The 56,157-nt window shown below is 69.3% G+C and carries 51 protein-coding genes and 1 pseudogene (2 of these 52 cut by a window edge); 20 read left to right on the top strand and 32 right to left on the bottom strand.

Annotation, left to right across the window (positions count from 1 at the left end; genetic code table 11):
* Window positions 1-2,446, top strand: partial view of an FAD-dependent oxidoreductase gene (locus BJQ95_RS07480; protein WP_130178289.1) — the 3' portion only. Its footprint begins 71 nt before the window's first position; 2,446 of the gene's 2,517 nt are visible here — the last part of the coding sequence; its start codon lies off the left edge, out of view; it ends in the stop codon at window positions 2,444-2,446.
* Between the two features lie 67 nt (window positions 2,447-2,513).
* Here the strand turns inward: BJQ95_RS07480 and BJQ95_RS07475 are convergent, their stop codons facing one another.
* Together BJQ95_RS07475 and BJQ95_RS07470 are read right to left on the bottom strand one after the other, a co-directional pair.
* Window positions 2,514-2,984 carry a VOC family protein gene (locus BJQ95_RS07475; RefSeq protein ID WP_130178288.1) on the bottom strand — a complete coding sequence of 157 codons (471 nt, stop codon included), beginning with the start codon at window positions 2,982-2,984 and terminating at the stop codon, window positions 2,514-2,516.
* 127 nt (window positions 2,985-3,111) lie between these two features.
* Window positions 3,112-4,857 carry a bifunctional diguanylate cyclase/phosphodiesterase gene (locus BJQ95_RS07470; RefSeq protein WP_130178287.1) on the bottom strand — a complete coding sequence of 582 codons (1,746 nt, stop codon included), beginning with the start codon at window positions 4,855-4,857 and terminating at the stop codon, window positions 3,112-3,114.
* 231 nt (window positions 4,858-5,088) lie between these two features.
* On the opposite strand from BJQ95_RS07470, the gene BJQ95_RS07465 reads away from it, so the two are divergent.
* From BJQ95_RS07465 to BJQ95_RS07450, 4 genes and pseudogenes are all read left to right on the top strand, one after another.
* The gene (locus BJQ95_RS07465; RefSeq protein ID WP_130178286.1) at window positions 5,089-5,385 is read left to right on the top strand and encodes a hypothetical protein; all 297 of its coding nucleotides are present in this window, start codon (window positions 5,089-5,091) and stop codon (window positions 5,383-5,385) included.
* Window positions 5,386-5,461: 76 nt separating this feature from the next.
* Window positions 5,462-5,994, top strand: a pseudogene (locus BJQ95_RS07460) (glutathione S-transferase family protein); the annotation flags it as partial.
* Window positions 5,995-6,106: 112 nt separating this feature from the next.
* Window positions 6,107-7,015, top strand: coding sequence for a 3-methyladenine DNA glycosylase (locus BJQ95_RS07455; RefSeq protein ID WP_130178285.1), 909 nt, complete (start codon window positions 6,107-6,109; stop codon window positions 7,013-7,015).
* A gap of 43 nt (window positions 7,016-7,058) precedes the next feature.
* Window positions 7,059-7,310: a cation-transporting P-type ATPase gene (locus BJQ95_RS07450; RefSeq protein ID WP_205750159.1), complete on the top strand. Its 252-nt coding sequence runs from the start codon at window positions 7,059-7,061 to the stop codon at window positions 7,308-7,310.
* Between the two features lie 268 nt (window positions 7,311-7,578).
* On the opposite strand, the gene BJQ95_RS07445 is transcribed toward BJQ95_RS07450, so the two are convergent.
* Window positions 7,579-8,334: an NAD(P)H-hydrate epimerase gene (locus BJQ95_RS07445; RefSeq protein ID WP_240694815.1), complete on the bottom strand. Its 756-nt coding sequence runs from the start codon at window positions 8,332-8,334 to the stop codon at window positions 7,579-7,581.
* A 316-nt stretch (window positions 8,335-8,650) separates the two neighbouring features.
* Between BJQ95_RS07445 and BJQ95_RS07440 the strand changes: the two genes are divergently transcribed.
* The 4 genes from BJQ95_RS07440 (at window position 8,651) to BJQ95_RS07425 (ending at window position 11,184) form a co-directional block, all read left to right on the top strand.
* On the top strand, window positions 8,651-9,613 hold the full coding sequence (locus BJQ95_RS07440) for a 1-phosphofructokinase family hexose kinase (protein WP_205750158.1): 963 nt from the start codon (window positions 8,651-8,653) through the stop codon (window positions 9,611-9,613).
* Window positions 9,614-9,667: 54 nt separating this feature from the next.
* Window positions 9,668-9,985: a hypothetical protein gene (locus BJQ95_RS07435; protein ID WP_130178284.1), complete on the top strand. Its 318-nt coding sequence runs from the start codon at window positions 9,668-9,670 to the stop codon at window positions 9,983-9,985.
* Between the two features lie 92 nt (window positions 9,986-10,077).
* On the top strand, window positions 10,078-10,551 hold the full coding sequence (locus BJQ95_RS07430) for a DoxX family membrane protein (protein ID WP_130178283.1): 474 nt from the start codon (window positions 10,078-10,080) through the stop codon (window positions 10,549-10,551).
* Window positions 10,552-10,554: 3 nt separating this feature from the next.
* Complete coding sequence (locus tag BJQ95_RS07425) at window positions 10,555-11,184, top strand: TetR/AcrR family transcriptional regulator (RefSeq protein WP_130178282.1); 630 nt, start codon at window positions 10,555-10,557, stop codon at window positions 11,182-11,184.
* Between the two features lie 35 nt (window positions 11,185-11,219).
* Here the strand turns inward: BJQ95_RS07425 and BJQ95_RS07420 are convergent, their stop codons facing one another.
* The 6 genes from BJQ95_RS07420 to BJQ95_RS07395 all read right to left on the bottom strand — a co-directional run bounded on the left by BJQ95_RS07420 (window position 11,220) and on the right by BJQ95_RS07395 (window position 18,800).
* Window positions 11,220-13,463 (bottom strand): UvrD-helicase domain-containing protein, encoded by a 2,244-nt coding sequence (locus BJQ95_RS07420; RefSeq protein ID WP_256041571.1) that lies wholly within the window; start codon window positions 13,461-13,463, stop codon window positions 11,220-11,222.
* Window positions 13,464-13,594: 131 nt separating this feature from the next.
* Complete coding sequence (locus BJQ95_RS07415; RefSeq protein WP_240694813.1) at window positions 13,595-14,317, bottom strand: cytochrome c biogenesis CcdA family protein; 723 nt, start codon at window positions 14,315-14,317, stop codon at window positions 13,595-13,597.
* 17 nt (window positions 14,318-14,334) lie between these two features.
* Entirely contained in the window at window positions 14,335-14,832 is a 498-nt protein-coding gene (locus tag BJQ95_RS07410) for a thioredoxin (protein WP_130178280.1), read from the bottom strand.
* Window positions 14,833-15,057: 225 nt separating this feature from the next.
* Window positions 15,058-17,628 carry an ATP-dependent Clp protease ATP-binding subunit gene (locus tag BJQ95_RS07405; protein ID WP_130178279.1) on the bottom strand — a complete coding sequence of 857 codons (2,571 nt, stop codon included), beginning with the start codon at window positions 17,626-17,628 and terminating at the stop codon, window positions 15,058-15,060.
* Window positions 17,629-17,821: 193 nt separating this feature from the next.
* Window positions 17,822-18,427, bottom strand: a complete 606-nt coding sequence (locus tag BJQ95_RS07400; protein ID WP_130178278.1) for a lipoprotein — start codon at window positions 18,425-18,427, stop codon at window positions 17,822-17,824.
* Window positions 18,428-18,482: 55 nt separating this feature from the next.
* Complete coding sequence (locus BJQ95_RS07395) at window positions 18,483-18,800, bottom strand: carboxymuconolactone decarboxylase family protein (protein ID WP_165384964.1); 318 nt, start codon at window positions 18,798-18,800, stop codon at window positions 18,483-18,485.
* Between the two features lie 223 nt (window positions 18,801-19,023).
* On the opposite strand from BJQ95_RS07395, the gene BJQ95_RS07390 reads away from it, so the two are divergent.
* Window positions 19,024-19,908, top strand: coding sequence for a dienelactone hydrolase family protein (locus tag BJQ95_RS07390; RefSeq protein ID WP_130178277.1), 885 nt, complete (start codon window positions 19,024-19,026; stop codon window positions 19,906-19,908).
* Between the two features lies 1 nt (window position 19,909).
* Here the strand turns inward: BJQ95_RS07390 and BJQ95_RS07385 are convergent, their stop codons facing one another.
* From BJQ95_RS07385 to BJQ95_RS07370, 4 genes are all read right to left on the bottom strand, one after another.
* Window positions 19,910-20,695 carry an ATP-binding cassette domain-containing protein gene (locus tag BJQ95_RS07385; protein ID WP_130178276.1) on the bottom strand — a complete coding sequence of 262 codons (786 nt, stop codon included), beginning with the start codon at window positions 20,693-20,695 and terminating at the stop codon, window positions 19,910-19,912.
* The gene (locus BJQ95_RS07380) at window positions 20,692-21,759 is read right to left on the bottom strand and encodes an ABC transporter permease (protein WP_130178275.1); all 1,068 of its coding nucleotides are present in this window, start codon (window positions 21,757-21,759) and stop codon (window positions 20,692-20,694) included. Before BJQ95_RS07380 ends, BJQ95_RS07385 begins: the two co-directional genes overlap by 4 nt.
* Window positions 21,756-22,751, bottom strand: a complete 996-nt coding sequence (locus BJQ95_RS07375; RefSeq protein ID WP_130178274.1) for a substrate-binding domain-containing protein — start codon at window positions 22,749-22,751, stop codon at window positions 21,756-21,758. The genes BJQ95_RS07380 and BJQ95_RS07375 overlap by 4 nt, the downstream gene beginning before the upstream one ends.
* 114 nt (window positions 22,752-22,865) lie before the next feature.
* Window positions 22,866-23,447, bottom strand: coding sequence for a DinB family protein (locus BJQ95_RS07370; RefSeq protein WP_130178273.1), 582 nt, complete (start codon window positions 23,445-23,447; stop codon window positions 22,866-22,868).
* A 73-nt stretch (window positions 23,448-23,520) separates the two neighbouring features.
* On the opposite strand from BJQ95_RS07370, the gene BJQ95_RS07365 reads away from it, so the two are divergent.
* The gene (locus BJQ95_RS07365; protein WP_130178272.1) at window positions 23,521-24,030 is read left to right on the top strand and encodes a DNA alkylation repair protein; all 510 of its coding nucleotides are present in this window, start codon (window positions 23,521-23,523) and stop codon (window positions 24,028-24,030) included.
* A 71-nt stretch (window positions 24,031-24,101) separates the two neighbouring features.
* On the opposite strand, the gene BJQ95_RS07360 is transcribed toward BJQ95_RS07365, so the two are convergent.
* The 7 genes from BJQ95_RS07360 to BJQ95_RS07330 all read right to left on the bottom strand — a co-directional run bounded on the left by BJQ95_RS07360 (window position 24,102) and on the right by BJQ95_RS07330 (window position 32,738).
* Window positions 24,102-24,695 carry an NAD(P)-dependent alcohol dehydrogenase gene (locus BJQ95_RS07360; RefSeq protein WP_256041570.1) on the bottom strand — a complete coding sequence of 198 codons (594 nt, stop codon included), beginning with the start codon at window positions 24,693-24,695 and terminating at the stop codon, window positions 24,102-24,104.
* A gap of 20 nt (window positions 24,696-24,715) precedes the next feature.
* Window positions 24,716-25,069 (bottom strand): alcohol dehydrogenase catalytic domain-containing protein, encoded by a 354-nt coding sequence (locus BJQ95_RS07355; protein WP_256041569.1) that lies wholly within the window; start codon window positions 25,067-25,069, stop codon window positions 24,716-24,718.
* A 137-nt stretch (window positions 25,070-25,206) separates the two neighbouring features.
* The gene (locus BJQ95_RS07350; protein WP_240694811.1) at window positions 25,207-26,148 is read right to left on the bottom strand and encodes an alpha/beta fold hydrolase; all 942 of its coding nucleotides are present in this window, start codon (window positions 26,146-26,148) and stop codon (window positions 25,207-25,209) included.
* Between the two features lie 49 nt (window positions 26,149-26,197).
* Complete coding sequence (locus BJQ95_RS07345; RefSeq protein ID WP_130178270.1) at window positions 26,198-29,722, bottom strand: ATP-binding protein; 3,525 nt, start codon at window positions 29,720-29,722, stop codon at window positions 26,198-26,200.
* Window positions 29,719-30,516 carry a DUF4194 domain-containing protein gene (locus BJQ95_RS07340; protein ID WP_165384963.1) on the bottom strand — a complete coding sequence of 266 codons (798 nt, stop codon included), beginning with the start codon at window positions 30,514-30,516 and terminating at the stop codon, window positions 29,719-29,721. The genes BJQ95_RS07345 and BJQ95_RS07340 overlap by 4 nt, the downstream gene beginning before the upstream one ends.
* Complete coding sequence (locus tag BJQ95_RS07335; RefSeq protein ID WP_130178268.1) at window positions 30,509-32,035, bottom strand: DUF3375 domain-containing protein; 1,527 nt, start codon at window positions 32,033-32,035, stop codon at window positions 30,509-30,511. The genes BJQ95_RS07340 and BJQ95_RS07335 overlap by 8 nt, the downstream gene beginning before the upstream one ends.
* Window positions 32,036-32,156: 121 nt before the next feature.
* Window positions 32,157-32,738: a hypothetical protein gene (locus tag BJQ95_RS07330; RefSeq protein ID WP_130178267.1), complete on the bottom strand. Its 582-nt coding sequence runs from the start codon at window positions 32,736-32,738 to the stop codon at window positions 32,157-32,159.
* Between the two features lie 109 nt (window positions 32,739-32,847).
* Here BJQ95_RS07330 and BJQ95_RS07325 point away from each other — a divergent pair, with 109 nt between their 5' ends.
* Window positions 32,848-36,864: an SCO7613 C-terminal domain-containing membrane protein gene (locus BJQ95_RS07325; protein ID WP_256041568.1), complete on the top strand. Its 4,017-nt coding sequence runs from the start codon at window positions 32,848-32,850 to the stop codon at window positions 36,862-36,864.
* A gap of 297 nt (window positions 36,865-37,161) precedes the next feature.
* Here BJQ95_RS07325 and BJQ95_RS07320 read toward each other — a convergent pair whose 3' ends face one another.
* Entirely contained in the window at window positions 37,162-38,841 is a 1,680-nt protein-coding gene (locus BJQ95_RS07320) for an FAD-dependent oxidoreductase (protein WP_130178266.1), read from the bottom strand.
* Between the two features lie 395 nt (window positions 38,842-39,236).
* Between BJQ95_RS07320 and BJQ95_RS07315 the strand changes: the two genes are divergently transcribed.
* Complete coding sequence (locus tag BJQ95_RS07315; RefSeq protein ID WP_130178265.1) at window positions 39,237-39,899, top strand: histidine phosphatase family protein; 663 nt, start codon at window positions 39,237-39,239, stop codon at window positions 39,897-39,899.
* A 111-nt stretch (window positions 39,900-40,010) separates the two neighbouring features.
* On the opposite strand, the gene BJQ95_RS07310 is transcribed toward BJQ95_RS07315, so the two are convergent.
* The 4 genes from BJQ95_RS07310 to BJQ95_RS07295 all read right to left on the bottom strand — a co-directional run bounded on the left by BJQ95_RS07310 (window position 40,011) and on the right by BJQ95_RS07295 (window position 43,056).
* Entirely contained in the window at window positions 40,011-40,370 is a 360-nt protein-coding gene (locus tag BJQ95_RS07310) for an MmcQ/YjbR family DNA-binding protein (protein ID WP_130178264.1), read from the bottom strand.
* A 53-nt stretch (window positions 40,371-40,423) separates the two neighbouring features.
* Window positions 40,424-41,422: an LLM class flavin-dependent oxidoreductase gene (locus BJQ95_RS07305; protein ID WP_130178263.1), complete on the bottom strand. Its 999-nt coding sequence runs from the start codon at window positions 41,420-41,422 to the stop codon at window positions 40,424-40,426.
* 40 nt (window positions 41,423-41,462) lie between these two features.
* A complete protein-coding gene (locus BJQ95_RS07300; protein ID WP_130178262.1) occupies window positions 41,463-41,924 on the bottom strand; it encodes an isoprenylcysteine carboxylmethyltransferase family protein in 462 nt (153 codons plus the stop codon).
* Between the two features lie 151 nt (window positions 41,925-42,075).
* Window positions 42,076-43,056: a hypothetical protein gene (locus tag BJQ95_RS07295; RefSeq protein WP_205750156.1), complete on the bottom strand. Its 981-nt coding sequence runs from the start codon at window positions 43,054-43,056 to the stop codon at window positions 42,076-42,078.
* 447 nt (window positions 43,057-43,503) lie between these two features.
* Between BJQ95_RS07295 and BJQ95_RS07290 the strand changes: the two genes are divergently transcribed.
* The gene (locus BJQ95_RS07290) at window positions 43,504-44,676 is read left to right on the top strand and encodes a globin domain-containing protein (protein ID WP_130176527.1); all 1,173 of its coding nucleotides are present in this window, start codon (window positions 43,504-43,506) and stop codon (window positions 44,674-44,676) included.
* A gap of 163 nt (window positions 44,677-44,839) precedes the next feature.
* Here BJQ95_RS07290 and BJQ95_RS07285 read toward each other — a convergent pair whose 3' ends face one another.
* On the bottom strand, window positions 44,840-45,481 hold the full coding sequence (locus tag BJQ95_RS07285) for a PadR family transcriptional regulator (RefSeq protein WP_130176526.1): 642 nt from the start codon (window positions 45,479-45,481) through the stop codon (window positions 44,840-44,842).
* 359 nt (window positions 45,482-45,840) lie between these two features.
* On the opposite strand from BJQ95_RS07285, the gene BJQ95_RS07280 reads away from it, so the two are divergent.
* Window positions 45,841-46,506 (top strand): hypothetical protein, encoded by a 666-nt coding sequence (locus BJQ95_RS07280; protein WP_130176525.1) that lies wholly within the window; start codon window positions 45,841-45,843, stop codon window positions 46,504-46,506.
* 81 nt (window positions 46,507-46,587) lie between these two features.
* Here the strand turns inward: BJQ95_RS07280 and BJQ95_RS07275 are convergent, their stop codons facing one another.
* From BJQ95_RS07275 to BJQ95_RS07265, 3 genes are all read right to left on the bottom strand, one after another.
* Window positions 46,588-46,737, bottom strand: a complete 150-nt coding sequence (locus BJQ95_RS07275) for a hypothetical protein (RefSeq protein ID WP_165384859.1) — start codon at window positions 46,735-46,737, stop codon at window positions 46,588-46,590.
* A 1-nt stretch (window position 46,738) separates the two neighbouring features.
* Entirely contained in the window at window positions 46,739-47,185 is a 447-nt protein-coding gene (locus tag BJQ95_RS07270; protein ID WP_130176524.1) for a DUF6325 family protein, read from the bottom strand.
* Between the two features lie 129 nt (window positions 47,186-47,314).
* On the bottom strand, window positions 47,315-49,003 hold the full coding sequence (locus BJQ95_RS07265; RefSeq protein ID WP_130176523.1) for a long-chain-fatty-acid--CoA ligase: 1,689 nt from the start codon (window positions 49,001-49,003) through the stop codon (window positions 47,315-47,317).
* 168 nt (window positions 49,004-49,171) lie between these two features.
* Between BJQ95_RS07265 and BJQ95_RS07260 the strand changes: the two genes are divergently transcribed.
* On the top strand, window positions 49,172-49,963 hold the full coding sequence (locus tag BJQ95_RS07260; protein WP_130176522.1) for an alpha/beta fold hydrolase: 792 nt from the start codon (window positions 49,172-49,174) through the stop codon (window positions 49,961-49,963).
* Between the two features lie 55 nt (window positions 49,964-50,018).
* Here BJQ95_RS07260 and BJQ95_RS07255 read toward each other — a convergent pair whose 3' ends face one another.
* Window positions 50,019-50,819: a slipin family protein gene (locus BJQ95_RS07255; RefSeq protein ID WP_205750034.1), complete on the bottom strand. Its 801-nt coding sequence runs from the start codon at window positions 50,817-50,819 to the stop codon at window positions 50,019-50,021.
* A gap of 233 nt (window positions 50,820-51,052) precedes the next feature.
* Here BJQ95_RS07255 and BJQ95_RS07250 point away from each other — a divergent pair, with 233 nt between their 5' ends.
* Window positions 51,053-52,879, top strand: a complete 1,827-nt coding sequence (locus BJQ95_RS07250; RefSeq protein ID WP_130176521.1) for a DEAD/DEAH box helicase — start codon at window positions 51,053-51,055, stop codon at window positions 52,877-52,879.
* 352 nt (window positions 52,880-53,231) lie between these two features.
* A complete protein-coding gene (locus BJQ95_RS07245; protein ID WP_130176520.1) occupies window positions 53,232-54,254 on the top strand; it encodes a TerC family protein in 1,023 nt (340 codons plus the stop codon).
* Between the two features lie 121 nt (window positions 54,255-54,375).
* Here BJQ95_RS07245 and BJQ95_RS07240 read toward each other — a convergent pair whose 3' ends face one another.
* Entirely contained in the window at window positions 54,376-55,071 is a 696-nt protein-coding gene (locus BJQ95_RS07240; RefSeq protein ID WP_130176519.1) for a CoA pyrophosphatase, read from the bottom strand.
* A gap of 246 nt (window positions 55,072-55,317) precedes the next feature.
* Here BJQ95_RS07240 and BJQ95_RS07235 point away from each other — a divergent pair, with 246 nt between their 5' ends.
* Together BJQ95_RS07235 and BJQ95_RS07230 are read left to right on the top strand one after the other, a co-directional pair.
* A complete protein-coding gene (locus tag BJQ95_RS07235; protein WP_165384858.1) occupies window positions 55,318-55,458 on the top strand; it encodes a hypothetical protein in 141 nt (46 codons plus the stop codon).
* Window positions 55,442-55,945, top strand: coding sequence for a histidine phosphatase family protein (locus BJQ95_RS07230; RefSeq protein WP_130176518.1), 504 nt, complete (start codon window positions 55,442-55,444; stop codon window positions 55,943-55,945). The genes BJQ95_RS07235 and BJQ95_RS07230 overlap by 17 nt, the downstream gene beginning before the upstream one ends.
* Before the next feature lie 38 nt (window positions 55,946-55,983).
* Here BJQ95_RS07230 and BJQ95_RS07225 read toward each other — a convergent pair whose 3' ends face one another.
* Window positions 55,984-56,157 carry the 3' end of a pseudouridine synthase gene (locus tag BJQ95_RS07225; protein ID WP_130176517.1) on the bottom strand. It continues 768 nt past the right edge of the window, so 174 of the gene's 942 nt are visible here — the last part of the coding sequence; its start codon lies beyond the right edge, outside the window; the stop codon is at window positions 55,984-55,986.

Here is a 56,157-nt window from a genome sequence, read left to right as displayed (position 1 = left end):
GTTCGCGGACATCATCGTTCTCGAACGCGGCCACCACGTATCCTTCGCCAACTGCGGACTGCCCTACCACGTGGGTGAGGTGATCGCGGATCGAAGCCGCCTGCTGCTACAGACCCCGGAGAGCCTGCGCGAATCGCTTGATATCGACGTGCGCATCGGCCACGAGGTGACGGGCATCGACCGCGCCGCGCAGACCATCACCGTGCGCGAGGTCGACACCAATCGTGAGTACACCGAAAGCTACGACGCCCTCGCCCTGTGCCCGGGCGCCGAAGCCCTGCGCCCGCCGCTGCCCGGCATCAACCTGCCCGGCGTACACGTGCTCCGCCGCCTCGGCGACATGGATGCCATCAAGGGCCAGCTGGACGCCGCCCTGGCCCAGGCGGTGTCCGGAGTCCGCGGCCCCGTGCGCACCGTGGTCATCGGCGCGGGCTACATCGGCCTGGAAATGGCCGAGAACCTGGGGCGCCGCGGTGCCGCCGTGGACGTCGTCGAGATGAGCGACCAGATCCTGCCGCCGCTCGACCACGAGCTCTCGGTGCCGGTGGAGCATCACCTGCGCAGCCGGGGCATCAACCTGCACCTCTCCACGGCCGCCGCCGCATTCACCGCCCGTCCGGACGGGACTCTCGACGTGGAGTTGACCGACTCCACGGTGCTTCCGGCCGACCTGGTCATCCTCTCCGCCGGCGTGCGGCCGAACACCGCCCTCGCGGCGGCCGCCGGGCTGGCTATCGGCGCCCGCGGCGGCATCACGGTGGACACCCACATGCGAACCTCCGACCCGCACATCTGGGCTGCCGGCGACTCCGTCGAGACCCCGCACACTGTTTTGCCCGGCCAGTGGCTCGCTCCCCTGGCCGGACCCGCCAACCGGCAGGCCCGGGTGGCCGCCGAGAACATCTCCGGTCGCACCACCGAGTACCGTTCCACCCAGGGCACCTCCATCGTCAAGGTGTTCGACATGGTGGCCGGCGGCACCGGCGCCACCGAACGCCAGCTCCTGGCTGCGAACCTGCCGTACCGCGCGGTGCACGTGCACCCGTCCGGGCACGCCGGCTACTACCCCGGCACCGCGATGATGCAACTCAAGGTGCTCTTCTCCCCCGACACCGGGCGCGTCCTCGGCGCCCAGGCCGCCGGATTCGACGGTGTTGACAAACGCCTCGACGTGCTCGCCACCGCACTCCGCGCCGGCCAGACCGTCTACGACCTCGAGGAGCTCGAGCTTGCCTACGCCCCACCGTTCGGCTCGGCCAAGGACCCGGTGAACATGGCCGGCTTCGTGGCGAGCAACGTGCTGCGCGGCGACCTCACCCTCTGGTACGCCCAGGACTACCCGGACGCCACCGCCGGCGCGCGCCTGATCGACGTGCGCACCCCGGAGGAGTTCTCGATCTGGCACCTGCCGGGTGCCGAGAATGTGCCGCTGGGCAGCATCCGTACGGCGAGCTCGGGCTGGGACCACACCGTGCCGCTGCGGCTCTACTGCGCGGTCGGTTTCCGCAGCTATCTCGCCCATCGCGCGCTCGTGCAGCGGGGGTTCACGGATGTCGCCACCCTGTCGGGCGGTTCGGACACGTTCCGCTCCTGGCACGAGGTTGAGCCGGAGAACGACGAACCGCCGCAGCCGATGACCGCGTACGCCGAAGCCGCCCCGTTCCAGGCCTCGGCTGCAGCGAGCACCGCCCTCGCCCAGGGCTCCGGCGTGAAGGTAGACCTGGACTGCTCCGGCCTCGCCTGCCCCGGCCCGATCATGAAACTCTCCGAGAAGATGAAGGCCCTCACCCCCGGCGACGAGGTCGTTGTTCACGTGTCCGACCCCGGCTTCGCCAGCGACGCCCCGGCCTGGGCGAGGCGCAACGGCCATCAGCTGGTGGCCATCCAGCCCGAGGGTCCCGGCTATGTGGCCACCATGCGCAAGGGCGGCGCCGTCGCCCCGGCCGCCTCCGGCGCGAACGCCGCACCGGCCGGCCCGGGCAAGACCTCCTTCGTGGTGTTCTCCGGCGACCTCGACAAGGTTCTCGCGGCATTCATCATCGCCAACGGCGCCCTGGCCATGGGCGAAGAGGTGTCGATGTTCTTCACCTTCTGGGGGCTGAACTCACTGCGCCGCACCGACGCCCCCAAGCGGGACCGCAAACTGATGGACAAGATGTTCGCCACGATGATGCCCTCGGGCGCCGGCAGCCTCCCGCTCTCTCAGATGAACATGCTCGGTGCCGGTGCCGCGATGATCAAAAAGGTCATGAGAGACAACAAGGTAGCGCCACTGCCCGAGTTGATTGCATCCGCTCAGGCCGGCGGTGCACGCCTGATCGCGTGCACCATGACTATGGACCTGCTCGGCATAGCCGAACCGGACCTGATGCCCGGCGTCGAGCTTGGTGGCGTCGCGACGTTCCTCGGCGAGGCCTCGGAATCGACCACAACCCTCTTCATCTGATTCACGAACCGTGAGCTAAGCCCCGAAAAACTCCGATTCTCGGGGCTTTTCTCACAGTTCGCGGAACCTATACTGTGTCGCTGGAGGCGGCCTGCGGGGGCGCGGTCGCTGAAGCGTTCGCAGGGGCGCCCGCGATGTTGAGCATCCAGGCCACCCCGAATCTGTCGACACACATGCCGAAGCTGTCACCCCACGGCGCGGCCTCGAGCGGCATCGTCACCGAACCGCCGTCGACGAGCCGGTCCCAGTAGCCCCGCATTTCGGCGGCGTCGTCGCTCTCGCCACTGAGCGACACCGAGAAGTTGTTGCCGGGCGTGTACTCCATGGCATTAGGGGTGTCGGCCGCCATCAGGGACAGGCCGTTCGGAGTGGTGAGCGCGGCGTGCATGGTCTTGTCCTGCTCGCTCGGGTCCTCGCTGGCCTGGAACTCCGCGAAGGTACTGCGCGTCAATTCGCCGCCGAAGATCGAGTGGTAGAACTCCATCGCCTCCTTGGCGTTGTCGCGAAAACCGAGATAGGGGTTGAGTTTCGTGCTCATGATGACTCTCCTCGCTGAATGGTTCTCTGCGAATGGTTCTCTGCGAATGGTTATTTCTGAGGTGTGCGTCTGCCTTCGCTGCCGATTATCGACCGGCCCGCGCAGATACGCGAGGTGCTCCCGCGGATCAACACCCCTCCGACACGCACGACTGCACCGCCGGCACCAGATGGGCGGGCACGGGTCGCGAGATCAGGTATCCCTGCGCGGTGTCGCAGCCCATCGCTCTCAGAAGATGCAATTGACCGGCCCGCTCCACCCCTTCCGCGGTCACCCGCAGTCCCAATGCGTGGGCCGTGTCGATGACTCCGCCCACCAGGAGCGCATCCTGAGGCGAGTTCTCGATCGTGTCGATGAAAGTCTTGTCGATCTTCACCGTGGTCAGCGGGAGGTCGCGCAACATGGCCAGGGACGAGTACCCGGTTCCGTAGTCATCGAGCGCGATGCTCAGGCCCGCGTCCCGCAACGCCTGCAGCTGGCCGATCGCCCGCGGCAGGTCGGTGATCTCGGACCCCTCGGTGATCTCCACCTGCAACAGCCCGGGGGGCACCCGATGGGTGGCGAGCGCGGCGAGAACCTGGGGAACCACGGTACGAGCGGCGAGCTGCAGCGGCGACACATTGATCGCGATGCTGCGCGGCTCACCGGCATCCAGCCAGCGGCGCGCCTGCGCACACGCCTGGTCGATCACCCACTCACCGATGCGGTGGATGTCGCCGGACAGTTCGAAGATCGGAATGAACTCCGCCGGTGACACCTCGCCCAGCACCTTGTCGTGCCAGCGCAGCAACGCCTCGACGGCGGTGCACTCCCCCGTGACCAGGTTCAACTGCGGTTGGTAGTTGAGCGCGAAGGTCTCCGATTCAAATGCCGCCGCCAGCCGGCGCCGGATCAGCGCGTTGCGGGTGATCGGCGCGGCCCCCTTCCCGTCGAGCCGGGCCACCTGGCGTTTGCCGGATTTCTTGGCTTTGATCATGGCTCCGTCGGCGTGCCTGAGCAGCGCGTCGAGTTGGCTGAGCTCCAGTTCGTCGACCACATCGACGGCCATCGAGACGCCCACCGACGCCGACAGGTGCAGAGAATGGCCGTCGCTGGCAAACGGAGCGGCGGCGTGAAGCACCACCCGGTTTGCAACGTCCAGAGCCTGCGCCTCGGTGACGTTCACGAGTAGCGCCGCGAATTCATCGCCGCCGAGCCGGGCCAGAACATCCGCTGGACGCATCAGGCCCCGCAGCCTGTCGGCAAAACCGACCAGAACCTCGTCCCCGGCACGGTGGCCGAAGGTGTCGTTCACGGCCTTGAACCCGTCCAGGTCGATGAACAGCACAGCCACGCCGGCCAGGTCAGCCGCGGTGAAGGTCGAACCCCGCTCCTCGAGCTGCCGCCGGTTGGCGAGGCCCGTCAGGGAATCGTGCAGGGCGGCGTACCGGAAGTCGGCGGACAGCCGCTCGAACAGCTGAGAAACCGAGACAACCCCCGGTCCCGAATCGGTGAGTACCAGCACATCGCGGTAGCGGGATTCCTCCGGCAGGGTGAGGATGCGCTGCGCGGCGTGACCGAGCTCCAGGTGTCCCGGCAGCGAGAACGAGTTTGCCGACATCATCTGCGCGGCCGTTGATCGCACGTGCAGCCCGCGCCCGTAACCGAGTCGCCCGGTGAGCGTGTATTCCACGTGCTCACGAGACAGGAGCGCGAAGCGGTTGCCGTCGTGCACCACAATGGACCGCAGCCCACGTTCGGCCCGGAAGGTGCGATCGATGTCGGCCAGCGGGGTGTCGGCCGGCACCAGACGGGCCGGCGAGGCCAGTTCGCCCAGGCTGACGGGCCGGACAGCCCGCAGTTCCCGGTTCACCGTCTTCGTTACTTTGCTCATACAGAATGACTACCGGAGCCTGGGGGCGTGACCAAACCCGCTCGCCGCTGTTTGCCTCGCGTTAAGGTGCCGGGTACCCCCAGAACGGCCGTCAAGCCGTTCCGCGAGCGTGCTGTTTCATCTCCAGCGTCCCCGGTGCGGGCGGAGTCTTCGCTGAGCACCACAGCTGCGGGGCCGGCGCGCGGGTTGGACTACGCTGACGGTCAACCGCCCCGCCGTCGAAGGACACCCATGGACCACGTCGCTACCATCGTCGCCGATATCCACGCCACCAAGCCGGAGGCCCTCGGCATCATCGCCGCGGCCCTGGATGCGTCGGTGCAGGGCGCCCACACCGCCTCGGCTTGTGTCCCACTGCCGCACGGTGGCCGGGTCGAGGTTGACATCCCCAAATTCGGGGAGGCCCCACCCCTGGCCATCGACGTTCACGATCCACGCGGCGAGGCCGAGGCCCGCTCGTCGGCGCAGTCGTTGCTCGAGCTGCTCTCCGGCGCCACGGCGTGGCCTCTGCATCACCTGCACGACTGAGCGGACGATGACCGCGCATCCGCTCAGACGGCCAGATTCTATGCGTACGCACGAGATTTTCCCGTAGCGTGGGAGGATGAGCAATCTGCCCCCCAGCACCCTACGACCCAGCTACGTAGAGCCCGGCAAGGACTTCGATCGCGATACGAACTACATCGAAGACCGCATCACCCGTGACGGCCGGGACGGCTGGCCAGTGGAACCCGGTCGCTACCGGCTGGTGGCCGCGTGTGCCTGCCCCTGGGCGAACCGCACCGCCATCGTGCGCCGGCTACTCGGCCTGGAGCGGGTCATCTCCCTCGGCTTGCCCGGCCCCACTCACGACAAGAACAGCTGGACTTTCGACCTCGACCCGAACGGGGTCGACCCGGTGCTGGGCATCGAACGCATCCAAGACGCGTACTTCGCCCGGTTCCCGGACTACCCGCGCGGCATCCGGCGATCGTGGATGTGCCCACCGGCAAGCTCGTGACCAACAACTATCCCCAGATCACCTTGGACTTCGAGACCGAATGGGTGGACTACCACCGACCCGGCGCCCCCGACCTATACCCGGTGGCGCTGCGCGCGGAGATCGACGAGGTCGCCGACCTGACCTTCCACAACGTCGGGCGAGCCAACCGCCGTCGACCGGCAGGGTGATGCCGTTGATGTAGTCGGAGGCGCTGCTGGAACGGAACACGGCGGCGCCGCCCAGGCAGGCCGCGAGTACCCTCGAAGAGTGCCAACATTTGCCCCGACCGAGCCCACCGCGCTCGTCGCCGAGGACTGGCGTGAACTGGAACGGCGCCACCAGGATCGTGCCGACGCCGCCACGCGGGGACGCCGGGAACGCGCCGGCACCGAGAACACCCATCCGGTCGACGACTTCCTGTTCACCTACTACCCATTTCGTCCGGGGCTGCTGCGACGATGGCACCCGGGGGCGAACATTCTGCTGCAGGGCGCGGCCGCCGACGAGCGCGCCGCCTGGAAGTGGTACCGCTCGGTCGGGGACGACGTGATCGTGGATCACGCTGCGTTCGCCCTGAAGAATGCGCGGAGCATCCGCTTCATCGTGGGCCTGCTGGGCCGCACCGCGGAGCGGGCCGGCAACTTCGGCTGCTTCGGCCTGCACGAGTGGGCCATGGTCTACCGACAGGGTGAGCACCGCCACGGATCCCCGCTCCGGCTCAGCCAGGGCGACACCGACACGGTCGTGGAGACCCACCGGATCGCTTGCACGCACTTCGACGCGTTCCGTTTCTTCACCCCCGCCGCCGTCGACGTCAACGCGGCGCAGGCTCATCCCGTGCTGCCGAGCCGGGAGAACCAGCCGCAGCTCGAGCAACCTGGCTGCCTGCACGCGGGCATGGACGTCTACAAATGGGCGATCAAGCTGGGCCCGCTGGTACCCGGCGAGCTACTGCTGGACTGCTTCGACCTCGCCCGCGAGATCCGGGAACTCGACATGCAGGCATCCCCGTACGATCTCACCACGTGGGGCTACCGCCCGGTCGCCATCGAAACCCCGGCGGGCAAGGCCGAATACGTGCAACGTCAGCGCGGGTTCAGCGAGCGGAGCAACATCCTGCGGGCCCGGGTGATCGCCGCGGTCGACCTTTCGTTGGATTCCTCGGTCGGGGTGTAGTTTCCCCGGTAGCCCGCAGAACGAGCCGAGGGAAGGAGTGCCGATGGACCGCCCGCTCGGGCTCAGCTCGGCGGAGGCCGCCCGTCGGCTCGCGACCGACAGAGCGAACGTATCGCCCCGCCTGGCGCGTCCGTCGGCGCTGCGGGCGTTGGTGCGCCAGTTCACCCACCTGCTTGCCCTGCTGCTGTGGGCCGCAGCCGCGCTGGCACTGCTGGCGGGCACTCCCGCCCTGGCCATCGCGATTGTCGTGGTGATCGTGCTCAACGCCCTCTTCGCGTTCTGGCAGGAGCATTGAGCGGACCGTTCGGCGGAACGCGTGCGCGATCTGCTGCCCACCGAGACGCGGGTGCGCCGGGACGGCCTGCAGCGCACTGTTGATGCCGCCGACATGGTGCTGCTGGATGCCCTCACGCTCACGGTGGACGAATCGATGGTGACCGGGGAGAGCGAGGCCGTGCCGCACGAGGCCGGGCAGCTCCTGCCGGGCCGGCTCACTGCCGAGAACCCCTTCCCGGATCTGCGAGCGTTCGGGTGCGTGCGTGCGTGCGCGCGTGCGGCGCGGCTCAGGCGAGGTCCCGACGCCGGATGCGTTCGAGCTCGTCGCCGATGCCGATGTCGGCCACGACCACCCGGCCGGCGAAGTCGGCCGCCGGGTGCAGCACCAGCCCGGCCTTGCAGCCGCCGAAGGTGACGGTGAGGTCGGCCCTCAAAACGGTCGGATCGGGCACACTGCCGTCATCCACACCGATTCCGCTGGGCAGGTCGACGGCCACGACCAGGGGCGGATGCTCGCCGGAGAGGGCGGGCAGGATCGCCGCCACGGTGCCGCGCGCCGCCCCGCGCAGGGCCGGGTTGCCGGTGGTTCCGGTGCCCAGGATGCCATCGAGGATCAGATCGGCCGCCCGGGCGAGCCCGGTGACCACCTCCGGCCGCTCGTCGACGGGGCGCAGGTCGGCGCCCGGCGCGAGGGCGGCCTCGAGCGCCACGCGGTGCACACGGTCGCTGGTGGGCAGAATGCACAGGGCAGCACCCTGGTCGGCCAACAGCCTCGCGGCGAACAGGGCATCCGCGCCGTTGTTGCCGGAACCGGCCAGGACCAGCACCCGCGCACCCCGCACTCCCCCAGCGGCGCCGCGGCGCGCGGTGAGGAGCGTCGCCGCCTCGGTCGCCACGGCCCCGGCCGCCCTGGCCATGAGCGGCATGCCCCGGTCGAGGAACGGCGCCTCGGCCTCGCGCACCTGGGCAGCCGTGTAGGCCTGCGGGCCGGGCTGGTCCGGTGCGGGCTGGTCCGGTGGGTTCCGGTGCGGTGGGTTCTGCACGCCGCCACCCTACGCCGCGGGTCCACTCGACGCTGCGCCATCAGCGTCCGGTCAGACTCGGGTATACCCCATGGGGTATTGTTGGGAGCTCCACTTACCTCGAAGGAGACCTCATGTGCCGAGCAGTGACCTGTAGGACCTGCGGAAAAACCACCTGGGCAGGCTGCGGTCAGCACGTCGACCAGGTCATGCGAGGCGTGTCCCGCAACGATCGCTGCGCCGGCCACCCGAAGGAGCCCTCGTCCGGTGGCGGATTCTTCGCCCGGCTGTTCTCCCGGAGCTGATCCGGCTCCCCCGCCAGTCCTACGCTGGGGTCATGGATGCTTCCAGGTCGACACCGGTGCGACCGATACTCACACTCACCATCAACCCCGCCCTCGACGTCAGCACCTCGACGGAAAACGTGGTCGGTGAGCACAAGATGCGCTGCGGACTCTCCAGGCTGGACCCGGGTGGCGGGGGCGTCAACGTCTCCCGCGTCATCCAGCGTCTCGGAGGCCAGACCCTGGCCATCTATGCCGCCGGCGGACCGACCGGCGAGGCCTACCGCAAGCTGATCGAAGCCGAGGGTATCCCCACCGTGGTGGTGCCCATCGCGGGCAGCACGCGGGAGAGCTTCACCGTCGACGAGACTTCCACCGGCAAACAGTTCCGCTTCGTGTTACAGGGCCCAGAGGTCACCGAGGCCGAATGGCGGGCCTGCCTGGACAGGGTCGCGGCATCGATCCCGCACCAGGGCTACGTCGTGGCCAGCGGCAGCCTGCCGCCGGGCGCGCCCGACGACTTCTACGCCCGGGTGGCCAGACTAGCCCGCGAGCACGACGCGCGCTGCATCGTGGATGCGTCCGGCCCGGCCCTGGCGGCGGCCCTGGCCGAAGGAGTCTTCCTGGTCAAGCCCAGCGGACGCGAACTCGGCGAACTGGTGGGCGCACAACTCGACACCGAGGAAGGCCAGATGAACGCGGCGAGCACCCTCGTCGAGCACGGCTCTGCCGAGTTCGTGGCCCTCACCCTGGGCGGCGAGGGCGCCGTTCTCGCCTCGGCGGACGGCGTCATCCGACTGCCGGTCCCCCAGGTGAAGGTGCAGAGCACCGTCGGCGCCGGGGATAGTTTCCTCGGCGCCTTCGTCCTGCGCGTCGCGCAGGGCCACGACGCACGCGCGGCCTTTCGCGCCGCCGTCGCCGCGGGCAGCGCCACGGCCATGACCCCGGCCACCGAGCTCTGCCATCGGGCCGACGTCGAGCGACTGGAAGCCGAACTCGCCCTGCTGCCGGTGTGAACCTGGCACACCAGTGCAGCCCCGCCACCGGACGTCGAGATTACAGTTGACCTCATGAAGCTGATCAAGATCGACCCGCCTGATCGGAGCTTTTCCCGCTGGTTGACCGACGAGGAGGTGGGTCAGGTGCTGGCCAACAGTCGCGGCTGGCGGCTGGGCAGCGATGGCAGCGTGGTGGCGGGCACCATGCGCAAGCTGACCGTTGCTCCGTCCCTCGCCGCGCTGGGCGCCGCGGCCTCGGCCAACCGCTGGATCAGCCGGCCCGTCAGGGCGGGCAGCGACGGAAGCGGGCCGACCCACATGATGTGGGGAGTGTTCGAGGCCCGGACCGACGCCGAGGTGGCCGCACTGGTGGCGGCCTCCGGGCCCTGACCCGACTCACTGACCCGACTCTCTGACCCAGCTCACGGACCCAGCTCACGGACCCAGCTCATTGACCCGGTGATCAATGTAGGGTGGGAAGCATGACCATCCTGGCTCCACAGACAACCCGCAGCACAGTCCTGCGCACCATCTTCCGTCTGGTGCTCGGCGCGTTCCTGCTCCTGGCCGGAATCAGCCACCTCACCGTGAACCGTGAGGCGTTCCTGGCCCAGGTGCCCACCTGGTTGCCCCTCGAGGGCGATTTTGTGGTCGTCGCGTCAGGCGCCGTGGAGATTTTCCTCGGCGTCGCGCTCATCGCCCTCGGCCGGTTTCGCGTGCAGGTCGGAATGCTGGTGGCACTGTTCTTCGTGGCGATCTTCCCCGGCAATATCTCTCAGCTGGTCACCCACACCGACTCCTTCGGGCTGAACACCGACCTCGACCGCAGCATCCGATTGGTCTTCCAGCCAATTCTGGTGCTCTGGGCACTCTGGTCCACCGGCGCCTGGAAGGCATTCCGGGAGTACCGTGCCAACCAGCGCAACCGCTCCGGCCCCACCGGGCCGACGGACTGACCCATGGGCGGACCCAAACTGCCCGAGCAGGAACGCTCGGACGCCATCCTGGCCGCCGCCTACCGGATCGCCCTCACCGAGGGTCTGGACGCCGTCACCGCCCGCCGCGTCGCCACCACGGCCGGCATCTCCCCCGGCCTGGTGTTCTTCCACTTCCAGTCCAAGGACGGCCTGCTCCAGGCCCTGCTCGATGGGCTGCTGACCGGCACCCTCAACGCGCTCACCGACCCGTCGCTGTCAGCACTGGCCCCGTGGGACCGCCTCGAACGGATGATCCGGGTCGAGCTCGACCGTCTGGTCGAGCACCACGCGGGCGTCGAGCTGCTGTTCGCGTTGTACTTCTCCCGCCGCGACGACCTCTTCCGCACCCGCATCGAGGCCTCCTTCGGCCGGTATCTGGAGGCCTTCCTGCCGGTCTGCCGCGAGGTGGCCGGCCCGGGCACCGATACGGGTGCCGGTGCGGGTGCCGGTGCGGGCGCGGGCGGCGTCTCGGGCGACGACCTTGCTTCGACGGTCGTGGCGCTCATCCACGGCGCGTCCATCCAGGCCATCCGCAGCCCGGCATCCGTGAACCGTGAGGCGCTGCTCGCGACCATCCGGTCCCTCCGGCCCCGCCCGGCCGAGCGGCCATAGCCCCTCTCGAGTTGCCAGGCCCAGCCGATGAAGCGCTAGGGCAGGTCGCCCAGACCCGCGGGCAACGGGCCGTCGCTCACCAGGTACAAGCGCTGCGTGGCGCGGGTCATCGCCACGTAGAGCGCACCGGCGCCGCGTTCGGATGCCGCCACGATGGCGGCGGGATCCACGACGATCACGGCATCGAACTCCAGCCCCTTGGAGTCCTGCGGGGTGAGCAGGGCCACCTCCCGCAGCAGGCCGAGCGCACCCCGGCCGACGACATCACCGAATTCGGCGCCGAGGGTCGCGGCGAGGGCGTCGATGTGCTCCTCCACCACGATCACCGCCACGGTGCCGCCCACGCCCAGCGCGCGTTCGCGGCGCACCGCGTCGAGCGCATCCGTGAGCACCTCGACCGGCCAGTCGCTGGCGCGCACCGTGCGGGACGCGGTGATCGGCAGGCCGTGCGCCACGGCCATCTTCTCGGCGGCCTCGGCGATCTGGCTGGGGGTGCGGTAGTTGACCGTGAGTTCCTCGAGTCGCCACCGGTCGGCCTCGAACGAGGCCTCCAGCACGGGCGCCAACGCTTCCCGCCAGCTGTCGGCGGCCGCGGCCGCGGCGGCCTGGGCGATGTCGCCCACGATGGTGAACGAGCGACGCGGGCCGCGGCGCATCAGCAGCCGCCACTGCATGGGCGAGAGCTCCTGAGCCTCGTCCACGATCACGTGCCCGTAGGTCCAGCTGCGATCCAGCGCCGCCCGTTCGGCGGTGGTGGCCCGGTCGCCGAGTTCGGCGAAGTTGTCGGCGAGGGCCTTCGCGTTCACGAGGCCCTTCACGTCCATGTTCGCAATGGCCAGTTCGGCGTTCTCGATGTCGCGCTTGCGCTGTTCCTTGGCCTCGCGCTTCTGCGCGGCGTCAACGGCGCTGTACTCGCCGAGGTGCTCGGCGGCCTCGTCGAGCAGCGGGATGTCGGCGATCGTGAAGTCGGCGTCACGGGCCCGGTAGAGCAGCGCCCGCTGGGCGGCCCGCCAGCGCGGGGTGAGTTCTTCGAGCCACTGCGGCCGGGCATAGAGGTCCTGCACGAGCTTCTGCGGGGTGAGCGGCAACCACGCCGTGTTCAGCGCCACCCGCACGTCGTCGGCCAGGCGCAGGTCTTCGCGCAGCATCGGCAGGTCGGTGTCGTCCATCGACCGGCCCTGCATCTTGAGCTGCTCGAGCCACTCCCGGGCCAGGGAGTTCAGTGCGTGCTTGACGAAGACCACGCGGGCCTCGTTGTGCGGCTTGCCGCCGGAGCGGGCCCGATGGATGGCGGACTCGATCAGCTGGGGCTTGAGTACAAGGGTGTCGCCGTTCACGAGCAGCTTCTGGCTGGTGGCTGGCACCTTCTGCCGACTCTTCACGGCCCGGGCGATCAGGTCGGCCATGAAGGTCTGGCCCTTCAGCGCGGCGGCGGCCGGCGCATCCTCGTGGCTGGCCTCGACGCCGGGGAACAGCTGGCCCACCGAGGCGAGCACCACCCCGGTCTCGCCCAGAGACGGCAGCACGGCCTCGATGTACTGCAGGAACGAGGTGGACGGGCCGACGATGAGCACGCCGGAGTTCTGCAGGCGGTCGCGGTGTGTATAGAGCAGGTAGGCCGCGCGGTGCAGCGCCACGGCGGTCTTGCCGGTGCCGGGGCCGCCCTGCACGACGAGCACCCCGTTCAGCCCCGAGCGGATGATGCGGTCCTGTTCGGCCTGGATGGTCGAGACGATGTCGCTCATGTGCCCGGTGCGCTGGGCGGTCAGCGCGGAGAGCAGCGCCCCCTCGCCCTGGTGCAGGTTGGCGGTGTCGCCGTCCAGCAGCGCGGCATCCAGGATCTCGTCTTCGATGCGGATGATCCGGCGGCCGCTGGAGAGCAGGTGCCGGCGGGAGCGGGCGCCGAGCGGCGTCGCGGCTGTGGCCTGGTAGAAGGCGCTGGCCTGCGGCACCCGCCAGTCCAGCAGGATCGGCTGCAGGTTCTCGTCGCGGAGGCCCACCCGCCCGATGTATCGGTAGACCGGGCTGTCGTCGTCGTCTTCGGGAGTAGTCTCCAGCCGGCCGAACGCCAGGCGGTCGTCGACCTCACGCAGCTGCACGATGCGGTCCTCGTAGGTGCGGGCGAAGGTGTCGCGCTCTGATCTGGACTGGTGGTTTCCGCCGACGTCGAGCATCCGCACGGCCTTCAGCTGCGCCTCGGCCTCCCGCTGCAGCGCGTCGAGGCGCGCGTACAGCGTGGCGACGTAATCCTGTTCGCGCGCGAGCTCCTGATCAACCACTCAAACACCCCTCAAATCAAACGACCAGTTTAGCCACTGGTGGTGGGGCTGGGTGTCGTCCCCCGACCGGGAGAGCGCGGGATCGAATCCGTCACGCGGCCGAGCGGTCGCCGTTGGGCAGACGCAGCGGCTCAGGAGCGCAGAAGCTCCTCGAGCCCGGCGATCGGGTCGTACCAGCCGAGGTCGAGGACGAACGACTGCAGGGCCTTGTCGAGCCCGAACACGACAGCGATCCCGACGAGGATGAAGGCAACACCGATGGCCCGGCGGAACCACCCCGATGGGTTGGCCAGCCAGCCCAGCCGCCTGGCAAAGGACCGTCCGAAGTAGGCCACCAGCATGAGCGTGCCGGCGAGGCCGACCGCGTAGACGACGATGTAGAGGAGCCCCTCGCCGAAAGAGACCGGAAGCACGGTCGCGACGATGAGCGCGTAGGTGGGACTGCAACTGCTGAAGACCGGCCCGAGCGCAGCCCCCGTGAGGACATCCCCGCCCAGGCTCTGTCGCCCGATCGACGCGTCCAGTGCGCGGTTGCTCCGATTCTGCAGGCCGAAGGCGGATGAGACTCGCTCCCAGATCGCCGGGGCCAGCAAGTTCACGCCCAGCAGCACCACTATGCCACCGGCTATGATCTGCCACACCTGCGGCGGAATACCCAGCAATGCCGTGGTCGCCTTCAGCAGCAGGGTGAACGCGACCACGCTGACGGCCAGGGAGGCGGCGATGACCAGCGGTCGCAGGCGCGCCCGACGCGGGTCGGCATCCTCGCTCACAATCGATCCGCCCACGATCACGGGCAGGAGCGGCAGCACGCAGGGGGCAGCGACGGTCAGGATTCCGGCGGCAAAGCTCACCAGGAGCAAACCATTCACTACGGTGCCGCGGCGACGAGGGCGTCGAGGCTGGGATCTTCGGCGAGGATCGCCTTGCCGAGCTCGGACCCGTCGTCGTCGACGTAGACCACGGTCGTCTGCAGGGTGACGCCATACTGCTGACGCAGTTCGGCGGAGTTGTCGAAGTCGACCTTGATGATGGTGAGCCCGGCAGGGATCGGGCCCGCGTTGATGTCTTTCTCCAGTGCCCGGCAATTCGGGCACCAGGACGCATGGAAAAAGAGCACCTTGGTGCCCTCGGTCTTCGCGACGATTCCGTCGGAATACTCGATGTAGGCACCGGCGGCTACGGCCGGGGTGGGCGCCTCGCCTGCCGCCGGAGTGGCCGGGGTGGCCGTCGCTTCGACTGAGCTGTCGGATCCGGTACCGGACGGGCTATCGGATTGTCTGCTGGCGGGGCTGCCGGCACAGCCGCTCACCCCTGCGACCACCGCGACGATCAGGGCCACAGTGGTGAAGACCTTGCGCATGTTCATGAAGATATCCTTTGGCCACGGTTCTCACCGAAATGGACTCGTATCGTCTCCCTCCATCCTCCCCGATGGCGCCTTCGTCAGGCCTTACGGACTGCTTACGACTTCCTGCCTTCAGGACTTCAGCCGGACGACCGCCGGCAGGCTTGCCGGTCAGCAGCAGGAACTGGGCCGACACCAGGGCAGCTTCATGGCTTGAGGCTGCGCCCCGGCGCCGGTCCTACCGCCTCAGGCCGCCAGTGGGAGCTGCACCGGAACTGCTGCGACGACGAGGGTGTCGTCGGCGACGGATACCGTGACCTCTGCGCCGGCAGCCAAGCGGGAGTCGACAAGGAGGTCGGCGATGCGGTCGTCGAGCTCACGCTGGATGACACGGCGCAGTGGCCGCGCCCCGTATTCGGGCTGGTACCCCCGCTCGGCGATCCAATCCACGGCCTCGTCACTCACGGTAAGGCCGAGGTGCTGGGACGTAAGGCGCGACCGGGTCTGCTCGAGCAGCAGCCGCACGATTTGGCGGAGCTGCGGCTGATCGAGCTTCCGGAACAGCACGATCTCGTCGATGCGGTTGAGGAACTCGGGCCGCATGGCCTCGCGCAGCTTGGCCATCACCCGGTCGCGCAACGCCTTCTCCGAACCGAAGCCGTTGCCGGCGCCGTCGAGATCCGCGGTGAAGCCGAGCGCGCCGCTGCGGCTGGCCAGCACCTCCGAGCCGATGTTCGACGTCATGATGACGACCGTGTTACGGAAGTCCACCGTGCGCCCCTGGCCGTCGGTGAGCCGGCCGTCGTCCAGCACCTGCAGCAGCAGGTTGAAGACATCCGGGTGTGCCTTCTCGATCTCGTCGAGCAGCACCACCGAATACGGGTTCCGCCGCACGTGTTCGGTCAGCTGGCCGGCCTCGTCGTAACCGACGTAGCCGGGAGGGGCGCCGACCAGGCGGCTGGCGGTGTGGCGTTCGCTGAACTCGCTCATGTCGAAGCGCAGCATGGCCTTCTCCTCACCGAACAGCGAGGCGGCCAGGGACTTGGCCAGCTCGGTCTTGCCCACCCCGGTGGGGCCGAGGAAAAGGAAGCTGCCGACCGGCCGGGAGGCGTCGCCCATGCCGGTGCGGTTGCGCCGCACGGCCTTGGCGATCACGTTCACCGCGTCGTCCTGCCCGATGACCCGCTGGTGCAGGTCATCCTTGAGCGTGGCCAGACGTTCGCGGTCCCCCGCGGTGAGGCGGCTCGCCGGGATGCCGGTGGACCTGGCGATGATCGCTGCGATCTCGGCCTCGTCCACCACGGCGGACGGACCGGAGTCCTCACCACCCTGGCTGACGATGGCCGCGTCGATGCTCGCCGAGACCGTCTCGGCCTCGTCGCGCAACCGGGACGCCTCCTCGTACTGTTCCGCGGCGACCGCTTGGGCCTTCGCCGACTCGAGCGCGGACTGCTTCTCACGCAAGCCCGCGACGTCCACGCGGGAGCCGAGGGCCAGGCGGGTACGGGCGCCGGCCTGGTCGATCAGGTCGATGGCCTTGTCGGGCAGGAACCGGTCCGGGATGTACCGGGCGCTCATTTCCACGGCGGCGCGGATCGCGGCATCCGTGTAGCGCACCGAGTGGTGCTCGGCGTAACGCTCCTGCAGGCCGGCGAGGATCTTCACGGCATCCTCGATGCCGGGCTCGCCCACCCGCACGGGCTGGAAACGGCGTTCCAGCGCCGGGTCCTTCTCGACCTTGCGGTACTCGTTCAGGGTGGTGGCACCCACGACGTGCAGCTCTCCGCGCGCCAGGCGCGGCTTGAGGATGTTGCCGGCGTCCATTCCGCCCTCGCCGGAGCCGCCGGCACCGACGACGGTGTGCAGCTCGTCGATGAAGACGATGATCTGATCGCTGCGTTCGCTGATCTCATCCATGGTCTTGGTGAGGCGCTCCTCGAAGTCGCCGCGGTAGCGGGTGCCGGCGAGCATGGCGGGCAGGTCGAGCGCGATGACGCGCTTGCCGCGCAGTTGCTCGGGCACCAAGCCGTCCACGATGGCCTGGGCCAGGCCATCGACGACGGCGGTCTTGCCCACGCCGGCCTCGCCGATCAGCACCGGGTTGTTCTTGGTGCGCCGGGAGAGGATCTCGACGGTCTGCTCGATCTCGTCGCCGCGGCCGATCACCGGGTCGAGCTTGCCGGAGCGGGCGCGCTCGGTGAGGTCGACGCCGTAGGTGTCGAGCATCGGGGTGTCGGATGCCTCGCCGTTCTTCGCGACGCCGCTTTCGGTCTGCGCGTCCTCGTTCGCTGCCTGCTGGGCACCGGCCTGCAGCGATTCGGCCGTGACGCCGGCGGCGGCCAGCACCTGGGCGGCGGGGGCGTCCTGGTTCACCACGAACGCGAAGAACAGGTGTTCGGGGTCGATGTAGGTGGAGCCGAAGGCGCGGGCGACCTGGTGGGCATCCAGCAGGGCGCGCTGCGCGGACGGCGTGAGGGCCGGCGCCGACGTGGCTTGCTGGTCACTCGACTCCGGGAGACGCTCGTCGGCGGCGGTCACGATCGCGGCGGGGTCGCCACCGGCCTGGCGGATGGCCGAGACCGCGGGTTCCTGCTCCACCATGACCCGAAGCAGGTGCAGGGCGTCCACGTGGGCGTGGCCGTGGCCGTGGGCGAACTTGGCCGCTTGCACGAGGAGTTCGTGGGTGCGGCGGCTGAGCAGCCGGGTGATCTCGATGGGACGGCCGGACTGCGCCTGGCGCTGGCCCTGCAGGTAGCGGGCCAGGAATTCGTCGAACGAACCGTTTTCGGAACCGGTCGGGCCGAAGTATGTAGGCAAGGAAACCTCCTGGGGAATCGATACGAGGAGGAAACCCAAAACTTGAGTGCCCTCGACTCAAGTCAACGTTTGGACCTGTGTTTCATTCCCGCCGCATCCTGGGACTCCCCTGTGCGCGGCCCAAACGGCATCCCGCCGGCGCCCTCACCCGCTGATCGAGCCTGTCGAGATCACCCAATGGACGGGGTCGCGGTTAGGTGGTGAGGGTGGCGCACTCGGGTGCGGCCCGAAAGGCCTGGCCGAGGGTGCTGGAGGTGTCCCGGGTTGCCATCGTGATGGTCTGCACGGTCTCGGCGACGTTGGCGATCACGGCGCCGGTGCCACCGACGAGCGTCGCGAGCGCGCCCACCAGGTCAGCACCGGTGGCGCCCTCCACGGCACTGGCGCTGGCCTGGAGGGACTTCAACGACTGGTCGACGGCGTCGATCGAGTCCTGCACGGCCAGCAACTCCGGATCGTCGCCGAGGTTCTCCGGCGGGGACTTGACGGTGTCGACCAGTGTGCTCGCCGAGGCGGAGATGGTGTCCATTTGGTCTGACACCGCGGTGCCCACCTCATCAACGTCGGTGGCTGCCGCCATTGCGAGCTCCTGGACGTCGGCCTCCAGGGTCGACGTGTCGCTGCAGACCGTGCCGGCCCAGGTGACCTGTTCGTCGGTCGGCGGCGATGCGGTCTGCCCAGCCGACGGGGTGGACGACGCTGACGGGGCGGTACTGCTCGGCGACGGATCGGTGCCGTCGGCGGCGGAGCATCCGGCAAGGAGCACCAGCAGGGTCAGGAAGACGACGGGCTTTTTCACTGGTGGCGCTCCTCACTGGACGGGCCGCTCGGAGCGGCCACGCTGGACTCCGGCGTTACTGGGTGTCGCCTTCTGAATCGAGTTGGATGGCGAGGTCGAAGGCCTCCACGATCTTGCGCGCCGACGACAGAAGCCGTGGAGTGCCCACGATCGGCGCAACGGCGACCAGGACGTCCTCGATGTCATCGGCGCTCAGCCCCATCTCCACTGCCGGTCCGACGTGCATGAAATACGATCCGACCGGGGCATCGACGGCCACCAGGGCCGCGATCCTGGCGATCATCAGCGTGCGCGGGTCCAGGTCGGTGCGGGCCAGCGAGACAGCGTTGATCTCGGCCGCCACATCCAATATCGGCGTTGTTCCTGTGGCCATGGGTATCGCTCCATTTCCAGGGCTGGGCCCTGTCGGGGTTCGGTTTCTGCGGGGTTCGGTTTCTGCGGTGTTCGGCAGGCGCACCACATCGGCACGCCGGCCTCTCGCCGCAGACGGTAGCAATCAATCTGCGTCCCGCCGATGGTGCCATTTCGGATTCCCCCGAAACGGATGAGACGCCGCCACGTGGGCTCATCCGCCGGAGGGGGCTATCTTCAAAGCCATGACCCAGCCACCCCCAGCGCTTACGGGCTTCACCGAGTCCGCGTTCAGTCACAATGGCTATTCGCACCAGGTCTTCACGGCCGGGAACGGACCGGGCGTGGTGCTCCTTCACGAGATCCCCGGGCTCCATCCCGGTGTGGTCGACCTGGCGCGCCGCCTGGTCGACCGCGGTTTCAGGGTGTACCTGCCGAGCCTGTTCGGGACGCCGGGTGCGGTGGTCACCACGGGCGCGATGCTGCGCGCCATCGGCCGCATCTGTGTGTCCAGGGAGTTCCGCGGGCTCACCCGCCAGCCGGCGGGCGCCACGGGATGGCTGCGGGCGCTGGTGCGTCAGGCCTGGGCCGACGGCGCCGGCACGGCTGGCGCAGGCACGGCTGACGCAGGCACGGCTGGCTCGAACACGGCTGGCGTCGACCCGAGTCGTGGCACCGGGGTGGGGGTGATCGGCATGTGCCTCACCGGCGGCTTCGCCCTGGCCACGGCCCTGGAGCCGGCGGTGCTGGCCGCGGTGCTGAGCCAGCCGGCGCTGCCCCTCCCCCTCGGAGCGTCCGGGCGAGCCTCGATCGGCCTGGCGCCGCGGGACATCGACACCCTCAAGGAGCGCACCACCGACGGCCCGGAGGGGCTCGGCATCCTGGCGTTACGGTTCACCGACGACCGCGGGTGCCCGCCCGAACGGTTTCAGACCCTGCGTACGGAGTTCGGTGCCGGTTTCGAGAGCATCGAGATCGATTCGTCGCCGGGCAACGCGGCCGGAATCGCGTCATCGGCGCACTGCGTGCTCACGGTCAGCCTCGTCGACGAGCCCGGGCACCCCACCAGGGCCGCGCTTGATCGCACGGTCGAGTTCCTGGCCGAACGGCTGATTCCCCGGGAGCCGTAGGTCAGTCCCGCCCGAGTTCCCGGGCGAGTGAGTCCAGCTCGGCGCCGCCGGCCATCAGCCGGGTGAGCTCGTCGATCTTGATGCCGTCCTTGTCGAACTCGCCCAGGCTGGCCCCGCGGTTGAGCACCAGGAACCTGTCCCCCACCGGGTAGGCGTGGTGCGGATTGTGGGTGACGAACACCACACCGAGGCCGTGGTCGCGGGCCTGGGCCACGTAGCGCAGCACCACGCCGGCCTGTTTGACGCCGAGCGCCGAGGTGGGTTCGTCGAGGATCACGACCCTGGCGCCGAAGTGGATGGCCCTGGCGATGGCGACAGACTGCCGTTCCCCACCGGACAGGGTGCCGATGGGCTGGTCCACGTCACGGAGGTCGATGCCCATCCGGCCCAGTTGTTCGAGCGTGATCGCCCGCATCTCGGCGACCTTCAGGCGCGAGAAAGGGCCGAAGCCGGCGCTGAGTTCTGCGCCCAGGAAGAAGTTCCGCCAGACCGGCATCAGTGCCACGATCGCCAGGTCCTGGTAGACCGTGGCGATGCCGGCGTCGAGCGCCTGCCGCGGGCCGGTGAAGTGTTCGGCGCGCCCGTCGAGCAGCAGCTCGCCGGAGGAGTGCGGGTACACGCCGGCGAGGATCTTGAGCAGGGTCGACTTGCCCGCTCCGTTGTCGCCGAGAACGCAGAGCACCTCACCGGCGCCGACCGAGGTGGAGACGCCGCTGAGCGCGATGACCGAGCCGTAGACCTTGCCGACTCCGCGCACCTCGAGGATGGCTGACCCGCCGGCGCTCATGCGCGCACCCCCGCCTGGCGGCGCACCGAGAGGTTCACCAGCACCGCGAGCAGCAGCATCCCGCCCAGGAAGGCCTTGAGCCAGTTGTTGTCCCACTGGGCGAACACGATGCCCTGCAGGATCATGCCGTAGATGAGGGCGCCGAGGGCGGCGCCGATCGCGGACCCGTACCCGCCGGTGAGCAGGCAGCCACCGACGACGGCGCAGATGATGTAGATGAACTCCTGGCCGATGCCCGTGGTGGCCTGCACGGTGGCCACGTCGAAGAGTGAGAGCATGCCGACCAGCCACCCGGCCGCGGCCGTGCCCATGAACAGGCCGATGCGGGTGCGCTTGACCGGCACGCCGGTCTGCACGGCGCTCTGCAGCTGCCCGCCGATGGCGAAGATCCAGTTGCCGTACCGGGTGCGCAGCAGGATCCAACTGGCGACGGCCGTGATGCCGAGCCACCAGAACACCGACACCTTGAGGTTCAGGCCGGCCACCGGGATGGTGGAGCCGAAGATGACCTTGCCGGCGTCGAAACCGGGCACCAGGGTCATGCCCTGGATGGCGACCTGGCCGGTGACCAGCTTGGTGCCGGCCAGGTTGAGGCCCTGCAGGATGAAGAAGGTGCCCAGCGTCACGATGAAGCTCGGAATGCCGGTCTTCACGACGAGGAATCCGTTGAAGGCGCCGACGGACAGGGCGATCAGCAGGGCCAGCAGCATCGCCAGCCAGAGGTTCATGCCCCACTGGGTGGTGAACGCGCCGACGAGCAGGCCGGTGGTGCCGGTCATGGCACCGGCCGAGAGGTCGAATTCGCCGCCGATCATGAGCATCGCCACGGCGACGGCCATGATGCCGAACAGCGATGCGGAGTAGAGCCAGGTGGCCGCGCCGGCCGGCGAGAGGAAGGCGCTGGTGGCCACCGAGAAGTAGACGAAGATGGCCAGCGCGGCGACCAGGGCGCCCATCTCTGGGCGGCGCAGCAGCCGCACGAGCGGGTGGGTGCGCGCCAGCCGCTCGTCCGCCGGGGCCGGGGCGGCGCCCGGTGTCTCGCCCGGGGTGGTCAACACCGTCATCGGGTGCCGTTGCCGGCGAACGTCGCCACCTGGTCGGCGTTCTCCTTGGTGACGAAGCCCGGTCCGGAGTAGACGGGCTGGCCGCCGCCGACAACGTTGCCGTTCGTGTAGAACAGCTCGAAGAAGTCCACCGGGAGGTATCCCTGCAGGTAGGGCTGCTGGTCGACGGCGAAGAGGATGCTGCCGCCCGCGATGAGGCTCGTGACATCGGCGGACACGTCGAAGGTACCGATCTGGGCATCGCTGCCGGCCTCGGCGACGGCCTGCGCGGCCGCGACACCGACGGCCGAGTTGAGGGTGAGCACACCGTCGATGCTCGGGTCGGCCAGCAGAGCGCTCGTGATCGTGCTCTGCGCATCCGCCACGTTGGCGATGTCGACCTGCAGGTTGGTCAGGCTGCCGTCGAGGGTGTCGGCGGCTCCGCGGCACCGGTCTTCGAGCCCGGCGTTACCGGCCTCGTGGATGACGCAGATGACCTTCTTCGCCGACGCCTCGGTGAGCTGGGTGCCCGCGCCCTGGCCGGCGAGGTACTCGCTCTGGCCAACATGGGTCATGGCGCCGACCTCTGCGGATTCCTCGGCCCCGGAGTTGATGGTGATGACCGGGATGTCGGCGGCGACGGCATCAGCGATGGCGCCGCGGAGGCCGTCGGGGTTGGCCATCGACACGATGATGCCGTCGACCTTGGCGGCGATCGCGGTGTCGATGAGTTGGCTCTGCTTCTGCACGTCAGGGTCGCCCTGGTAGGTGATCGTGGCGCCGTAGGTGTCTCCGGCGGCCTCGGCGCCGGTCTTCACGACGTCCCAGAACGCGTCGCCGGGCACCGAGTGCACCACGAGGGCGTAGGTACGACCGGAGCCGTCGGCTGCCGAGGCGTCGGCAGCCGCACCGGCGACCGGTTGGCCGGTGCAGGCGGTGAGGGAGAGCAGGGCGAGGCCGGCGCTCGCGCCGATGAGGGTCCGGCGGACAGAGATTCTCGACACGGGTGGCATCGTCCTTCGATTTGGGGCGCGCGGTTTCGGCGCGTAAACAGCGTGGCCTTTTCAGGCGCAGTCCATTTTAGGCGTCGGAACGGTCCAGATCGCAGTCGAGGCGCCGGGTCGGCCTCAGGCCCGGCGGGCAGTCTGCTCCAGCCGGTCGCGATAGCCGACCCACCAGTCCGGGCTGGCCGGAGGGAGGTTGTCGTTGCCGGCCAGCAGCCCGGCCGCCCCGTCGATCAGTTCCCGCACGATGTCGGCATGGCCGGCATGCCGGTGGGTTTCGGCGATCAGGTGCACCAGGATCCGCTGCAGGGGCACCACGTCGCGGCCTTCCGCCCACCACGCCACCCGGCCGAGGCCGTCCAGCGGCACCGCGTCGATGGTGGCCTCAGAGTGCTCCCCGACCCGCCGGTACAGGTCGACGATGCCCGTGCGGGTCTCATCGAGAGTGGCCCACATGTCGGCGTTGTGCTCGGTCTCGTCGTCCATCCACGGCAACGGCTCGGGGAAGGGCCGGCCGAAGGTCGCCCCGAGATAGCCGGCCTCGACGCCGGCCATGTGCTTCACCAGGCCCAACAGGTTGGTGCCGGTCGGCACCAACGGCCGGCGGATGTCGTACTCGCTGAGCCCCTCGAGTTTCCAGATCAGGGCCTCCCGGCCCTCTTCCAGGTAGCGGCGGAGGGGTGCTTTCAGGTCGGCGTCAGTCATGCGGACCAGCCTCCCAGGCCGCGGGGTGAGTGCACAACGGTCTCACCGGCGCGGATTGCGGGAGAATTGACGGATGAGTGCTGCCGGCGAGTTCATCGACGCCACCCTGCAGCGGGAGAGCTCCTGGGAGCGCGCCGAGGCCGATCGGGCCCGGCTGGGCGGTGGCCTCACCTTCTACGGCGCATCGGTGGGCGCCATCCGCGGCACCATCCGCGATGCCGGCCGCCGCTACCCCGGCCTCGACCACGACGACCTCACGATGCTCAGCTCAGAGCTCTGGGCGGCGCCGGTCTTCGAGCGCCGCCTGGCGGCCGTGGTGCTGCTGCAGTCCCACGTGCGGATACTGAGGGCCTCCGACCTCACCCGCATCGAGGGGTTCCTGCGCACCGCACGACTGCCCGCGCTCGTCGACCCACTCACGACGGATGTGGTCAGGCCGCTGATCGACGCCCTGACCGGCCCGGCGCGCAATCGCGCGAACATCGTGCTCGGCCGGTGGGCGCAGGATCCCAGCGCGGGCCTCCGCCGGGCGGCCGGCCTGCTGGGAGTCGCCGGGGAAGAACTGAACGAGAGCGGCCGTTAGGACAATGAGATCTGCTGCAGGGCCCAGGAGTTGCCGTCCGGATCGATGATCCGGGCGGCGCGGGCCAAGCGTCAGGGAATGATGATGACCTTGCCGCGGAGGCTGCCATCGGTGAGCCGGCGCATGGCGGTCGCGGCCTCGGCAAGGGGATACACCGTGTCGATGACGGGCCGGATCGCACCGCTGGCGAGAAACCCGGCGAGGGTGTGCAGATCCTCCTGGCGCATCGTCGACACCAGGCCGGTGAGCTTCTGGGGTACGAACGGCGACAGCAGCAGCGCCCGCAGGGCCCGCTCGAAACCGCCGGTGACCCGGCCGCCGCCCTCACCGCCGACGATCACGAGGGTGCCGCGCCGGGCGAGGAGCCTGCGCAGCGAGGAGACCGACCGGTTGCCGGCGGTGTCGAGCACGAGGTCGTAGCGCTCTCCCGACCGGGTGATGTCGCCCCGGCCGTAGTCCACGACGGCATCCGCCCCGAGCGAGCGCACGTAGTCGAGTTTGGCGGCGCTGGCCACACCGGTCACGTGCGCGCCGAACGTCCTGGCCAGCTGCACCGCGTAGCCTCCGACGGCACCTGAGGCGCCGATCACGAGCACCCGCTCGCCCGGCCCGGCGGCCCGCACGGGGGCGAGGGCCTGCAGGGCGGTGACGGCCGAGGTGGGCACGCCAGCGGCCTCTTCGAAGCTCAGTGCCGTCGGTTTGGCCTCGAGCGTGTCGGCCCGGGCGACGGCGTACTCGGCCAGGGCCCCTCGCAGACGCCGAAGACCTCATCGCCCGGCTTGAAGCGGGTGACCTGGGCGCCGATTGCCTCGACCCGGCCGGCGACATCCATGCCCCGCACCCGGTTCTTCGGCGCGCGCCAGCCGATAGCGGGCCGCACCATGAGGGGCAGGCCGGCCATCAGGTGCCAGTCGCCGATGTGGAGGCTGGTGGCCTTCACGTGGAGGAGAACGTCGTCGTCGCCGACGCTCGGCCGGTTGATATCGGCGGGGCGCAGCACGTCGGCCGGGCCGTAGCTGTCGTGGACGATGGCCCTCATGATGTGCCTCCAAGTCTGGATGGGGCGGGGTAGTGAGCACGATAGAAGGATTTCGTGAGATTTTCAGGACGAAAATCCGGCACTAGTCCTGATAACTTCACTATCTCCTTTTTTCGCGGCTGCCGGGAGGGGCGGGCTCAGGAGTGCGCGAGCAGCCAGTCCAGCGCCGGAGCGCACTCGGTGAGGATGGAGATGTGGCCGTCGTCGGCGCAGTCCCAGTACTCGGCGTTCGGGATGGCCCGGGCCAGCCAGGCCCCGTGCCCGGGCGGGACCACCCGGTCCCGGCCGCCCTGCACGATCAGCACGGGCACCCGAATCGTCGCCACGTCGAACCCCCACGGCACCACGAAGGCCATGTCATCGTCGATCAGGCCGTCGGGCCCGGCCGCCGAGGCTTCCCCCACGTCGGCCCCGAGCGACGCCCAGTCGCCCTTGAGCGCGGCATAGTCCCGTTCCACGAAACTGGCCGGGTCGAACTCCGCGGTGGCCTGGTAGTGCTCGCGAGCCGGCCGGCCCGCGCGGGCGGCCCGCAGCGCGCCATCCGAGGCCATCCCGGCGAAGAAGTCGAGACCGCCGGCGTCGAAGGGCGCGATCGCGGCCAGGCACGCGGCGGCGGTCACCCGCTCGGGCAGCAGTGCGGCGCAGGCCAGGGCGTGCGGGCCGCCGCCGGAGGCGCCCATCACCGCGAACCGGCCCAGGTTGAGGGCATCGGCGATGGCCGCCACATCCGACGCCGCCGACGCGACAGTGCGGCCGGGTAGCGGCGTCGAACCGCCGTAGCTGGGCCGCCCGTACGAGACCAGCCGGATGTCCCGCTGTGCCGCCGCCACCAGCAGGGGTTCGAGCAGGGCGCCGGTCTGCGGCGAGCCGTGCTGCCAGAGCACCGTGAGCCGGGCCGGGGCCGGTTCGCCGAGCGGGTCGTACCCGCCCAGATCGCCCCACTCCCCGCCCGCACCGGGGTTCCCGGGCGCACCGGAGTCCCCGGCGGCCCCGGGGACTGGAGCGCTGTCGTGTACCCGGAGCACGCGGCCATCGGGCAGTCGCAGATCCTGCTCTGACACCATCGGGACTGACACCATCGGGCCAGCGTAAGCCGGATTCAGGTGACCTGCCAGACCGGCGCGCGGGTCAGGCCACGCTTCGCTCAGACGCGGCGCTGTCCGGCTCCGCCTGCTCGACCGTTGTCGGTTCCGGTGACATCAGCGGGGTGATGTAGGAGAAGCCCGTGACGGTGTTCTTGGTCATCGACAGCACGAGGTCCATGTGCGGTTCGAGGGCGGTGACCTTGTCAAGCGGCGATCCCACGATCAGCTGGAAACCGAGGCCCTTCCAGGCCGCGACGGCTCGCCCGGCGAATTCGGAGTCCGATTTCACGAAGCCCTCGTCGAGGAAGACCGGGGCGAAACGCGGCCGGGTACGGCTCTCGTCGCCGAGCTGGAACCGCAGGGCCGCGCCGACGACGAACGCGACGAGCTCCTGTGACTCGCCGCCGCTCTTGCCGCCGAGCGACGAGTAGGTGCTCACTTCCACGCCGTCCGGGGTGGTGCGCACCGCGGTGATCTCCACGTGCCTGCGCACATCCAGGAGCAGGTCGCGATCCGACTCGGCCTTGGCGCCCTGGCGACCGGTGGTCCGGCCCGGCCCCGCGATGTCCAGCTCGTCCGGCCGGCGGATCAGGTTCATGAACGCCTGCAGCCGGGTGAACCGGCTCTCGGTCTGCTCGTCGGTGAACTCCTCGGTCGAGCCGGAGGAGAGCAACTTGAGCTCCTTGCGGAATGCCGTGGCGTCGTCCCGGTGCAGGCGACGGAGCGAGATCTGCAGCCGGTCCCGGCCGGCCCCGAACGGCAGCGTGCGCAGGATGTCGTTGATCGGCCGCAACCGGTCTTCGATCTCTTCGATCGAGGTGGTGAACGCGCCGACCAGCGGAACCAGGTCCTGCCCGCTCCACGCGGACAGGCGCCGCTTCCATTCCTGCCGCCTCTCGTAGAGTCCCAGCGTGTAGACGGCGTCGAGGATGTCGCTGTAGCTGGAGTAGGACTCCATCGCCACACCGATGTTGGGGTCGGGCCAGCGGCTCTGGAAGGTCTCGAAGATGCCGATCAGGGTGTCCCTGGAGCTGCGGGCGGTATCGCGGTCCTGGCTGGACTGCTCGGTGAGCCGCTCGCGCAGCCGCTTGACGCTGTTCGCGAAGCTGGCCAGGTCGGTGCTGTCGCCCACGGCGGCGAACTGGGCGTCGAGGTGGGCGGAGTGCTCCTCGGTCAGGGTGACGGTCTCGTCGGCCTGGATGCGCTCCAGCCGAACGTTCACGATGTCCTGCCGGTCCACGATCGCGGCGTGCTCATCGCTGAGCGCGGACGCTTCCCGCTCGGTCTCGTGCTTGAGCTTCTGGGCGGCCTCGAGTTCGGCCGCCAGGCGTGCTTCTTCGTCCTGGAGTCCGCGCAGCACGTCGCTGCCGGCGAGCAGGCGTTCACGTTCGGCTTCCTTGGCGGTGATCCTGGCCGTGGCGCCGGCGACATCGATGGCCAGCCAGGCGGTGTCGATCAGGTGCTGGTGGGCATCCTTCAAGCGGCGCAGGGCGATGATCTGCCCGGCCTTGGCGGAGGCCTGCTGCGCGAGGGAGTCGGCGGAGGCCTTCAGCGCACGCAGCTCCTCGTTGATCTCGGCCAGACGGACGGTGCTGGAGAAGCCGATGATGGCCCGCTGCTCCTTGTTCCACCCGTGAGCGCCACGCTTGCCCTGGCGGATCTGGCCGCTCGGGGTGACCCGGGAGCCGTCGCCGGCGAGCTCGGCCGCACTGTTGACGCAGAGCGCGTCGATGGCGGGCGCCTGCACGCGGTCCTGCACCCAGCGGCTGAACGGGGAGTCCTTGAAGGTCAGTTTGCCCGAGACGTACCGCGGGTCGTGCTGCACCTGCTGGTGCGGGTGCAGGGCGACACCTTCGAAGTGGATGCGCACCGGGATGTGCAACGGGTCGATGGCGCGGCCGAGGGCGGCCAGCCGGGTCTCGTCGACGAGCAGCACCCGCACGACCGAGCCGAGGGTGACCTCGGCGGCCTGGCGCCAATCGTCTTCACCGGGGGCGATGTCGATGAGCTCGGCCACGAAAGGCAGTTCCTCGGCGGGGATTCCCGCCGCCTCCGCGATCATCAGGCGGGCGTTGTGCAGGTGCTGGGGAACCAGGCTGGCGCGCCCCTTGAGGAACGCGTGCTCCTGCTTGAGGGTGCGGATCTTCTCTTCGACCGGGTAGGCGGTGCGCTGCAGGGAAACCCGCTCGAGGTCGAGCTCCTGTTCGGAGGCGGCGAACCGGGCGATGAACCCCTCTGCGGCCAGTTGCGCGGCGGCGAAGTCGCCGGCCGAGGTGATGGCGACGGCACCGGCAGCATCGTCGGCAGCTGCGTCGTCGGCGGTCTCGTCGGCGTTGCCGGCGACGGCCCCCAACAGGGAGATGCGGTCGTTGAACCTGGCGCGTTCGGCCGCCACGTCGTCGCGTTTGGCGGCCAGCACGTCGAGGTCGTTCTGCAGGGCGGCGAGAACGTCGCCGCCGGCGCCCCGCTGCTGGTGCTGCAGGTCGGCGACCCGGCCCTTCAGCTCGGTTTCGGCATCCCGGGCCGCGATGAACGCGGCCTGGTTCTCACGCCGGGCGCCGCGGTTGGTGTCGGCGGCGGCGTCGAGCAGGCCGTGCTCGGTGAGCAGCTGCCAGAGCACGAACGGGGTGTCGCCCTCGCGGTGCACCCCGAAACGGTCGATCAGGTCAGCCTTCTCGGTGGCGCTCTCGTAGTCGCGGTGCAGTTCGGGCAGGCGTTCGAGCACCTTGGCCTTCTGCGCCTCGGTGACCATGGCGCCGTAGGAGCGTTCGAGGTCTTCGAAGTGGTCGACGGCCTTGTCGGCGGCGGCGTAGGTGGCGGGTTCTTCGAGCACCATCGACTTGTACAGCCCGTCGACGGTTTTCACCTGCTGGCCGGCCTGGATGCGGGCCAGCAACCGCAGCGCCTTGCCGCCCTCGCCGTTGGCGCCGATGCCGAGCCGGGTGTACAGGGTCTGCGAGAACGCGGCGTAGGTGTCGAAGACGTCCAGGTCGCTGAACCGGTTCTTGAGGGCACGTTTGTCGAAGCGGGCCTCGGTGACGTCGGCGAGCTCGCGCAGGTCCAGCCGGCCGTCGCGGGTGGCCATCTTCATGGTCACATCGGCGAACTTGGTCGCGCCGCGCGGCACGAAGTAGGCCCGCAGCACCGTGAACCGGCGCTGGTTGTCGTCGATGAAGGTCATCGCCACGGCGCCCCAGGTGGCCGAGTCGGCACCGCGGAGCACCTGGTCGTGCATCGCCCCGGTGTCGGCCTCGCGGCTGGAGTCGGTCTTGCCGCGGAGGTAGGTCATCAGGTTGCGCTGGTCGACGCTGCGGGCCCGGCCGGAGCCGGCGTCGTTGGACGCGCCGTTGAACGGGGTGTCGGAGGGCATCATCAGCGCCAGGTAGGCGTCGAGCAGGCTCGACTTGCCGGTACCGGATGCGCCGGAGACCAGGGTGGCGCTAGCGGCGAAGTCCACCTCGTGGTGACCCTGGAAGCCACCCCAGTTGACCATCTGGAAGGACTCGGCGCGCCACTGGGTGGTTCCCTCGGTGGCGCCGTCCATGTGGAACAGCGGGGAATCGGTCATGAAACGGCCTCCAGGGCGGGGTCGGCAGGTTCGACAGGATCGGGTTCGGCACCGTTGTCCGGTGCGGCGGCGGCAAGAATGTCAGCGTCGAGCGTATCGGAGCCGGCTTGCTCCGGCGGCTCCTGGCCGTTCTGCTCCACCAGCCACTCCCAGAGCTCGCCGAGGCGTTCGATCGGCAGCAGCACCTCGATCACCGCGGAGATCCGGAACCGGTCGGGGTCGCTGGTCTTCAGCAGCACCCGGGCCTTGGCGAGGCTGTCTACGGCCGCGGTGGCGCGGCGGGCGTCACCGAACCTGTCCGTGGCGTGCTCGGGCCGGAAGTGCGCGACGTTCTCGACCAGGTTGTCGCGGTCCACGATGACGATGTCGACGCCGCTGGCCCGTTCGCTGCGGAACCGCTGGCGCAGCAGCACCAGGAGGATGGTCTCCTCACGGGTGTACGCCACGTCGTGTAGCAGGGTCGGGAACCGCTCCCCACCCTCGCCGAGGGCCTGACGCTTGAAGGCCACCTCGTAGTGCAGGTCGACGTGCAGATCGAGGAACAGGTCGTTGAGGCGGGACTTCAGCAGGCTCTGCGAGGCGAGCAGGGTGCGCCACTCGGCGGGCTGCAGGGCCGCGGAGATGTAGCGGTGCTTGAGCAGCAGCACCAGGGTGCGGCGCTGCTCCACCGTGAGGCCGCCCTCGTCGCCCTCGAAGAGCGAGAAGCTCTGGGCGCCGTCGTCGGTGGTCTCGGTGCTCTCCACGCCCTCGTCGGTCGCGTCGGTGGGCGCTTCGGTGGTCACGTCGTCAGTCATGATCAGGTCCATAGTTCAGGGCGGCCAGCGCCGCGGTGTTGTCGTCGGTCAAGGTGATGCGCGGCACCCTGAAGGTGCGGCGGGAGCCGTCGGGGCGTACGGTCTCGAAGGACTCGGTGTCTGAGCCCGCTGTCGAGGCCGCGGCATCCGTGCGGTCGACGGCGTCGACCTGGGTGGCCAGCTGCAGCAGGCCGAGAATCTCGACCGGCCGGCGCATGGCCGGCTCGAGGCTGTTGAAGGCGTCGCCGACGGATGCGGCACGGTTGGCACTGAAGGCCCTCACCATGGCGTCGCGGAGATCGGCCAGCAGCGGACCGCCCTGGGTGCGCATCGCATCCAGGGTGGGCGGTTCGGGGGCGAAGGCCGAGACGTCCTCGAGGGGCGGCGGCGCCTTGTGCGCGCCGGGGTCGTAGAACCTTTCGCGTAGGTGCTCGAGCTCCAGGGTGCCCGGCATCAGTTCCGCGGTCACCGTCGACCGGGGGCCGGCGGTTTCCATCCACACGGCGAGTTCCTTGTTGATCTCCCGCAGCAACCGTTCGAGTTCGCGGTCCTTGACCACGTCGTGGTTCACGATGTGTTCGCGCAGGGTGGTGGTCAGGCCGTTCCGCTGAGTGAGCACGTCGTCGACACCCTTGCGGATCAGGCTGACCGTGCCCATGAAGCTGCGCCGGTCGGCGGCGCTGAGTTCCAGGGCGAAAGGGTGCAGCATGATCGACTCGAGGTCGTTCTTGAGCTTGGCGAGCAGGTCGTCGTTTCGGAGCAGCACGATGGCGCCCTCGAAGGCCCGGCCCTCGGCGGTCGAGGACATCAGCGCATCCGTCTTGGAGAGGTACTCGTCGAGGACCTCGCTGATCGGGCGTTCCTCGGCGCGGAAGTCGTTCACGATCTGCCGGTGCATGCCGGCGACGGACTCCTCGACACGCTTGAAGTCGCTGGGCAGCTGGGTGATCAGGTCGATCAGGTTGGCGTAGCCCTCGTGCATCTGATCGTTCGAGGCCGCGGCGATGGCGCCGCCGGCGGCGAGCCGGTCGCGTTCGGCGTTCAGCGCGTCAATCTCCAGGTCGAGCCGGCGGATGCGTTCGTCCCGGTCCGGGTTGGCCTGCGTGGAACGGTGCCGCACGGTGTCGACGATGGTGGTGAGCCGGGATTCGCTGATCAGCGCGCGATCGCGGGAGAGCCCCTCGACCAGCAGCAGGGCCTCGAGGGCGTGCGAGGTGAGCGAGTACTGCTCCTCGTCGTCGTCGCCGGTCTCCCGGTAGAGCCACTGGTCGTTCATCCACTGCACGCAGAGCGCCCGCCCGTTCTTACCGGGCACCTCGCTGCCGATGGAACGCAGGTCGGCCAGGTAGGCATCCACCTGGGTGTGCAGCCGGTCGGCCTGCACACTGCGCCGGTCGCGGCTGAACGACGACTTGAACACCGCGAGCACGAACGGCGCCCACTTGCGGTCGAGGAGCCGCAGGGTGGGTCGGTCGAAGGCGCTGTGCACCCGCGCTAATTCACCCGCGATGTCGCTCACTCGTGCTCGTTCCCTTCTCGCCGGCCCGCCTGAGGGCCTCCTCAACCGTAGTCGCCCCGGCGACCGGGAAACGGCGCGGGGGGCGTGCTGTGCAGTCCTGGGCGGCGGCGCGCCAGACCGCTCAGTACTCGCCCTGGCTCTGACCGGCGGCTTCGTCGGCCTTGAGCTGAAGCAGTGCCAGATCCACGAGGAGGAACATTTCGGTGCGTTCGGCCCGGCGGCGCTGATATTCGGGGTCGAGGGGGTCGATCGAGAGGCGCATCAGGCGGGTGTGCAGGGCGTCTTGCACCTCGTTGCTGGCCGCGTGCTGGGCGTCCGCCACGAGGCGACCGACCTTCTCCTCGTCGTCGGCCACGGCGCGCAGGGCGAGGGCGAGGAGTTTGTGCACCCGACGGCGTAGCTTGAGCTGGCGGAGGTCCATCAGCTGGTCCTGGGAGAGGTCGTGGCGCCAGGTCAAAAAGGTCAGTTCCTTGCGCTGCAGTCGCACCCGTTCGCTGGATTCCTGGTTCTCCTCGGCGAGGCTCTGCAGTTCCCGACGGGTGGCATCGGCGAATCGGGCCCGGTCGTAGTCCGCGTGCTCGGCGAGTCCCGCGACGATGATGTCGTTCTTGACCGCCATCCGCACCGAGGACAGCGCGATGAGCACCCCCTCATCGACGATGCGCGAAATCGGCACCCGGGCGTGCTGCGTCGCATCCGTCACACCTTCATTTTACGCATCCCGCGAACCGTGACTTCAGCCCCTCAAATCGCCCATTTCTGGGGCTTTGTTCACAGTTCGCGGAGGGAGGAGGGGCACCTAGACTGCGGCAATGGGGAAAATCTGGAACGATGCTGCCGTTCGATATCTGCAGGACCGGCGGATTTGTCCCCGATGCGACGCGCGTCTGAGCGATGAGTGGTGCCCGGGTTGCGGGGCCGACCTGAGCGGCCCGCTGGGCGGCGCGCTGGAGTCGTCGACCGAGCGGGTGGTCAACGCGCTGCGGGGGCGCGACCGCCTGATCGAGCGGATACCGACGGTGTGGCGCTCCGGCGCGCCTGCGCTGGGCACACCGGCAGTGGGCACTCCCCCAATGGACACAGCTGCCATGGGCCCGTCTGCGGTCGACCCGGCCGCGGTGGGCGCTGCCGGGCCGCAGAGCGTGTCCGTGCCGCAGCGACCTGCGGCACCGGTCGGTGCGCGCGAACCTGTCGGCGTGCCGGCTGCGGTTCTTTCGGCTGCCCCGGATGCCGGCGCCCAGGTCAGCGTGCAGTCGGTGCTGGCCTTCGCCGGCGCCGCGTTGCTCGCCGTGGCGGCACTGGTCTTCACCTTCTTCAACCCCGACCTCACGAGCTTCGCCGTGCGCACGAGCATCATCGGGGCGATCACGCTGGTCTTCCTCGGCGGGGCCTGGTGGTTCGCCCGTCGCGGTCTGCAGTTCTCCGCCGAGTCCGTGGCGGCCCTTGGCGTGGTGTTCGTCGGCCTTGACGTATGGGCGTTCACACAGCTGGCGCCGTCCTCCGCGAGCGGGTGGGTCTTCGCCGCTCTCGGCACGCTGGCCGGCTCGGCCGTGCTGTTCGGGCTGGGCGCCCGCTCCGGTGTGCGGGTCTGGCTGTGGGCGGCTGTCGTGGGGCTGGCCCTCTCGCCCGGGCTGCTCGGCAGCGGGGGCAACGCCTGGGGCGCGATCCTCGGCAGCCTGGGCGTGGCGGTCGTCGCGCTTGGCCTGCACCCCGTGCTCGCGCGCCTCTCCCCCGGGCTGGGTTCCGCGTTGGGGGTCGAACGATACACGGCCACCGCCCTGCAGGCCGTTGCCGTGCTCGCCGCCCTGCTGCAGCTGCTGGTGCGCTCGATCAGCACGACCGGCACTGACATCGCCGGGTATGCCGGCATCCTCGCCGTTCTGGCGGTGGTGGCGGCGCTCGGCAGCCGCAACGGCCTGCCGCGGCCGTGGAGCTTCGCCGCCGGCGCCTTCGCGGTGGCGGCGGTGGCCATCCTGCCGCTGGCCGTGTCGTTCGAGGATTCGGCCTGGTACCTGGCACTGGTGCCGGTCGCGGGCGGGATCGCCCTGGTGGGGCTGGCCGCCCTGCCCTCGAGCCCGGCCGCCAGCCGCGGCGCCCTGGGCTCGGGCGCCGTCACGGTGCTGATCCTGGCCGCGACCCCCGCCCTGGTGACCGCGGTCGTGCAGTTGTCGGGCGCGCTGTTCGCTCCGCTGCGCTGGGCCGGATCGGTCGCCGGCGGCTACCCGGGCGAGACCTCGCCCTTCCCGGCCAGCGGTGACTTCGCGTTCGTCGCCGGATCGAACCCGTCCTACGGCCCCGGGCTCGTCGCCCAGAACGTCGGCCTGGCGTCGATCGTCGCGTTGGCCGCCCTCACGGCAACCGCCTGGGCCGTCGCTCAGGTGAGCCGCAGAACGGCTGCGCCGGCGCCGGCCGGGCCCCCGCAACCCGTGCCAGCCGGGCCAGCGACGGGAGTGTCGGCACCGAACCGCCTGGCCCTGTGGCTGGGGGTGTTCACCCTGCTCACCATCTCCGGCTGGGCGGGCTTGTCAATCACCGGTCAGGCCGTCGTGGGCTTGGTCCTGACGGCGGCGCTCATCGCCGGTCTGCTGTTCGTTCCCGCGCTCGTCGCGGCACCCCCGACGGTGCGGCGGGCGGTGGGCGGCGGAGCGCACCTGTTGCTGTTGCTGGCGGCGATCACCGGATGGTCGCAGGAGTCGACCACTGTGTGGGTCGGCGCGGCCGCGGTGCTCGCCCTCGCCTCGCTGGCCCGCGCCCTGCCGGCGCGGTGGCGTCCGCTGTACCTGGCGGTCGGCTACGCGTACGCGCTGGTCAATGTGGCCACCGCCCTCACGCTCGTGGGCGTCGACGGCATCGCCGTGCTCTGCCTCACCACCACCCTCGGCCTGCTCTGCGCGCTCGCCGCCACCCTCACCACCTGGCTCACCCCGCGCAGCTGGTACGCCCTGCTCCTGGTCAGTGCGGTGCCGTTCCTGGCCGGGATCGTGGCGGTGCTGCTGGTGCGCAGCGGCTGGACCGCGCTGTCCACCGGCGTGGCCTTCGCCCTCGCCCTGACCCTGATGACGGTGCGTCGCCCGGGCATGACGATTGCCCTGCGCTCCTTCGCGGCCGCTCTGCTGGTGCCCTCGCTCGCGGTGGTGGTGGTCTGCCTCGGCGCTCAGCTGCTGGCCACCAGCGGATCGCCGGTGGTGCTGCCGCTCATCGCGTTGCTCGTGGCCGGCACCTTCGCGGCCACCGGTCCGATCACGCAGGCGCTCGAGAAGCACGGCCTGACCGCCCTCGAAGCGGATGCCTGCCGCCGGTGGATCGAGGCATCCGCCGCCCTCACCGGCGTGCTGGCGGTGCTGCTGGCACTGGTGCGCACCGCAGCAGGTCTGTCGACCACGGTGTTGGTGCTCGTGATCCTCGGTGTGGGCGCTGCCGTCAACGCTCTGCGCACCGGCCGGCAGCTGGCCTGGTGGGCGGCCGGCGCCAGCTGGACCGGCGCGCTCTGGTGCGTCTGGGCCAGCCGCGGCATCGAGGTGATCGAACCGTACCTGCTGCCACCGGCGCTCGCCATGGTGGTCGTGGGCGCGATCCTCGTGGCCAGGGGCCGCACCGGCCAGACGCTGGCCGCCACCGGCCTCGCCCTGGCCGTGGTGCCCAGCCTGGCGGTGCTCGTCACCAACGGGTCCGCCGGGTTCGGCGCCGCGCAGCTCGGCTCCGTGCGGTACGGCCTCGCGCAGTTCGGCCCGGCCATCCCGTGGCGGGCCTACGGACTGATCGCCGCCGCGCTGCTCTTGGTGCTGGTCGGCTACGCCATCGCCCGCGCCGCCACCAGGGCTACCGGTCCGGGTGCGGCGACCGGGCTGGGCAGCCTGCTCGGCTCCACGGCCGTGGTGGCCACCCTGGCTGCGGCTGCGGGTGCCGCGCAGGCCATGCGCTGGGGACTCGGCCTCGACGCCCTGGCCGGCAACCCGACCACCGGTGTCATGCTGCCCGTGCTCGCTCTCAGCGCTCTGGCGACCCTGCTGGCGGCGCTCGCCGGCGGGCTTCCGCAGGGCGGGACGGCCTCGGGCGACACGGCAGCCGACGGTATGGCCGGCACAGCATCCGGCGGCCCGGCGTCCCGCGACACCTCACCCTCGCGGTGGCGTTTCGCCGCAGCAACCGCGTTCCTGGTGGCCGGGCCGATCACCGCCATCCGTGCTGACGCCTTCTCGATCGGCACCCTGACGCTGTTGATGGTCGCCGTGCTTGGCTTCATGCTCGTGGTCGCGGCGCGCAGCCGCAGCACGGCGACGTCGCTGCCCCCGGTCTGGTTCCTGTTCCTGCTCGCCTGGTGCGCAGCCGTCGCGGGCTGGAGCGAACGGGAGCTGCGCGTCGAGGCGTTCTCGCTGCCGCTCGGACTGGCGCTGCTCGGTGCCGGCATCATCGGGATGCGCCCGGGAGCCCGAACCGTCCCCGCACGACTTGGGTCGTGGCCTTCCGGTTTCGCCGGCTCGTGGCGGCTGCTGGCGCCGGGCATCATCGTCACGTTCCTGCCGTCGGTGCTGGCCACCGGCACCGACCCGCAGACCTGGCGCGCCATCCTGGTGATGTCGCTCGCACTCACGGCGATCCTGATCGGTTCGACCCGGCGCCTCGCCGCGCCGTTCCTGATCAGCCTGGCCGTGCTGCCCATCGAGGTGATCGTGGTGTTCACGGTGCAGATCGGCCAGACCATCAACCCGCTGCTCTGGTGGATCACACTGGCCACCATCGGCGCGGTCATGCTCGTGATCGCGATCACCTCCGAGCGGAAGGGTGCCACGGAGGCCGGCCTCTCGGCCCGCCTCCGCGACCTCACCTAACAGCTCGCGAGCCGTGAGAAAAGCACCGAAACCTGAAGATTTTCGGTGCTTTTCTCACAGCTCGCGGAGATTGGAAGGCGTTGGACTCGCCCACGAAGCCCTCGCGGAGGAGAGTCTTTTCGGGCTCAGGCAGCCAGGATGCCTCGACCCGCCTGCTGCGGATCGGCGCCACGGCTGACCACACAGCTGGCAGCACGGCTGACCACACGGCCGACGGCGCTCAGTCCAAGCTGGCGGTGCCGGTGCGCTGGTCCGCCGCCGGCTGAGCCGCCCACTGCAGGGAGGTTCCCCGCGAGATCACGCCCCCGCGAATTGCAGAGCGTCGGCGCGCTCGCGGTCGCTCTGCGCCGCATCCGCGCCGGCGGCCCAGGTGAGATAGCCGCCGTCGAGGTTCACGGCGTCGCGGCCCAGCTGCGCGAGTAGCCGCACGGCGGTGTGGCCGCGCTGGCCCACCTTGCAGTGCACGATCAGCCGGCCCGCGGGCAGCTCGGCCTGGCGGGCACGGATGTCATCGAGCGGGATGTTGATCGAGCCGGGAATGGCGGCCTCGGCGTACTCCCCCGCCGTGCGCACATCCACCAGCGTGGCGCCGGCCGCGCGGGCGGCGTCGAGTTCGTGCCATTGCACCGACGGGGTCAGGCCCTCCGCGGCGTTCAGGGCCACGTAGCCGAGCATGTTCACCGGGTCCTTGGCCGAGGAGAACTGCGGGGCGTAGGCCAGTTCGAGGTCGGCGAGCTCGGATGCCGTGATGCCGCCGGCCATGGCCGTCGCAATCACATCGATGCGCTTGTCGACCCCGCCACCGCCCACACCCTGGGCGCCGAGGATGGCGTCGGTATCGGCGTCGACCACGAGTTTGAGCGCCATCGACTCCGCGCCCGGGTAGTAACCGGTGTGCGAGGCGGGGTGGGTGTGGAACACCCGGATGTTGCGGCCGCGGGCGCGGAGCAGCTTCTCGTTCCAGCCGGTGGAGGCGATGGTGAGGCCCATCATGCCCACCACGGCGGTGCCGAGGGCCGGACGCACCCGGATGGTCTTGCCGCTGATCACGTCGGCGACTAGACGTCCGTGGCGGTTGCCCAGGCCGGCAAGGGCCACCAGGCGTTGTTCGCCCGAGATCGCGTCGGTCTTCTCCACCGCATCGCCGATGGCGTAGATGTCGGGGTCGCTGGTGCGCAGCTGATCGTCCACCGCGATGCCGCCGCGTTCGCCGAGGGTGAGGCCGGCGGCCTTAGCCAGAGCGGTGTCGGGCCGCACGCCGATGGCGGCGAGCACGAAGTCGGCCGCAACGACGCTGCCGTCGCTGAGGGTGGCGGTGTTCTCGCCGATTTCGGCGACCTGGGTGCCCAGGCGCACGCTGACGCCGGCGGCCCGGAGCCGCTCGGCGACGGGGCCGGCCATCTCGGAGTCGAGCGGCGGCAGCACCTGGTTGCCGAGCTCGACGAGGGTCACCTCGAGACCTCGGTGTACGAGGTTCTCCACCATCTCGAGGCCGATGAAGCCGGCGCCGATCACGAGGGCGCTCGTCGGCGCCACCTCGAGGGCGCGCATGGCCGCGTCGACGTCGTCGATGTCGCGCAGGGTGAGCATCCGCTCGCCGCCGGGCAGCGGCGGGCGCACGGGCGAGGCGCCAGGTGAGAGCACCAGCGCGTTGTAGGCCTCGGTGGACTCGTGGCCGGTGCCGAGGTCACGCACCCGTACGGTCTTGGCCGCGATGTCGATGCCGATCACTTCGGTGCGCACGCGCACGTCGAGGTTGAACCGGGCGCCGAGCGTGGCCGGCGTCTGCAGCAGCAGGCTGGAGCGCTCCTCGATGACACCACCGAGGTAGTACGGCAGGCCGCAGTTGGCAAACGAGACGTGGCCACCCCGTTCGAACACGGTGATGGTGGCGTTCTCGTCGAGCCGGCGGAGGCGGGTGGCGGCGGACATGCCGCCCGCAACGCCGCCGATGATGACGTATCGATTTTGGGTCATAACCCCAGTCTGCTATACCCCTGGGGGTATCCGCAAGTCGATGCGTGACCGGATGCGTCTTCGCCGGACGGATGCTGCTACTCGGCGCGGTTATTACCCCGTCGCACGGGTCAACGGTCTGCACGGTCGCCGAGCCGGGCCAGGCCGCGGTGACCAGGTCGCCGCCTGGCCGGTGTGAGTGCGCACAGGGACGCCCCTCCGAGGCTGTGGAAGACGGGCCTCGGACGGGCCCAGCTCACTGTGGCGACGGCGGGCACACGCCCGGTGAACGACGGGGGAACTCTGGCGTGAGCGACCCAGGCGGGCGATCGAAACCACGATTCCGGCGAGTTCGCCGTGAAGGCGCGCAACACCGGGTGTTCCTCCGACTGCCCCGTGCCTATGCTGGATGCACCATGCGACTCCTCCTGATCCGCCACGGCCAGACGCCCGCCAATGTGCTCGGGCAACTCGACACCGCCCACCCGGGCCCTGGCCTCACCGAGCTCGGCGAACGTCAGGCCGCCGTCATTCCCGAGGCGCTCCGTTTCGATTCGATCGACACTATTTTTGCGTCGACGCTTCACCGCACCCAGCTCACGGCCCGCCCGCTCGCCGTCGACCGGGGCCTGGACATCCAGGTCTCCGACGGCCTGCACGAGATCGAAGCCGGCACTCTCGAGCGGCGCAGCGACCACGCCTCCATCCGCACCTACATGGAGACAGTGTTCGCCTGGGGCGCCGGCAACCTTGATGTGGGGATGCCCGGCGGGCCGGACGGCCACGCGTTCTTTGCCCGGTTCGACGCCGATATCGCCGTGGCCGCGGCCAGCGGAGCGACCGCGGCGGTGTTCAGCCACGGCGCGGCGATCAGGGTCTGGGCGGCGGCGCGCGCCACGAACGTGCCAGCGATGTTCGCCGGACTGCACGACCTGGACAACACCGGCGTGGTCGAGCTGTCGGGCTCGCCCGATACCGGCTGGACCCTGCTCTCCTGGGCGGGAGTGCCGCTGGGCGGCATGCCGCTGGTCGACGCGGATGCCGTGGACCCGACCGGCGAAGCGCTCGACGCCTCTTAGTAAGGAAATAGTGCGTTGAGAAGGACGGAATTTGACACTACGTCCTTTTTTCCGTCCTTCATCCTGATAAACCGCCGTCGTGCCGGCCGCTGGCGGACCCGGCGGCGGTGACTAGCCCGCGCTCCCCCTGGGCGCCCGGGGCACCCTCGGCCGCACGAGCGCGTGGCTGTCACGCAGCAGGTTCTCCACAAGGTCGTCGGGCACGAAACCGTCGAGCACGATGGTGATCCAGTGCTTCTTGTTCAGGTGGTAGCCCGGAGTGATGTGCGCGGGGAACTCCTCCCGCAGCGCCCGGCCTTCCTCTGGATCGCACTTCAGTGACACGCTCAGTGGCTCGCCCTCCAGCGCGCTCAGGGCGAAGACCTTGCCGTTGCCGGTGGTCTTGAAGACGCTGGTCTCTTCGCCGAACGGAAACGTCTCGGCGGCCTGGGGCAGGCTCAGGCAAAACTCGACGAGGGCATCCGGGGTCATAACTGGGACCTTACCGACTCTCCCCCGCCCAGCGCACCCCGGGCCGAGCTGCCTTAGGCCAGGACGCCGGCCATGGCGCCGGCGGTCAGCTCCACCGAACGCAGCCGGTCACCGATCTGCTGTGACGCGTGGGCGAGGATCAACTCGTCGGCCTGGGTGGCCGAGGCCAGGTCGTCGAGGAAGGTGCGTACGTCCGCGGACGTGCCCACGGCCGTGTACCGCATCATGTCGGCGAGGCGGCGCCCCTCGGTGGTGGTCAGGAACGCGTCGATCTGTTCGTCGGAGTACTCCGGTGACGCCGGTCCGCGGGCGATCATGCTGCGCACCCTGGAGCGGCGCATGATGTCGAACTGCTGGGCGGCATCCGCTCCGTCGTCGGCCGCGATCACGTTGGCGGCCACCAGCAGATAGGGCTCGGCCAGCTCCGCCGACGGCGTGAAATCGCGGCGGTAGAGGGAGACAGCCTCGAACAGGGAGTCGGGGGCGAAGTGCGACGCGAACGCGTACGGCAGGCCCAGCGCCGCCGCGAGGCCGGCGCCGAAGAGGGAGGACCCCAGGATGTACAGGGGAACATTGGTGCCGGCGCCCGGAACTGCTCGCACCCCCGGGATGATCGACTCGTCGCGCAGGTAGGCGGCCAGTTCCATCACGTCCTGCGGGAACTGGTCGGAGGCGCGCGGGTCGCGGCGCATGGCCCTGGCGGTGGTCTGGTCGCTGCCGGGCGCCCGGCCCAGGCCGAGGTCGATACGGCCCGGGTACAGCTCAGCGAGGGTGCCGTACTGCTCGGCAATGGTCAGCGGCGAGTGGTTGGGCAGCATCACGCCGCCGGATCCGAGCCGGATGGTAGACGTCTGCGAGGCGATATGGCCCACCAGCACGCTCGTGGCCGACGAGGCGATCGTGGGCATGTTGTGGTGCTCGGCGTACCACACCCTCTCGTACCCGTGCTTTTCGGCGGCCTGGGCGAGGGCAACGCTGGCTGCGAAGCTCTCCCGCACGGTCTGTCCGGGGGCGATGGGGGCGAGGTCGAGAATGGAAAGCGGTGTCGTCATGTTGGGCGTAACGGTTTTCGCGCGCGAATCGTTACCCGCGTCAGCGGATTCGGCCGACACCGGGAAGAAACCGGCCGACCCTGGCCGCGTAGTCCGAGTAGGCGGGGTGCTCCTCGACGAGCATCTGCTCCTCCCACCGGGTCTTTGCGGCCAGGAGGCCGACCAACGCTGCCCACACCACCACGTGCAGCAGGGACGAACCGATCAAAACCAGACCCAGCCCGCCGCACATCAGCCCGGTATAGATCGGGTTGCGCACCACCGCGTACACCCCGTTAGTGGCCAGCGGGGCATCCTCGCGCGGTATCGGGCTGGCCGTCATGGCCGGGCCGAGAGTGCTGGAGCCCTGCACCGCCAGGGTCACCCCCACCGCGATGAGGGCGATAGCTGTGGCCACGACGAAGCCGTTCACCGGCCAGACGGTGCCATGCGGCGAGAGGAGGAGGGCGATCAGCAGAAAGATCTGCACGACGACCAGGCCGGACGCGAGCGCACGTTTCATGCCCCGAGAGTACGCCCGCCTCACCGTGCTGGGCAGGTCCCCACGCTCTTCCCAGCCTGTACGCAGAACGGCCCGCGGACCAGCGGTCAGGAGTTCAAGCCCTGACCTGCTGCCCGCGGGCCGTTCCAGGTATTGTCGAAGACGACGTCGGCTAGTACCAGCCGACGGACTCGGACTTGGCCCAGGCCGCGCACGGAGTTCCGTAGCTGCCCGAGATGTAGCCCAGGCCCCACGAGATCTGCGTGGCGGCGTTCGTCTGCCAGTCGGCACCAGCCGTGGCCATCTTGCTGCCGGGCAGCGCCTGCGGGATTCCGGTGGCACCGCTGGAGGCGTTGTAGGCGTTCACATTCCAACCGGACTCCTTGTCCCACAGGCTGACGAGGCAGCCGAACTGGTCGGAGCCCCAGCCATACTTGGCGGCCATCATGTCGCGAGCGATGGCCTGGGCGCCGCTCGGGTTGGCCGGGGCCGACGGGGCCGGAGCCATGCTGGCCTTCGGAGCGGACTGGGCGACCTGCGCGACCTCGGCATCGGCCGCGGCTTTCGCGTCGGCGGCCGCCTGGGCAGCGGCGGCCTGTGCGGCGGAAGCTGCAGCTGCAGCGGCCTGCTCGGCGGCGACGCGGTCAGCCTCGGCCGTTGCGGCCTGCACCGGCGGCACCGCAGCGTTGGTGAGATCGACGAGCTCGTAGATCCGCTCGGGCGCGAGGTACTCGTAGTTGCTGAGCATCGCCACCGGGGTGGCCAGCTCGGTAGCGTCGGTCTTGTTCTGGGCCGCGGTGATCACGGCCGTCGCGTCGGCGAGGGTGCCTGCGGCAGACTTCTCGGCATGGGCGGCCGCGATGCCACTGTAGGCGCCGAGCTGCTCGGCGTGCCGGCCGGAGCCGGACGCGAGGGACGCTGATGCGGCGACACGATCGTTCTGCGCCGCCATGGCCGGCTCGAGCACGAAGCCGGTTCCGGCCATCGCGCCGATGGTGAGAACCGCCAGGGCGGCCGCCGACCGGCGGGTCACCCGGGTGCGGTGGGTTTTCGACGCCCGCGTCTCCCGGGTCGGAGACTGGGGCTGCGCGGAGATGACGGATGTTGCGGAGGATTCGGGTGTTGCTGGAGTGCTGGAATTCGGGTAAGTCACGGTTTTGTATGTCTCTCACTGAGCGAAACGCAGGTACGCGGGCGCAGAGCGGTTCTTGTTCGACGATCCACGAGCGGGGGCCCGCCCGGGCGAAGTGACCACCCTGCAGCACGTTTCTGAATGGACCCTCACCTTTTGCCGGGAAGGTCCTCACAATCCGTGTACCCCTGTTGCATCGCCGCGCACGAACAGGATCACTTCTTGATGCCTGGTGAGACGTTGATTCGACGCTTGTCAACCGACCGATTCCGTCGTGTGGAGCGGTGGCACGCGGGTCAAAAACAAATCAAAAAAAACTTGCAACCCCCTTGAAAATTCAGCCAGGAGGCCTTGCACGTATCGGTCACCGTCGGCACCAGAGGCTTTGGCCTCCCCTGAAAGGGGGTATCGGTTGTTAGCGTGAGACTCCCCGATACCCCCCACTCCCCCGCGATGTCAGGAGCCTGCATGTTGTCCCCCCGGTCCCATCCCCTCATTCAAGCCACGCTCCCCCTGCTCGGCGAACGCCTGCCCGCCATCGCCACCGGCTTCTACGAGCGTATGTTCGCCGCGCATCCCGAGCTCTTCGACGGCCTGTTCAGCCGCTCGAATCAGAAGAGCGGCGTGCAGCAGCAGGCCCTCGCGGGCAGCATCGCCGCGTTCGCCGCGCACCTCGTGAAGGATCCCACCAGCGCGCCGGAGATCATGCTCTCCCGTATCGCGCACAAGCATGTCTCCCTCGGCATCCTGCCCGAGCAGTACGACGTGGTCTACCGGTACCTCTTCGAGTCCATCGCCGCCGAGCTCGCCGACGTCATCACGGTCGAGATCGCGGCGGCCTGGACCGAGGTCTACTGGCTGATGGCGCACGCCCTGATCAAGCAGGAGGCGGGCCTGTACGCCGCAGCCGCGAGCGACAAGCCACTCGCGCCGTGGACGGTGACGCGCCGGGACCCCGCGGGCAGCGACGCCGTGACCTTCACGCTCGTGCCATCCGATGACACCCCGGCGTCGGCGTCCCGGCCCGGCCAGTACGTGGGCGTGACTGTGCGGATGGCCGATGGAATCCGGCAGGTGCGGCAATACTCACTCTCGGCCGGGACCGATGTCGAGACGCGGGTGTTCACGGTAAAACTAGACAACGACGGGGAGGTCTCTCCGGTCCTGCATCGCGACGTCCAGGTCGGCGACCAGTTGGTCCTTTCCAACCCCTGCGGGGACATCACCCTCGAAGCCGGTGACGGCCCCCTTGTGCTGGCCTCGGCCGGCATCGGCTGCACCCCACTCGCATCGATCCTGCGATCCCTTGTTGAGACGGGGTCGACGCGGGAAGTGCTGGTCATGCACGCCGAAAGCATCATCGAACGGTGGGCGCTGCGCGAGCAGATGGGCGCTGACATCGCGCGTCTGCCAGCCGCCGAACTGGAGCTCTGGCTCGAGGAACCCGGCGCCCATGACACCGCCAACCCCGGGTTCATGTCCCTGGATGCGGTGACCATTCCCGACAAAGCGTCGGTGTACCTCTGCGGGCCGCTGCCGTTCATGCGGGCGATCCGGGCGCAGGCGCTGGCGTCGGGGGTGCCGGCAGCCCGTATTCACTACGAGGTCTTCGGCCCAGACCTCTGGCTTGCGAGCGCCTGACCGCAAGGATGTGTGCGTGACGGCTCATCTGGAGCGCACCTGCAGACGTCGGCCGCGCACGTCGATATCCGCGTCCGGATGCGGCATCAGGGTGTAGGTCCAGGCCGGATGGCGCTCGCGGGCGAAGCTGGTGCCGGCCACGATGGCCCGGCCCTGCCCGTTGTCAGTCGGCGAGGATGAGGTACAGCGCGCGGCGCACTTCGTCGAGCTTCTCGGTCGCGGCGGCGCGCTGGGCATCGGTGGCCACCGAGCGGAACTGGTGGACAACGCCGAAGAGCTTGCCGACGCTCTCGTGGAAGGCCGCGTCGGCATCCGACTGGACGGGGGTGGCCTCCCAGGCCTTCTTGAGGTCCTCAGCGTGCTCGGCCAGGTAGGCTCGGCCGGCATCCGTGAGTTGATAGTCGGTGCGGCGTTCGGTGCCGGTCGGCGAGATGAGCTCTTCGTCGACGAGTTGCTGCAGCGTGGGATAGATGGAGCCGGGGCTGGGGCGCCAGGCCCCGCCGGTCTTCTCCTCGATCGCCCGGATCAGTCCATACCCGTTTGAGGGCCCGTCGGCCAGGAGCGAGAGGATCGCCGAGCGCACGTCCCCCTTGTTGGCACGACGGGAGCCGCGCGGTCCGCCGGGGCCGAACCCGGGGCCGAAACCGCCGAAGCCGGGGCCTCCCGGACCGAAGCCCCGGCCGAAGCCGCGGCCGTGAGCTTGAGGGGAATCGTGGTGGGCACGGTTCATTCCCGCGCCGAACTCCGTCGCGCCGCAGGCAGCGGCGCCCAATTCTGGATGGTGGGTGTGGTGAAAGCGCTTCATGGTCGCATTCCTTTGACGTTGTGCGTCTCACGTTCGCCCGCTGGGGCGCCTCCGTGCTGACGCGCCGCGGAATTTCCGCGACGGTCAACGATATATCGCTGATAATCGGGTTGTCAATGGTTACCTGGTCGGAGAGAAAGTTTTCGAGAATCTTTTTCGGCCGCGCTGGTTACCGCGGCCATCGCCCGCCACGACTGGGATCGCCAGCGCAGGACGCACCCGCACCCCGGCGGCATTCGGGCCGATCGGAGGCGTGCCAGCGCAGCCGAACCAATCCAGGAGCGCACGCGCTCCGGACCACCTATGCGGCCCGGTTCACACCGAGGCCGGAGCGAAACTAACGAATTGGAGTTACGAAAATGAAGACCATCACAAAGCGCATCACCGCATTCGGCATCACCGGTGCAGCAGCATCCGCCCTCATCGTGGGAGGCCTCGTGGCTCCCGCCCAGGCCGCTGAGCTCGATAACGCAGCAGCCACGGTGACCGACAGCTCCTCGTCGGCCAGCAACACCGATCTCATCGATGACATCCTGCGCGATGCCGTCGCCGGCAACGGCGCGTCCGGCACCGGCATCCTGGCCCCCGTGGTTTCGGGTGCCGACATCTCCGGCACCGATGTCTCCGGTACCGATGTTTCCGGTACCGACACCTCCGTCAACGAGGGCGACATCTCCACCGGCCCGCTCGTCAACGGCCCGCTCATTGAGGACTCGCTGAACAGCGACATCGGTGACGTGGCCTCCGGCAACAACATCGCCAACGGCATCGACGCCCCGATCGCGTCCGGCAACGGACCGGTGGCTTCGGGCAACGACACGTCGGTCACCGCGCCCGTGACCGCACCGGTGGATGCACCGGTCGGCTCGGCGAACGAGGCAGACCTGGGCGACATCACCGGTGGTGACGTGACCGGTGGCAACCTCGGCGCTGACATCAACGACGCTGTCGACTCGGCAGTGGATGACTCCCTCGGCGACGTCAACCTCGGCGACCTGGACCTGGGCGCCGTCCTGGGCGACTAGGCCTTCCGGCAGGATCGTCCTGCACTGAACGACCGGGCGACTCCCTTCGGGGAGTCGCCCTTTCGTGGCTCAAGCACTTGATCAGCGGCGGTCACGCCTCTCGTCCCTGCGGTCGCCGCGGCGTCGCACCCCGTGGGCCACGACGGCCGCCGTGCCGACGGTGGCGGCGGTGCGGGCGACGGGCGCCCCGATGACTCCTGGACGGCCGACCCTTCTCGGCGCGATAGGCATGTCAGGCTCCTTCCGAGTCGTCGGCTTCGATCGCGGCGGCAAGGGCCTGCACCGGGATGCGCCCGCTTGCGACCAGCTGGCCGCCGGCGTGCCGCACCGACGCCCCGAACGGAGCGGCCCAGAGGTTCTCCCAGACCAGGAGCGCGGCGCTGCTGCCGGGCTCGATGGCCGCGGCCGCCGAGATCACGTCGTCCTCGCTGAGGAGGCTGGCCAACTCGGTCTCGAAAGCACGCAACTCGCCGAGTTCGCCGTCGTCGACATCCGACAGCTCGGCGATCTCCAGAGCGCCGTCAGCGTCCTTCTTGAGAATCAGCAGGTCCAGGATCTTCACCAGGCCGCGGTCCACGAGCGAGGTGATCTCCGGAGCAATCGACCCGTTGAAGGTGCTGCCCGGAAACTCCACGACTATCCAGTCGACCGGTCCGAGTTCATCGATGGTGTCAGTCATAACCCACTCCACTTCGCTGAGATGATGCGAACGACGGGCACGAGCGTGCGCCGCCGTCTCCGGCTGCCGGAGGTGTCAGTGTCCAACCCTCCGGCAGCGCTCGCGTCACCCACGACGGGTGAAGGCAGGTCAGAGCGTCGGCAGAACCTGTTCGCGCACCTTGCGGCGCAGCACCTTGCCGAGCATCGTGCGCGGGGTGTCGGTGATCTGCACGATCCGGCGGGGAATCTTGTAGGCGGCCAGATGCTCCCGGCAGTGGTCCTGCAGGGCCTTCTCGTCCAGGGTCGCGCCGGGTTCGAGTTCGACGGCGGCGACGACCATCTCGCCGCCGCGCTCAAGCGTCTTGCCGAAAACGGCCGCGTCAATCACCGAGGCGTGCAGACGCAGCACGGTCTCCACCTCGGTGGGCGCCACGTTGAAGCCACCGGTGATGATCAGGTCCTTGGCCCGGTCGACGATGGTGGAGAACCCGTCCTCGTCCACGGTGACGATGTCGCCGGTGCGAAGCCAGCCGTCGGGGGTGAGGGTCTTGGCGGTCTCCTCCGGGTTGTTCCAGTAGCCCTGGAATACCTGCGGGCCCTTGAGCAGCAGTTCGCCCGGCTGCCCCTTCTCGACCTCGACGGTCGGGTCATCGGGGTCGGTGACCTTCATCAGGGTCGACGAGAAGGGGATGCCGACGGTGCCGGGGCGGCGGGTCGGATAGAACGGATTGCCCATCGCCACCGGGGACGCCTCGGTCATGCCGAAGCCCTCCACCAGCAGCCCGCCGGAGACAGATTCCCACAGCTCCACAACGTGGTCGGGCAGATTCATCGCCCCGGAGATGCAGAACCGGCAGGAGCGCAGCGAGATGCCGCGTTCCTTCGCGGCGAGCGCGGTGCGCTCGTAGATCGGCGGCACCGCGCAGTACACCGTGGCCGGGGTCTTCTTCATGGTGTCGAGCACGGTCTTCGGGTCGAACTTGGGGAACAGCACGATCAGGGCCTGCTTGTGGATGCCGTAGGTCAGGTACAGCGTGAGGCCGAACGAGTGGAACATCGGCAGGATCGCGTAGAAGACCTCCTTGCGGTACTCGGCGCCGTGCATCCAGGCCTCGCCCTGCAACGCATTGCAGTGCAGGTTGTAATGGGTGAGCATCGCCCCCTTGGGGCGGCCGGTGGTGCCGGAGGTGTACTGGATGGCCGCCAGGTCGTGCATCGCCGGCCGCGGATGGGCCGGGTCGATGGCGCCGTGACTGAACAGGTCCTTCCACGGGGTGGTGCCGGCCGCCGAGCCGGTCAGTGCCGCGCGGGATTCGCGGAGGCTCTTGACCGGAAGGTAGAGGGCCAGCCTCTTGATAGTGGGGAACGCCTGCAGCAGGTTGACCGACACGATGTGGTCGATCTCGATGTCGGCCGGGAACGCACGCACAGTGGGGGCGACCTTGTCCCAGGCGATCACGATGCGGGCCTGGTGGTCTTCGAACTGGTGCCGGAGTTCGGGTGACGTGTAGAGCGGGTTATGCTCCACGACGATGCCGCCCAGGCGGAGGACCGCGTAGAACGCCACCACGTGTTGCGGACAGTTCGGCAGGATCAGCGCGACCCTGTCGCCGGCGCGCACGCCGAGCAGCCGCAATCCCTCGGCCGCCTGGTCGACCTGGGCGCCGAGCTCGGTATAGCTGGTGCGGCGGCCGAAGAATTCCAGCGCCGGTGCGTCACTGGCCTCCGCGACCGCGTGCTCGAGCATCTCGACGAGGGAGGTGGTGGGGTAGTCGATCTCTGCGGGCACGCCCGGCTGGTAGTGCTTAACCCAGGGCTGTTGCTCAGTAATGGCCATGCAGCCATACTCCCGCGAACTGCTCGTGTGCGGGGGCACAACACGACGCCGGGCCGAGAAACGTCCGTGCAGGGTCCCACAGATCTTCGCGGCCCAGCGGTTGACCGCCGTGGGCATCCGGTGCCACGGTGTCAGCGAACATCTACGAAGGCCCACGAAGGAGACATCATGCCCACAGTTGCGTCGGGCGACGGCACCACGATCGCCTTCGACAGTCTCGGCACCGGGCCCGCCCTCGTCCTCATCGACGGCGCCACCTGTCATCGCGACGCCGGCCCCATGCGCCCCCTGGCCGCCCTTATGGCCGACAGGTTCACGGTGTATGCCTACGATCGCCGCGGACGCGGCGCCAGTACCGACACTCTGCCGTTCACGGTCGACCGGGAGATCGACGACATCGCCGCCCTGATCGAGACGGCCGGCGGCCGGGCGGCCCTCTTCGGCATGTCCAGCGGCGGGGCGCTGGCCATCGCGGCCGCCGCGCGGCTGGGCGCATCAGTCAGCGAGTTGGCGGTCTACGAGGTGCCGGTGAGCATCGAGCTTGATCCCGTGGCCATCGCTTACTCCCGCAACCTCGCCGAGGCACTGGCCGCGGGGCGCCGCGGCGACGCCATGGCCCTGTTCCTGGCCCGGGTGGGCACGCCGGCCGAGCAGATCGCCGGGATGCGTCAGGCGCCGATCTGGGCAGGCTTCGAGGCCATCGCCCCCACTCTCGCCTACGACGACGCGGTCCTCGGTGACGGCCTGCTCCCCTATCGGCGGATCGACGCCGTCCGGATTCCCGCGGTGGTGCTCAGCGGCGAATTCGCGCCGGAGTTCATCCGCGAGTCCGCGAGGGCCTTGGCCACCGCCTTGGAGTACGGCCGGCACCTGGAGCTGCCCGGCCAGCGCCACGATGTGGACCTCGCCGTGCTCGCCGGCGCACTGCACCAGACCCTGGACGCGAGCCTGCCGGGCTGATTCAGGCCACGTCGGTCCGGCATGCATTCCGGCCGCGTCGGCGCTCCAGCGCCGCTCAGTCCGTATCGGCGACGGCTGCGGCCGCGTCCCTGGTTTCCCGGGCCAGGAAGGTTCCGAGTTCGCTGATGGTGCTCATGAGCGGGGCGGGGAAGACCACGATGGTGTTCTTGTCGACGCCGATCTCGACCAGGGTTTGCAGATTGCGCAACTGCAGGGCGATCGGATGCGCGAGCATGATGTCCGCAGCCTGACCGAGGGTGGCGGCGGCCTGTTGCTCCCCCTCGGCGTTGATGATCTTGGCCCGCTTCTCCCGCTCGGCCTCCGCCTGTTTGGCCATTGACCGTTTCATGGATTCGGGCAGCAGGATGTCTTTGAGCTCGACCAGGGTCACTTCCACACCCCAGCCGAGGGTTTGGGCATCAAGAATCTCGCGCACGCTCACGTTGAGCACCTGGGTGTTGGTCAGGGTCTCGTCCAGGGCGTGCTGGCCGACCACCTTGCGCAGCGTGGTCTGGGCGATCTGATCGATCGCGGCCTGCACGTTCTCGATTTCCACCACCGACTTCACCGAGTCGATCACCCGGTAGTAAGCCACCGCCGAGACCCCGACGCTCACGTTGTCGCGGGTGATGATGCCCTGCGACTCGATGGGCAGGGTCACAATGCGCAGGGACACCCGGTGCATGACGTCGACGAACGGGATGATGATGTGCAGGCCAGGGTCCAACGTGCCGACGAGCCGACCGAACCGCAGCAGCACGCCCTGCTCATACTGCGTCACCACCCTGATCGACAGGGCCAGCAGCACGATCAACAGAATCACCGCGAGTGCCAGCACCACCCAGAACGCCACCATCGGGAACACCTTCCATCCGACGGGCCACCTCGGCGCGCCTCCACCGTCTACGGGTCATTGTGCGCCCGCCGGTCCCCTTCCGCCAGTACCGAGGCCGGGCCGCTCAGATCGCCGTCAGGTTGGCCGCCCGGCGGTGTTCGCCGAGGCCGCTTTGCGGCTCTCGGCGTGACTGCTGGTCAACCGATTTCACGCTCCCGAACGGGGTGAGCACTTCGACCGACTACCGTAGTAGTATGACGCCTCCTGATTCAACTGCACCGACCGAGGCAGCCACTGCCCGCCCGACCATCACGTTCTCCGAGCTTGGGCTCAGTGACTCCGTACTCAAGGCCCTCAAAGACGTAGGCTACGAGACTCCGTCGGCCATCCAGGCTGCCACCATTCCCCCGCTGCTCGACGGCCGCGACGTCGTGGGCCTCGCCCAGACCGGCACCGGCAAGACGGCCGCCTTCGCGCTGCCGATTCTCTCCCGCCTCGACATGTCCCAGAAGAGCCCGCAGGCCCTGGTACTCGCCCCCACCCGCGAACTCGCCCTGCAGGTCTGCGAGGCGTTCGAGAAGTACGCCGCTCACATGAAGGGTGTGCACGTGCTGCCCGTTTACGGCGGACAGGGTTACGGCATCCAGCTGTCGGCGCTTCGCCGTGGCGTGCACGTTGTCGTCGGTACCCCCGGCCGCATCATGGACCACCTCGAAAAGGGCACCCTCGACCTCACCCAGCTCAAGTACCTGGTGCTTGACGAGGCCGACGAGATGCTCAAGATGGGCTTCGCCGAAGATGTCGAGACGATCCTCGCCGACACCCCGGACGACAAGCAGGTCGCCCTGTTCTCGGCCACGATGCCCGCGCAGATCCGCCGCATCTCCAAGCAGTACCTCAACGACCCCGAAGAGATCACGGTCAAGAACAAGACCACGACCTCGGTCAACACCACCCAGCGCTACCTGCTGGTCTCGTACCCGCAGAAGGTGGACGCGCTCACCCGCATCCTCGAGGTGGAGAACTTCGAGGGCATGATCGTCTTCACCCGCACGAAGAACGAGACCGAGACCCTCGCCGAGAAGCTGCGCGCCCGCGGCTACTCCGCCACCGCCATCAACGGCGACGTGCCGCAGGTGCAGCGTGAGCGCACCGTGGAGCAGCTCAAGAGCGGCAAGCTGGACATCCTGGTCGCCACGGATGTCGCCGCGCGCGGCCTCGACGTGGAGCGCATCAGCCACGTGATCAACTACGACATCCCGATCGACACCGAGTCGTACGTGCACCGCATCGGCCGCACCGGCCGGGCCGGCCGCAGCGGCGCCGCGATCAGCTTCGTCACCCCGCGTGAGCGTCACCTGCTCAACGCCATCGAGCGCGCCACCCGCCAGCCGCTCACCCAGATGCAGCTGCCGAGCGTCGAAGACGTCAACGTCACCCGGCTGGCCCGGTTCGACGACGCCATCACCGCCGCCCTGGAGGAGACCGCTCGTATCGCCGCGTTCCGCGACATCGTGGGCCACTACGTGGAGCACCACGACGTGCCGGAGGCCGACGTGGCCGCCGCCCTCGCCGTGGTCGCCCAGGGTGAAACCCCGCTGCTGCTGAACGCCGACGACGCGCGCGCCGCGGCCCGGTTCGACCGTGAGCGCACCGAGCACCGCGACCGTGACCGGGGCGACCGCCCCGTGCGCGAACGCCGCGACGACCGCGGCAGCCGGGATGACCGACCGCTGCGCAGCGAACGCCCCGAGCGCCGCTCACGCGACAGCAACCGCGCCATGGCCTCGTACCGCATCGAGGTGGGCAAGCGCCACAAGGTGGAACCGCGCCAGATCGTCGGCGCCCTCGCCAACGAGGGAGGCCTCAGCCGCGAGGACTTCGGCGCGATCCAGATCCTGCCCGAGTACTCCCTGGTCGACCTGCCGGCAGACCTGTCCGGCGACGTGCTCGGCCGCCTGTCCGCGACCCGCATCAGCGGCAAGCTGATCGAGATCCACGCCGACAACGGCGCCTCGGCCGGCCGCAACGACCGTCCCCAGCAGGGCGAGCGCTCCGAGCGCCCGCCGCGCCGCTACTAGCTCGAACCGCTTGACCGCTGCGCGGGTCAGGCGCCGTTGTGCGGGTGGCGTGCCACCCGCGTACCGGCGCCTTGCCCGCGCAGCTCTGTTCCCCCGGCTCTGGGCCAACGAAAGCCGGCCACCGGACCGTAGCGACGAGGGTTTTTCGGGATTTTCGCCGCCGGCGAACCTCCCGGGGCGACATCTCAGCGAAACTGCTCTACTGTTGAGCAAGCAAGGGGAGTACTCCCACGCGGCGCACCCGTCAGTACGGACTTAATGAAGAGTCCCGGGACGCCGGCTCGGCAGCTCCCCAGGCTGCGGGTGGAAGAGACCTTGAACTCCGTCCGATTCCCCTGCCCTGGAGCTCTTCTTGAACATCACTCCCACCATCTGGATCATCACCATCGCCGTGACGATCGCCTTCTTCGCCTACGAGTTCTTCGCGCACGTGCGCAAGCCCCACGAGCCCACCGTCGGCGAATCCGCCCGCTGGTCGGCGTTCTACATCGGCCTTGCCCTGCTCTTCGGCGTCGGTATCGGCATCGTGTCCGGCTGGCGCTACGGTGGCGAGTACTTCGCCGGCTATCTCACCGAGAAGGCCCTGTCGATCGACAACCTCTTCGTGTTCCTCATCGTGATGGCCGCGTTCTCGGTGCCCAAGGCGTACCAGCAGAAGGTGCTGATGTTCGGCATCATCATCGCCCTGATCATGCGCGGTGGCTTCATCGCGGTGGGCGCTGCCCTGATCGAGAACTTCTCCTGGGTGTTCTACCTCTTCGGTGCCCTGCTGTTCGTGCTGGCCTACATGCAGGTGCGCGGCCACGAGGGCAACCCGGCCGACAACCTGTTCGTGCGCCTGGCCCGCCGGGTGCTGCCGGTCAGCGAGGAATACGACCGCGACAAGCTCACCACCAAGATCAACGGCAAGCGCTTCGTCACCCCGATGCTGCTCACCATCATCGCGATCGGCTTCATCGACCTGGTCTTCGCCATCGACTCGATCCCCGCTATCTACGGGCTCACCTCCGAGGCGTACATCGTCTTCACCGCCAACGCGTTCGCCCTGATGGGCCTGCGCCAGCTGTTCTTCCTCATCGGCGGGCTGCTCGAACGCCTGGTCTACCTGTCGCAGGGCCTGGCTGTCATCCTCGGCTTCATCGGCCTCAAGCTGGTCTTCCACGCCCTGCACGTCAACGAGGTGCCGTTCATCAACGGCGGCGAGCCCTTGCTGTGGGTGCCCGAGATCCCGATCTGGTTCTCCCTGGTCTTCATCGGCGCCACAATCGCCGTGGCGACCATCGCGAGCCTGGCCAAGACCCGCGGCGACGCGGCCAAGGCCGACCGCGGCCAGGTCGAGGGCGAGCCGATCACCAAGGCCAAGGACTCGCACTAACCGACCACGGTCACTGCGCCCGCTCTGGCCCGGCGCGCCCTCTATCGGGGGCGCGCCGGGCCCCACGAGGTGCACCGATCACCAGAGCTCCCCGGCACAAGCCAACGAAGCCGGCCACTGGCTAGAGCTCGGGCTGCACGATCCGATCGTGGTCCCAGGGCCCGGCCCAGCCGAGCTCGTCGAACATGCGGGCGAGCACGATCCCTGTGAAGCCCCAGACCAGCCGGTCACCCACTGTGAAGGCGGGCGCCCGGTAGTCTGTGCCGCCGACGGTGTGCACGGTGTTCGCCCGGTTGGCAGGGTCCAAAAGTTCCGCCACGGGAACCCGAAAGACGTCCACGGTTTCGGCATGGTCCATCGCCGCCACCTCCGACGGCCGGGTCCACCACGCCGGCACCGGCGTGACGAGATGGTTGCTCACGGGCACCGGCATCGCCGGCAGCGTGCCCAGCGGTTCGAGGCCGGCGACATCCAGGCCGGTCTCCTCAACGGCTTCCCGCAGCGCCGCAGCGACAGGGCCCGCATCGGATGCTTCGAGCCGGCCGCCGGGGAAGGCGATCTGACCCGGGTGACTGCCCAGGGTGGAGGCACGGCGGAGCAGCAACACGTCCAGGTCCCGAGGCACCCGGGCTCCCCCGGTCGCCCCGGCCGGCGGTTCCGCCGATACCGCATCGAGAACGCCGAACAGCACGAGGACCGCGGCCCGACGCGCGCTCTGCAGGTCGGGGATGTCCCGGCTGCGGCCGGTCCCCCAGTCCAGCCCGCGCTCGCACAGCGCCGCGAGTTCGGCGCGGGGATCCTTCGACACAACGAGCATGATCCCACCATACGCAGCCGCCGCCCTGGCTGAGTCTGATGGGATCAGCCCGGATCAGCCGGCGACGCCGTGAGCGAGGTTCTCCACGGCGTGGTGCAGGTGCACCGCCGTCTCGTCGTCGTGTTCCACCGGCATCAGGTCGAAGACCACCATAATTGCAAAGCGCTATAGCCCGGCGCATGGTCCGACGCGTCGTGGAGCTGCCCCCGTCGACGACGTCGCGAGCGGCACGGATAGGCTGGCGGCATGAGGCAACTCACGTTGCTGCCGATCGCCGGGATCATCCTGCTCGTCCTGCAATGGTGCGAACCCTCCTCGGGGCGGCGGCTACACGGACTGACCCGCGCGCCGGCCGGAAGGAGCCCCGACAATGACCCCACCCAGTGAGCGCACCCTGATCGTGCTCCGGCACGCCAAGTCAGACTGGTCGGGCGGCCAAGCCGACATCGACCGCACCCTGAACGCCCGCGGACAGAGCCAGGCACCGGATGCCGGCGGCTGGCTCGCCGAGCATTTCCCCACCATCGACCTGGCCGTCGTCTCCCCCGCGGCTCGTGCCCGCGCCACCTGGGCGCTGGCCTCGGCAGAGTTCAGCGTGAGCCCCGAGGCGCGGGTCGATGACCGGGCGTATGCCGCATCCGTGAATGATTTGCTCGAGATCGTGCGGGAACTGCCCGACCAGCTGCGGACCGTGATTCTGGTGGCCCACAATCCCGGACTCGAGGGCCTGGTCTCCGCGCTCACCGGCGAGAGTGTCACGCTGTCGACCTCGTCGCTGGCCGTGCTGGGCCTCCCGGGTCCCTGGTCAGAGCTCGCGAGCTCGACGGCCGTGCTCGTGGCCTCCGGCCGGGTCAGCCGGGACGGCCTCGGTTAGACACGCGCCTCATCCGGTGTGGTGAGCCGCGACCAGCCTCAGTCCGCCGTTGCTGCCTCCACCGGGAGCGGGAGCCGGCGCACGCTCTCGAACCGCCGCGCCCCGCCGTCGATGGGGTCGGTGAAGGCCAGTTCACTGGCCACAAGCTGCAGCGGCCGTTGGAAATCGTGCACCGACACATCCTGAACCACGGGGTAGACCGGGTCGTCGAT

It is taken from the genome of Cryobacterium sp. SO1 (assembly GCF_004210215.2).
In the GTDB taxonomy this organism is placed as follows: domain Bacteria; phylum Actinomycetota; class Actinomycetes; order Actinomycetales; family Microbacteriaceae; genus Cryobacterium.
The sequence above is the reverse complement of the archived record's forward strand: the minus strand, read 5'-3'. Positions and strand labels throughout refer to the sequence as shown.

Bases quoted from the DNA above. Each gene is read 5' to 3' on its own strand.
- BJQ95_RS07305 (WP_130178263.1), bottom strand. From the start codon at position 41,422: ATGACGACACCGCTTTCCATTCTCGACCTCGCCCCCATCGCCCCCGGA.
- BJQ95_RS07265 (WP_130176523.1), bottom strand. From the start codon at position 49,003: ATGGCCATTACTGAGCAACAGCCCTGGGTTAAGCACTACCAGCCGGGC.
- BJQ95_RS07280 (WP_130176525.1), top strand. From the start codon at position 45,841: ATGAAGACCATCACAAAGCGCATCACCGCATTCGGCATCACCGGTGCA.
- BJQ95_RS07240 (WP_130176519.1), bottom strand. From the start codon at position 55,071: ATGCTCGTTGTGTCGAAGGATCCCCGCGCCGAACTCGCGGCGCTGTGC.
- BJQ95_RS07430 (WP_130178283.1), top strand. From the start codon at position 10,078: ATGACCATCCTGGCTCCACAGACAACCCGCAGCACAGTCCTGCGCACC.
- BJQ95_RS07435 (WP_130178284.1), top strand. From the start codon at position 9,668: ATGAAGCTGATCAAGATCGACCCGCCTGATCGGAGCTTTTCCCGCTGG.
- BJQ95_RS07350 (WP_240694811.1), bottom strand. From the start codon at position 26,148: ATGGTGTCAGTCCCGATGGTGTCAGAGCAGGATCTGCGACTGCCCGAT.
- BJQ95_RS07475 (WP_130178288.1), bottom strand. From the start codon at position 2,984: ATGAGCACGAAACTCAACCCCTATCTCGGTTTTCGCGACAACGCCAAG.
- BJQ95_RS07355 (WP_256041569.1), bottom strand. From the start codon at position 25,069: ATGAGGGCCATCGTCCACGACAGCTACGGCCCGGCCGACGTGCTGCGC.
- BJQ95_RS07425 (WP_130178282.1), top strand. From the start codon at position 10,555: ATGGGCGGACCCAAACTGCCCGAGCAGGAACGCTCGGACGCCATCCTG.
- BJQ95_RS07230 (WP_130176518.1), top strand. From the start codon at position 55,442: ATGACCCCACCCAGTGAGCGCACCCTGATCGTGCTCCGGCACGCCAAG.
- BJQ95_RS07375 (WP_130178274.1), bottom strand. From the start codon at position 22,751: ATGCCACCCGTGTCGAGAATCTCTGTCCGCCGGACCCTCATCGGCGCG.
- BJQ95_RS07395 (WP_165384964.1), bottom strand. From the start codon at position 18,800: ATGGCCACAGGAACAACGCCGATATTGGATGTGGCGGCCGAGATCAAC.
- BJQ95_RS07470 (WP_130178287.1), bottom strand. From the start codon at position 4,857: ATGAGCAAAGTAACGAAGACGGTGAACCGGGAACTGCGGGCTGTCCGG.
- BJQ95_RS07275 (WP_165384859.1), bottom strand. From the start codon at position 46,737: ATGCCTATCGCGCCGAGAAGGGTCGGCCGTCCAGGAGTCATCGGGGCG.
- BJQ95_RS07370 (WP_130178273.1), bottom strand. From the start codon at position 23,447: ATGACTGACGCCGACCTGAAAGCACCCCTCCGCCGCTACCTGGAAGAG.
- BJQ95_RS07235 (WP_165384858.1), top strand. From the start codon at position 55,318: ATGAGGCAACTCACGTTGCTGCCGATCGCCGGGATCATCCTGCTCGTC.
- BJQ95_RS07250 (WP_130176521.1), top strand. From the start codon at position 51,053: ATGACGCCTCCTGATTCAACTGCACCGACCGAGGCAGCCACTGCCCGC.
- BJQ95_RS07385 (WP_130178276.1), bottom strand. From the start codon at position 20,695: ATGAGCGCCGGCGGGTCAGCCATCCTCGAGGTGCGCGGAGTCGGCAAG.
- BJQ95_RS07365 (WP_130178272.1), top strand. From the start codon at position 23,521: ATGAGTGCTGCCGGCGAGTTCATCGACGCCACCCTGCAGCGGGAGAGC.
- BJQ95_RS07465 (WP_130178286.1), top strand. From the start codon at position 5,089: ATGGACCACGTCGCTACCATCGTCGCCGATATCCACGCCACCAAGCCG.
- BJQ95_RS07410 (WP_130178280.1), bottom strand. From the start codon at position 14,832: ATGAACATGCGCAAGGTCTTCACCACTGTGGCCCTGATCGTCGCGGTG.
- BJQ95_RS07310 (WP_130178264.1), bottom strand. From the start codon at position 40,370: ATGACCCCGGATGCCCTCGTCGAGTTTTGCCTGAGCCTGCCCCAGGCC.
- BJQ95_RS07325 (WP_256041568.1), top strand. From the start codon at position 32,848: ATGGGGAAAATCTGGAACGATGCTGCCGTTCGATATCTGCAGGACCGG.
- BJQ95_RS07290 (WP_130176527.1), top strand. From the start codon at position 43,504: ATGTTGTCCCCCCGGTCCCATCCCCTCATTCAAGCCACGCTCCCCCTG.
- BJQ95_RS07255 (WP_205750034.1), bottom strand. From the start codon at position 50,819: ATGGTGGCGTTCTGGGTGGTGCTGGCACTCGCGGTGATTCTGTTGATC.
- BJQ95_RS07315 (WP_130178265.1), top strand. From the start codon at position 39,237: ATGCGACTCCTCCTGATCCGCCACGGCCAGACGCCCGCCAATGTGCTC.
- BJQ95_RS07270 (WP_130176524.1), bottom strand. From the start codon at position 47,185: ATGACTGACACCATCGATGAACTCGGACCGGTCGACTGGATAGTCGTG.
- BJQ95_RS07320 (WP_130178266.1), bottom strand. From the start codon at position 38,841: ATGACCCAAAATCGATACGTCATCATCGGCGGCGTTGCGGGCGGCATG.
- BJQ95_RS07450 (WP_205750159.1), top strand. From the start codon at position 7,059: ATGGACCGCCCGCTCGGGCTCAGCTCGGCGGAGGCCGCCCGTCGGCTC.
- BJQ95_RS07340 (WP_165384963.1), bottom strand. From the start codon at position 30,516: ATGACTGACGACGTGACCACCGAAGCGCCCACCGACGCGACCGACGAG.
- BJQ95_RS07440 (WP_205750158.1), top strand. From the start codon at position 8,651: ATGGATGCTTCCAGGTCGACACCGGTGCGACCGATACTCACACTCACC.
- BJQ95_RS07345 (WP_130178270.1), bottom strand. From the start codon at position 29,722: ATGACCGATTCCCCGCTGTTCCACATGGACGGCGCCACCGAGGGAACC.
- BJQ95_RS07260 (WP_130176522.1), top strand. From the start codon at position 49,172: ATGCCCACAGTTGCGTCGGGCGACGGCACCACGATCGCCTTCGACAGT.
- BJQ95_RS07285 (WP_130176526.1), bottom strand. From the start codon at position 45,481: ATGAAGCGCTTTCACCACACCCACCATCCAGAATTGGGCGCCGCTGCC.
- BJQ95_RS07300 (WP_130178262.1), bottom strand. From the start codon at position 41,924: ATGAAACGTGCGCTCGCGTCCGGCCTGGTCGTCGTGCAGATCTTTCTG.
- BJQ95_RS07380 (WP_130178275.1), bottom strand. From the start codon at position 21,759: ATGACGGTGTTGACCACCCCGGGCGAGACACCGGGCGCCGCCCCGGCC.
- BJQ95_RS07390 (WP_130178277.1), top strand. From the start codon at position 19,024: ATGACCCAGCCACCCCCAGCGCTTACGGGCTTCACCGAGTCCGCGTTC.